This is a genomic window from Pseudomonas sp. MF6751 (assembly GCF_016613265.1).
Taxonomy (GTDB): Bacteria; Pseudomonadota; Gammaproteobacteria; order Pseudomonadales; family Pseudomonadaceae; genus Aquipseudomonas; species Aquipseudomonas fluorescens_BV.
Genome location: NZ_JAENSV010000026.1, coordinates 1 through 57,671, shown reverse-complemented (window position 1 = coordinate 57,671; position 57,671 = coordinate 1). Strand labels below are relative to the sequence as shown.

The window sequence follows — 57,671 nt, the reverse complement described above, 5'->3', positions numbered from 1 at the left end:
GTCCGCATTGGATTTGTAGCCCACGACTACCGAGCCTTCATAACCCTTGACCGGCACGCCAGTAAGCGCGTGCAGTTGTGATGCCAGTGAGTTATCACCGCCCTTGGCGGAGTAACAGACCAGCAAACGCACTTCCGGATAGTCCCTGATATCAATGCCACGGGCGACAAGTTCATTATAAACGTCTTCAGCAGTAAGGAGTTTTTCATCCTCCCCGACAATCATCGCTCCTTGCTCGCCTTCAGGCTTGGCCGCGTGACCGATAATATTCAAGCGTTTAACTTCCTCGCCTTTACGATTGTAAGTATCTACATTGGTCTGGATCTCACCGTCCACAGGTGTGATCTTTTCCAGCGGGCCCCCCATTCGAAAGCGCTGTGGCGGCGGGGTAGGGCGTGCATCGCCGTCGATCAATACGCTGGTGTTGGTTGCCGGCCTGTTTGAGGTGACGGCTGAAGGCTCCGACCATGAGCGCTCCTTGAACTGGGCGAGCAATGTCGTCAGGTTGACCAGCAGGTCCGTCAGGGCCGCCTCTTTATTTTGCGCGTCATCATCGAGCAGGACGCCCAGGTCATTGATTATGCCCTGGGACTGCATCATCAAGCCGAGCATGGCACCGGGCCCGCGCAATACTGGCAGGACTGAATTGAGCAACAGGAAACCACCTTCCTTGAGGCTCGCCCAGCGGCTTTGTGCGTCGGCTGTCGATTGCTGTCCGGCCAAGGTGATCAAGCTGCGGGCGTTGGCTTCGTACAGGTGGTTCATCAATGTTCCCGCCTGCAGCGTTTGTTGCAGGCGGGTATCCATGGCCAAGGGAATAGTTTTGTTCATCGGGACAGAGCCCAGGTTTAAACCGAATATCACCAGGTTTGGATGTTTGAAACCGTTGCCACTGTAGGTGTTGCGGGTCTGTTCGTCAGGCAACCACGCGAGGATGTCGTTTTGCAGCTTGCCTTTGTTCTGTATGGCTTCCAGCAGCGCCTGGCGGGTTGGAAACTGTATTAACGACGCATCGCCCATCAGGGGGCGGTACAGGATGTGCGGGCCGTTCGTGCCGTCCTTGGGTTCGATCAGATAGGCGCCTTCGACCACATCGGTTTTCCCATTGGCCCGGTTATCGAACGCCAGCGGTCGGATCACGATTTCCTGGCCATCAACGATCCTGGGGCCAGGGCCTGACTTGAATAGCTCCTGGACGTAGCGAAAACCTGTGGTGTTGAAACCGGACTCTGCCTTGATGCTCAGTTCCAGCGCCTTGAACTGCAGCTCCAGCGGTACCTGCTGAACGAACAGTGCCTGGCGCCGGGCTTTTTCGGCCGGGTCATCAAGCAGTTTTTTCCTCAGCAAGTCAGGGTAGGTTTTGCCGATATCAAGGTCGTCGACCAACTGCTTGAGTACGCCTTCTTTCTCTAGCTCTGGCACCCTGACTTTGAAGTCAGAGCCTTTATACTTGAGCCCTGTATTGTAAAAGACCTCAATCTGGCCGCTGGGTAATCCTGATAAGTTATTGAGGAGCATGTCTGTCAGGCTCATGGTCTGGCGGACGATTTCCCCGGCGGTACCCTGTGCCCCATAAGCGACTTTGAAGACCACCTCGAGTTTAGCCGCGGGGTGCGCCGTGAGTTTTTTGCTTCTGGGCAAAAAGTCGAATTGCTGCTGGGCGAACGTGTGGATGTCCTTGATATCGCTGTTGTAGCTGCGGCCTTCGTTCAGTTGGTTGAAGCTGGCCAGTCCCAGGCTGAGTTCATGCATGATGAAACGCTCGGCCTCGCCTGCGTTGCTCATCCAGTCGGGCAGTGTGGGCGGCTCCTGCACCGAACTGTCCGGGCCACGTGGGGAGGCAGGGGAAGTCAGGCTGCTGCCGAGATGCCGATTGATGAGGATGTCGGCCTGGCCATCGAACAGGTTGCCGGTCATCTCTTCCTTTGGACCGCCCAGGCTTTCGAGCTCATCCCAACTGTTGAATGGAGTGATTTTGCCGCTGGGCTCCACCAGCAGCAGGATGTCGCGATTGGCTTGCGCCAGGTAGCGATGAACCACCTTGTTCGGTGTGGAGTCGGCCAGGCTGTAGACGGTGGCGCCCGATGAGTTGGGGTCAAGTGGGGCGGGGCGCGTGGCGCCTTCGGGATGCCTCACGACCATGTCGATGGTCTTGCGCTGTTCATCATCCAGGCCGGATTGTTTCAGGCTGGCCAGTTGCAGGTTGCTTTTCAGGATGCGGCTGACCAACGTCCGGTGGCTGCCGCTGAAAGCGGCACCGGTATCAATGCCCGTATTGAACGCAGGTTTGGCCCAGTACTCACGCAAATTTGCCTCATAGGCCTGGTTCAGTCGGTCCGGCAGCGCACCGATGACGCCGCTCAGAGCTGAAAAGTCGAGGTCTAGCGGAGTGTCGGCAGCGGTGCCCGTGCGTGCCAGTCGATCGGGACGCGTGTCAAACGCCCTGGCGGAATCGAGGAAGTCTGGGGCGTCACCGCCAGTCAGGTAGTCGAAGGCAAGTGCCATCAATTGTGTGCGCTTGGGTTTGGAGGGATTGTCCGGATCGGGCGTTTCAATGGCAATCTGGTTGATGTCGAAATCCAGCCCTGGTGAGGCTTCCTTCAGCCTGTCGCTGAGCACTCGTGCGACCACCGAGTAAACGTTGGGCTCACCGGCAAACTGGCGACGGGCAATATCGGCGACGGGGTCAGTGGTGGCGCTCGAGGTTTGGATCGGTGTAGTGGCCGGCTCTGCGCTGCTGGGCGGCGCCGGCGGCTGCACGACGTCCGGGCGTTGTGCCTGGGGGAACTTGCCAGGCTCAAGCATGACCTGCAGCGCAAGGTTCTGTATGGCTTCATCCCGCATATGCCTGACGTGCTGAACGTCCTGTCGGTGGGGCCGCGCAGCATTGCCTTCAGGAGCAAGTAGCGATGGGAATGTCTTGATATCCTGCAACACCTGGATTTGCTCCAGTGCTTCGGCCTTCGTCGTCGGAACCCTCATGGCGTAAAAAGCACCGACGGCATGGGTGGTGGCGGTGTGTTCGCCGATATACACAATCGGGACGTTGTTCGTAGAGAGTTTGCGCACAGCCTTGAAGACGTTGACAGCGGCTTCCTCGAAGCCATCGTCGTATTTGGAAAAACTGCTGCGTTTGCCGTTAATGGTGCCGTCCAGAAATCCGGAAGGCGTTAGTTTCAGGTTTGAAATGTTGATGTTGTTATTCTTCGCAAACGTCGCGAACGGCTCGTTTTTGAGTGCGTGAGTCAGTTGTGACCAAAGCTGCCCGAATGTTGAGTGAGTTGGAATGTCATGGACTGTGCCGAAGGAAGACGGCATGTAACGGCTGGTAGAGTGTACATTGATCTCCTCCATCAAGGCGGTGGCGAGTTTTTCCGCCATGTCAGCGTCAGCCTGACTCACCAACGTCTCGGCTGTGTTTCGGCCTTCCAGGGTCACTACACCGGCCGATGGGCTGCGTGGGGTACGAATCAGGCTGGTTTGTGCGTCCACTGTTGCAGGGGATGGAGGCAAATTTCGGGGCGGGGTGGGTAAGGGCGAGTGCGATGCAATAATGCTCATGGGGACCTCGTGGGTACGATAAGAAAGCGCGTGGTCAGCAACTGACTTGTAGCTTTTTGGTCATACACAGGGAGGCGTTCCGCCCCAGCTATTACGGGATGTGATCGGGACAGGCGTGAGAGCGTTCGCCAGATAGCCAGCTTGCGGTTTTTTAACTGAAGTGCGAGGTGTCTACAGGCATCAGGTTCTGCTCCGTCAACCGCTGCATCGCCAACCGTCGATAGTGGGAAGGGGTCATGCCCTTGAGTTGCTGAAAGCGCCGGTTGAAGTTGGAGATATTGTTGAAGCCGGACTCAAAGCACACGTCCGTGACGGCCTTGTCACCGTCCGCGAGTAGTTCGCAGGACTTGCTGATACGCAGCCGGTTGACGAATTCGATAAAGGTGCGACCGGTCGCCTGCTTGAACACCCGCGAGAAGTAGGTCGGCTTCATCCCCAGGTATTGCGCCACTTCTTCCAGCGGCAGCTCGCGGGCGTAATGTGCAAAGATGTAATCCACTGCCCGGTTGGTGCGGTCTATGCTGTGCTCGTCGGCCAATTGCGGCGTGGTTACGCCGGACAGCAATTGGTAGTCCTCGCACACGCTCAACACGTCCAGCAAGATAAAAAACTGCCCCAGGCGCGCCATGCCCTTGGCGTCCTCGATGTGTTGCATCAAGGTCATGGCCTGGGTGATGGTTTTTTTGCAGCGAAACTCGATGCCGTACTGCGCGCGCTCCAGCAGCGGTGCGAGGTTCTTGAGTTCAGCAAAAATATGGCTGCCGCTCTCGAGCAGGTCATCGGTGAAGTTCACCAGCATGTCACGCTTGGGCACCACTTCGTCTTCTTCCACCTGGCTGATCCAGTTATGGGGCAGGTTGGGGCCGGTGAGGAACAGGCTTTCGGGGTAGAAGTTGCCGATGTAGTCACCGATAAACACCTTGCCGGAGCTGGCGACGATCAGGTGCAGCTCGTATTCCTTGTGGAAGTGCCAGCGCACCAGCGGGCAGGGGAAGCCGTGTTGGCGATAGATGATGGACAGGCCGTTGTGGTCGTCCATCAACTCGTAGGAAGGGTCAGTAATGCGCGTTGCTCGGGTCATGCTGCCGTCGCTTTATTGTGATCGCTGCGTAGGATAATGCCCCGTCACGCACGTCCTCGCCAGCAGCAGTGTTTACAGGGTGCGGTTTTTCGCCTCGATCCACTGGGACATGTATTGGGTACTTTTATGCGCGTGGTGGCGCAGCATGCTGCCGGTGAAGTTGTCCCGGCGATGGGCAGCGAGGTCGCGGCGACAGCGTTCCAGGCATTCCACCAAGGCGGCCCCGTGGATGTCCTGGTCATAGCGCCGGGCTAGCAGTTGGCGCCCGTGTTCCTGGGCCCGGGTCCAGCGCTCACGGTCCTGATAAAGGGCCACGGCAGCGGCAGCCAGGGCCGGCGCATCCTGTGCAATCACGCCGGGCCAGGGCTGGTCATCGCCCATGGCCTCGGCGCCGATTGGGGTCGTGACACTAGGCGTGCCGCACAGCATGGCGTCGACCAACTTGCCCTTGATGCCCGCGCCAAAGCGCAACGGTGCCAGGCAGATGCGCGCGGCGGTCATGACTTGCAGCGCATCTTCGGCCCAGTTCATTACATGGAAGCCCTGGGCCTGATTGTGCAGGGCGGTGGCCTTGGGCGGGGTGTAGGCGCCGTAGATATGCAATTGGGCGCCTGGCAGTTGTTGGCGGATCAGTGGCCACAGGCGGTGCTTCATCCACAACACCGCATCCCAATTGGGCGCGTGGCGGAAGTTACCGATGCTGAGGAAATGCGCACGGTCTTCAAAGGGCGCAAATGCGTCGGTGGGCGGTTGCAGCATCAAGGGGCACCAGTGGAGCAGGGCGGCAGGCACCTTGAACTGTTCGGTGAGCAGGCGGATTTCCACGTCGGAGATCATCAAGCTGATGTCACAGCGGTAAATGGCGGCGATTTCGCGTTTGGCCAGGTCGGTGTCGGCCATGCGCTGGAACTCGTCTTCCAGCGCCGGCGCGAACAGGGCGCTGAAGTCGTCGCTGTCGGGTTTGGCTTTCACCTGCTCTTTGAGCCGCTGGTGACGGGCGTCGCGCAGGCTTTGCAGGTCGGAGGTCTCCAGCACGCGCAGGGCGTTGGGGCAGCATTGTTCTACGCGCCAGCCAAATTGCTCCTCCATCATGAAACGGTCGAACAGCACGATATCCGGGGCCAGTTCGCGGACAAAGTCATCGAAACTGCTGTTATTCAGTTCGATGGTGCGTTCGGCGATCCCGAGTGCCGGCAAGTCGGCCTTGTGTTCGCCGATGGTGGCGGGGCTGCTGAAGGTAATGTCCCAACCTTGCGTAAGAAAACTCTCAAGGATTTGCATCATATGCCCGCCCGCGGCAGAGGAACGGGGCTCCGGCCAGACGTAACCAATGACCAGGACTTTGGTGGCGGGCTGATTCATCGGCAAAGGTTTCCTTGAAGGGCAGGCGAAAAGCGCGCAATTAAACCACAACCTCAGCACATGACAATTTGTGTCTGGCGGTAGGTAGCGTCGGCACTTTGTGGTTAACTTCCGCCTCTCGAATTTGTTTAACCAAAAACCAGCATAAGGATTCCGTTCATGGCTCAAGTCACCCTTAAAGGCAACCCGGTCCAGGTTGAAGGCGAACTGCCGAAAGTCGGCGCCAAAGCTGCAGACTTCACCCTGACCGCCGGCGACCTGTCCAACGCCACCCTGGCTACCTTTGCCGGCAAGCGCAAAGTGCTGAACATCTTCCCAAGCGTTGATACCCCAACCTGCGCCACTTCCGTGCGCAAGTTCAATGCCCAGGCCAACGATGTGGCCAACACCGTGGTCCTGTGCATCTCCTCCGACCTGCCATTCGCCCAAGCGCGTTTCTGTGGCTCCGAAGGCCTGGAAAACGTTAAGAACCTGTCGGATTTCCGCAATGCCGACTTCGCCGTTGACTATGGTGTTTCCATCGCTGACGGCCCGCTGCAGGGCCTTACTGCTCGTGCTGTCGTGGTGCTGGATGAAAACGATAACGTGCTGCACAGCGAGTTGATCAAGGAAATCGCTGAAGAGCCGAACTACGACGCCGCCCTGGCTGTGTTGAAGTAACTGTTTCTACGTATGACTGTCGTTTGGCAGTAACACGTATGATGCATGATTGCGGCCTGGCCTAGTCCAGGCCGTTTTTATTTGAGCGTCAGCGGTTTAGCGAAATAGCCGGTGGACTAAGATCAGAAGTTAAGAGTTGTAAGCCCAAGGTAAATAGCCGGTAAAGGTGCTTTTCTTAAGGCCCCCCAGTGCTTATCTTTCAGCCTCCCAAAGTAGAAGCTCTCGCGCCCAATGGTTGATCACTCCATGCAATCCTCCCCCCGCAACTCCCGCCGCTGGCTGTTTGGCCTGCTCGTGCTGCTGGTTATCGCCGGCCTGTGCTGGAAATTCTGGCCCAGCGGCGCGGCCCATAAAGACGCTCCGGCCGGGCACACGGGTAAAACCGGCATGGCGCGCCCTGGCTTCGGCGGGTCCACTGGCCCAGTGCCGGTGCGCGTGGCTCCTGCAGTGCTGGGTGAGTTCCCGGTGTACTACAAGGCGCTGGGTACGGTCACGGCGCTGAACACCATTAATGTGCGCAGCCGGGTGGGCGGCGAGCTGGTCAAGATCGCCTTCGAGGAAGGGCAAATGGTCAAGGCCGGCGACCTGCTGGCAGAAATCGACCCGCGCAGCTACCAGAACGCCTTGCTCCAGGCCCAGGGCACCTTGCTGCAGAACCAGGCCCAGTTGAAGAACGCCCAGGTCGATGTACAGCGTTATCGCGACCTGTACGCCCAGGACAGTATCGCCAAGCAAACCCTGGACACCGCCGAAGCGCTGGTATTGCAGTACCAGGGCACGGTCAAGACCAACCAGGGCGCGGTGGACGACGCAAAGCTCAACCTGGAGTTCACCAAAATCCGCGCGCCCATCAGCGGCCGGGTGGGTTTGCGCCAGCTTGACGTCGGCAACCTCGTCGCAGCCAACGACACCACCGCCCTGGCGGTAATCACCCAGACCCAGCCAATCAGCGTGGCCTTCACCCTGCCGGAAAATACCCTGGAAACCGTGCTGGCCCGTTACCACGCTGGCAACAAATTGCCAGTGGAAGCCTGGGACCGTAGCGATGTGAAAAAGCAGGCGGTCGGTGTGCTGCAAAGCCTGGACAACCAGATTGACGTCACCACCGGCACCCTGAAATTCAAGGCGCGTTTCGATAACAAGGACCAGGCGCTGTTCCCCAACCAGTTCGTCAATGTGCACCTGCTGGCTGATACCTTGAAGAACGTGGTGCTGGCGCCATCTGCGGCGATCCAGTTCGGCAACAATGGCACCTTTGTCTACAAGCTCGACGGCGACAAGAAGGTCAAGGTCCAGCCCTTGGTGGTAGGTGACACCGATGGTGAAAACACCGTGATCAAGGAAGGCCTGGTCGCTGGCGACCGCGTGGTGCTGGAAGGCACCGACCGCCTCAAGGACGGCAGCGAGATCGAAGTAGTCAACGCCAGCAGCGAGGTGCCGACCACGCCGACCGAGCACCTGCAAGGCAAGCCCGCAGCGAAAGGGGAGACCGGGGCTGACGCCGGCAAGGCGCAAAAGGTCGGTTCATGAACCTGTCGCGCCTGTTCATCCTTCGCCCGGTCGCCACCACGCTGAGCATGCTGGCCATTGTCCTGGCCGGCATCATTTCGTACCGCCTGCTGCCGGTGTCGGCGTTGCCCCAGGTGGATTACCCGACTATCCGGGTGATGACCCTGTACCCCGGCGCCAGCCCCGATGTGATGACCAGCGCGGTCACCGCACCGCTGGAGCGCCAGTTCGGGCAGATGCCCGGGCTGACCCAGATGGCCTCTACCAGCTCCGGCGGCGCCTCGGTGCTGACCCTGCGTTTCAACCTCGACATCAATATGGACGTTGCCGAGCAACAGGTGCAGGCCGCGATCAACGCCGCCACCAACCTGTTGCCCAAGGATTTGCCGGCGCCGCCGGTGTACAACAAGGTCAACCCGGCGGATACCCCGGTGCTGACCCTGGCAATCACCTCCAAGACCATGTTGCTGCCCAAGCTCAATGATTTGGTCGACACACGCATGGCGCAGAAAATCGCGCAGATCAGCGGTGTCGGCATGGTCAGCATCGCCGGTGGCCAGCGCCAGGCCGTGCGTATCAAGGTCAACCCCGAGGCCCTGGCGGCCAATGGCTTGAACCTCTCGGACGTACGCGCCCTGATCGCCGCCTCCAACGTCAACCAGCCCAAAGGTAACTTTGACGGCCCCACCCGCGTTTCGATGCTCGACGCCAACGACCAACTGGTCTCGCCCGAGCAATACGCCGAACTGATCCTGGCCTACAACAATGGCGCTCCGTTGCGGCTCAAGGATGTCGCGCAGATCGTCGACGGCGCTGAAAACGAGCGCCTCGCCGCCTGGGCCAACGAGAACCAGGCCGTGCTGCTCAATATCCAGCGCCAGCCGGGCGCCAACGTGATCGAGGTGGTGGACCGCATCAAGGCCCTGCTGCCGAGCATCACCGACAACCTGCCGGCCGGCCTGGACGTGACGGTGCTCACCGACCGCACCCAGACCATCCGCGCTTCGGTCAAAGACGTGCAACACGAGCTTCTGATCGCCATTGCCCTGGTGGTCATGGTGACGTTCCTGTTCCTGCGCCGAGTCAGCGCCACGATCATTCCGTCCATCGCCGTGCCGCTGTCCCTGGTGGGCACCTTTGGTGTGATGTACCTGGCCGGATTCTCCATCAATAACCTGACGCTGATGGCCCTGACCATCGCCACCGGGTTTGTGGTGGACGACGCCATCGTGATGCTGGAGAACATCTCGCGCTATATCGAGGAAGGCGAGACGCCGATGGCGGCCGCGCTCAAGGGCGCCAAGCAGATCGGTTTCACCTTGGTGTCCCTGACGCTGTCGTTGATCGCGGTGTTGATTCCTTTGCTGTTCATGGCCGACGTGGTCGGGCGGCTGTTCCGTGAGTTCGCCATCACCCTGGCAGTGGCGATCCTGATTTCCCTGGTAGTGTCCCTGACACTCACGCCCATGATGTGCGCGCGCCTGCTCAAGCGCGAACCCAAGGAAGAAGAGCAGGGCCGCTTCTACAAAGCCAGCGGCGCCTGGATTGACTGGTTGATCGAAGCTTACGGCCGCAAGCTGCAATGGGTGCTCAAGCACCAGCCGCTGACGTTGCTGGTGGCGATCGCCACCCTGGGGCTTACGGTGGTGCTGTACCTGGTGGTGCCCAAGGGTTTTTTCCCGGTGCAGGACACAGGGGTAATCCAGGGTATTTCCGAGGCGCCGCAGTCGATTTCCTTTGCGGCCATGAGCCAGCGCCAGCAGGAACTGGCGAAGATCATTCTCGCCGACCCTGCGGTCGAGAGCCTGTCGTCCTACATTGGCGTGGATGGCGATAACGCCACCCTCAACAGCGGCCGCTTGCTCATCAACCTCAAGGCTCATGGCCAGCGCGACTTGAGCGCAGCCGAGGTCATCACCCGCCTGCAACCGCAGATCGACAAGCTGGTGGGCATCCGCCTGTTCATGCAACCGGTGCAGGACCTCACCATCGAAGACCGGGTCAGCCGTACCCAGTACCAGTTCAGCATGTCCTCCCCGGACGCCGAGTTGTTGGCGTTATGGAGCGGCAAGCTGGTACACGCCCTCAGCCAGTTGCCGGAACTCACCGACGTGGCCAGTGACCTGCAGGACAAAGGCTTGCAGGTGTACCTGGTGATCGACCGCGACGCGGCCTCGCGTCTGGGCGTAAGTGTCTCCACCATCACCGATGCGCTGTATGACGCCTTCGGCCAGCGCCAGATCTCCACCATCTACACCCAGGCCAGCCAGTATCGAGTGGTGTTGCAGGCCCAGTCCGGCGAAACCCTCGGCCCGGCGGCCCTCAACCAGATCCATGTGAAAACCACTGACGGTGGTCAGGTACGGCTGTCGAGCCTGGCCCATGTGGAACAGCGCCAGGCGCAATTGGCAATTGCCCATATCGGCCAGTTCCCGGCGGTGATGATGTCGTTCAACCTGGCGCCCGGCGTAGCGCTGGGCAAAGGCGTGGAACTGATCAACCAGACCCAGAAGGACATCGGCATGCCGGTGGGCGTGCAAACCCAGTTCCAGGGCGCGGCCCAGGCGTTCGAAGCCTCGTTGTCGAGCACCTTGCTGTTGATCCTGGCGGCGGTGGTCACCATGTACATCGTGCTCGGTGTGCTCTATGAGAGCTATATCCACCCAATCACCATCCTCTCGACCCTGCCGTCGGCGGCGGTGGGGGCCTTGCTGGCGTTGCTGCTCAGTGGCAATGACCTGGGCATGATCGCGATCATCGGCATCATCCTGCTGATCGGTATCGTGAAAAAGAACGCGATCATGATGATCGACTTCGCCCTCGACGCCGAACGCAACCAGGGCCTGGACCCGCAAACCGCGATCTACCAGGCCGCGCTGTTGCGCTTCCGGCCAATCCTGATGACCACCCTGGCTGCCTTGTTCGGCGCGGTGCCTCTGATGCTAGCGAGCGGCTCCGGCGCCGAACTGCGCCAGCCCCTGGGCCTGGTGATGGTCGGCGGGTTGCTGGTGAGCCAGGTGTTGACGCTGTTCACCACGCCGGTGATCTACCTGTACTTCGATCGTCTTGGCCGGCGCTGGCGCAAAGAGCCACAACGCCTGGAGCCGGTTGAGCCATGAACCTGTCCGGACCTTTCATCCGCCGGCCGGTCGCGACTATGCTGCTGAGCCTGGCGATCATGTTGCTCGGTGGCGTCAGCTTCAATTTGTTGCCGGTGTCGCCATTGCCGCAGATCGACTTTCCGGTGATCGTGGTGTCGGCCAGCTTGCCCGGCGCCAGCCCCGAGGTGATGGCGTCTACGGTGGCCACGCCGCTGGAGCGCTCATTCGGCGCGATTGCCGGTATCACCACCATGAGCAGTTCGTCGAGCCAGGGCTCTACCCGGGTGATTCTGGCGTTCGATTCCGACCGCGATATCAACGGTGCGGCGCGGGAAGTGCAGGCGGCCATCAACGCGTCGCGCAACCTGCTGCCTAGTGGCATGCGCAGCATGCCCACCTACAAGAAGATCAACCCGTCCCAGGCGCCGATCATGGTGCTGTCGCTGACCTCCGACGTGTTGCAGAAGGGCCAGTTGTACGACCTGGCCTCGACCATTCTGTCCCAGAGCCTGTCCCAGGTGCCGGGTGTGGGCGAAGTGCAGATCGGCGGCAGTTCGCTGCCGGCGGTGCGCATCGAACTGGAACCAAAGGCCCTCGATCAGTATGGCGTCGCCCTGGACGATGTGCGCAACACCATCGCCAATGCCAACCAGCGCCGGCCCAAAGGCTCCCTGGAAGACAGCGAGCGCAACTGGCAGATCCAGGCCAACGATCAGTTGGAAAAAGCCAAGGACTATGAGCCCCTGCTGATTCGCTATCAGGATGGCGCGGCCCTGCGTCTCAAGGACGTGGCGAAGATCACCGATGGGGTGGAAGACCGCTACAACAGCGGTTTCTTCAACAATGATTCGGCGGTGTTGCTGGTGATCAACCGCCAGTCCGGCGCCAACATCATCGAAACCGTGCGACAGATCAAGGCGCAGTTGCCGGCGTTGCAGGCGGTGTTGCCGTCCAGCGTCAAGCTCAGCCTGGCCATGGACCGCTCGCCAGTGATCACCGCCACCCTGCATGAGGCGGAAATGACCCTGCTGATTGCCGTGGGGCTGGTGATCCTGGTGGTGTACCTGTTCTTGGGTAACTTCCGTGCTTCGCTGATCCCGACCCTGGCGGTGCCGGTGTCGCTGGTGGGCACCTTTGCGGTGATGTACCTGTATGGCTTTTCGCTGAATAACTTTTCGCTGATGGCGCTGATCCTCGCCACCGGTTTGGTCGTGGACGATGCCATCGTGGTGCTGGAGAACATTTCCCGGCACATCGACGAGGGCGTGCCACCGATGAAAGCCGCCTACCTGGGCGCCCAGGAAGTGGGCTTTACCTTGCTGTCGATGAACGTGTCGCTGGTGGCGGTGTTCCTGTCGATCCTGTTCATGGGCGGCATTGTTACCAACCTGTTCCGCGAGTTTTCCATCACCTTGTCGGCGGCGATCATCGTCTCGCTGATTGTCTCGCTGACCTTGACACCCATGCTGTGCGCTCGCTGGTTGAAGCCGCATGTGAAGGACCGGCAGACCGGTTTGCAGCGCTGGAGCCAGAAGATCAACGAGCGCATGGTCGCCGGCTACGCCACCAGCCTGGATTGGGTGCTGCGCCATCGGCGCCTGACCTTGCTCAGCCTGTTCGTCACAGTGGGCGTGAATATCGCGCTGTACGTGGTGGTGCCCAAAACCTTCATGCCCCAGCAGGACACCGGCCAGTTGATCGGCTTTGTGCGCGGTGACGATGGCCTGTCGTTCAGCGTCATGCAGCCGAAGATGGAGATCTTTCGCCAGGCGGTGCTCAAGGACCCGGCGGTGCTCAGTGTGGCCGGCTTTATCGGTGGCAACCAAGGCACTAACAACGCAGTGATGCTGGTGCGCCTCAAGCCGCTTGGCGAACGCAAGATCTCCGCCCAGGCGGTGATCGAGCGCCTGCGCAAGGAGGTGCCGCTGGTGGCGGGCGGGCGCTTGTTCCTCATGGCCGACCAGGATCTGCAGTTCGGGGGCGGCCGCGACCAGACCAGCGCGCAATATTCCTACATCCTGCAAAGTGGCGACCTGGCCGCGTTGCGCCTGTGGTACCCGAAAGTGGTGGCGGCGATGCGTGAGTTGCCGGAGCTGACCGCCATCGACGCCCGCGAAGGCCGCGGCGCGGCCCAGGTGACGTTGATTGTCGACCGCGACCAGGCCAAGCGCCTGGGCATCGACATGGACATGGTCACGGCGGTGCTCAACAACGCCTACAGCCAACGGCAGATTTCCACCATTTACGACAGCCTCAACCAGTACCAGGTGGTGATGGAGGTCAACCCCAAATACGCCCAGGACCCGATCACCCTCAACCAGATGCAGGTGATCACGGCCGACGGCGCACGGGTGCCGTTGTCGACCATTGCCCACTATGAGAACAGCCTGGCCGACGACCGCGTCAGCCATGAAGGCCAGTTCGCTTCGGAGAATATCGCCTTTGACATGGCGCCCGGGGTCACGGTGGAGCAGGGCACGGCGGCCATCGAGCGTGCGATTGCCAAAGTCGGGTTGCCCGAGGATGTGATCGCCAAGATGGCCGGCACTGCCGATGCGTTCGCCGCGACTCAGAAAGGCCAGCCGTTCATGATTCTCGGCGCGCTGGTGGCGGTGTACCTGGTGCTGGGTATCTTGTATGAAAGCTACATCCACCCGCTGACCATCCTGTCTACGCTGCCGTCGGCTGGTGTCGGTGCGTTGTTGGCGATCTACCTGCTGGGGGGCGAGTTCAGCCTGATCTCCCTGCTGGGCTTGTTCCTGTTGATCGGCGTGGTGAAGAAGAACGCGATCCTGATGATCGACCTGGCGCTGCAATTGGAGCGCAACGATGGCATGAGCCCGCTGGAGTCGATCCGCAGCGCCTGCCTGTTGCGCCTGCGGCCGATCCTGATGACCACCCTGGCCGCGATCCTCGGTGCCTTGCCGTTGCTGCTCGGCAGTGGTGATGGTGCGGAGATGCGCCACCCGTTGGGCCTGACCATTATTGGCGGCCTGGTGTTCAGCCAGGTCCTGACCCTTTACACCACCCCGGTGGTTTACCTTTACCTGGACCGCGCGCGCCATCGCTTCAACGCCTGGCGCGGCGTGCGTACCGATGCTGCCCTGGACACTGCGCTATGACCGACTCAACCCAATCACTCGTAGCTGCGGGCCTGCTGTGGCGAGGGAGCTTGCTCCCGCTGGGCTGCGAAGCGGCCCCAAAAAAGCCTGGGAGTGCTTCGCCCTCCAGCGCAAGCAAGCTCCCTCGCCACAATAAAGCTGCCGGCAATGGCATGAAGTTATTGGCCGTGATGATGTGTGGTGTGTTGCTCAGCGCCTGCGCCATCGGCCCTGACTACAAACGCCCGGACGTCATCGAGCCGGTGCAGTTCAAGGAGGCCCAGGGCTGGCGCCAGGCTAACCCGAGCGACTCCCTGGCGCGTGGCGCCTGGTGGGAGCTGTACGGTGACCGACAACTCAATGACCTGGTGGTGCGCCTCAACACGTCCAACCAGACCGTCGCCCAGGCCGAGGCGCGTTTTCGCCAGGCACAGGCGCTGGTACGCAGCTCACGGGGGGCCTTTTACCCCAGCGTTGACCTGAGCGTCGGCAAGACCCGCGCCAGCCAGGGCACCGGCAGCAGCAGTGCCAGCCTCAGCAGTTCCAGCAGCGGTATCCGCGACACCCTCAACGCCCAGTTGGGCGTGAGTTGGGAAGCCGATATCTGGGGCAAGTTGCGCCGCGGCCTGGAGGCCAACGAAGCCAGCGCCGAGGCGAGCTCGGCCGACCTGGCCGCGATGCGCCTGAGCCAACAGTCCGAACTGGTGCAAAGCTACCTGCAACTGCGCGTCATGGACGAACAGACGCGCCTGCTGCAAGCCACGCTGGACACGTACCAGCGCTCATTGAAAATGACCGAAAACCAATACCGTGCCGGTGTGGCTGGCAAGGATGCCATCGCCCAGGCGCAAACCCAGCTCAAGACCACTCAGGCCAGCCTGATCGATCTGATCTGGCAGCGTGCCCAATTGGAAAACGCCATCGCCGTACTGATCGGCGAGGCGCCAGCCAACTTCAACCTGGCGGTGAGCAAAGACATCCCGGCCCTGCCGCAGATACCCGTGAGCCTGCCGTCCCAGTTGCTGGAGCGTCGCCCCGATATCGCCTCGGCCGAGCGCTCGGTCATCGCCGCCAACGCCAATATTGGCGTGGCCAAGGCTGCCTATTACCCCGACCTGACCTTGAGCTTGGCGGGGGGCTACTCCAGCAGCACCTATGAAGATTGGATCAGCCTGCCAAACCGCTTCTGGTCGGTAGGGCCGAAACTGGCGATGACCCTGTTCGATGGCGGCCAACGCTCCGCGGAAGTCGACCGCACCGTGGCCAGCTATGACGAGACCGTGGCCAAATACCGCCAGACCGTACTGGACGGTTTCCGTGAGGTGGAAAACTACATGGTCCAGCTCAAGGTGCTCGCCGATGAGGCGGTGGTCAGCAATGAAGCACTGGAAGCCGCGCGTGAATCCTTGCGCTTGACCGAAAACCAGTACAAGGCCGGGTTGATTGCCTATCTGGATGTGGTCACGGTGCAGGCGACGGCATTGAGCAACGAGCGCACGGTATTGACCTTGCTGCAGTCGCGGCTGGTGGCCAGTGTGCAGTTGATCGCAGCATTGGGCGGAGGCTGGGATGGCCAGACCTCCCTGGCCGAAAAGGAGTAACCGGATACGCCGCGCATCCTGTGGGAGCAAGATCAAATGTGCGGGCAAGCCCCAATGCCAGTCAGTCAAGCACAGTACCCTGTGGGAGCTGGCTTGCCTGCGAAAGCGTTAGTGCAGTAGCAGATGCGGTGACTGACACACCGCCTTCGCGGGCAAGCCCGTTCCCACAGGAAATCTGCGCAAGCCCCGCACATTTTGATGTCCATGATGTGGTTGAAAACAGCCAGATAAAGCCAGCCGATTGACGCCAGAAATTGCGTGATGGCCAGTGGATTAATTAATCACCTGTCCTGTATTCATACTCGCTACAATCGCCCGATTTGCCACCCGGCACGGGCTTTTGCGCCGGTCGCCTGCGAGACGTCCCATGCTGATCGGTAGCTATTCAACCTCCCTTGTCGTGATTTCCCTGTGCGTGGCCATTCTGGCGTCCTACACCGCCTTGGACCTGGCCGGGCGTATCGCGACCGCCAAGGGGCGTGCCGTTTACCTGTGGATCACGGGTGGCGCAGTGGCGATGGGCATCGGCATCTGGTCCATGCACTTTATCGGGATGTTGGCCCTGCGCCTGCCGTTTGCCCTTGGGTTTGAGGTAGGCATTACCCTGTTGTCGCTTTTGATCGCGGTGCTATCCAGTGGCTTCGCGTTATGGCTGGTCAGCCAGCCACGCTTGCCGGCCTGGCAACTGGCGTTTGGCGCACTGGTGATGGGGGCCGGTATCGCCAGCATGCATTACACCGGCATGGCCGCGATGCGCATGACGCCGGGCATCGACTACGACCCGGCCTTGTTCGGCGCTTCGTTGTTGATCGCGGTGGTGGCTTCCGGCGCCGCGCTGTGGATCGCCTTCAACCTGCGACGTAACACACCTTATGTGCGCTTGGCTCGGGGCGGCGCAGCCGTGGTGATGGGCGTGGCCATCGTGGGGATGCACTACACCGGGATGGCTGCGGCGCGCTTTGCCGATGACAGCTTCTGCGGTGCCGCATTGACCGGCCTGAGCGGCAAGGGCCTGGATAACCTGGTCTTGGTTACTTCGCTGGCGGTATTGGTCATTGCGCTGTTGACCTCGGTGCTGGATGCGCGCCTGGAAGCGCGCACCGCCGTACTCGCCGATTCCCTGACCCTGGCCAACCAGGAACTCACCCACCTGGCCCTGCATGACATGCTCACCGGCCTGCCCAATCGCACCTTGCTGGCAGATCGCATACAACAAGGCATCCAGGCGGTGCACGAGCGGGGCGGTTGCTTTGCCTTGATGTTTATCGACCTGGATGGTTTCAAACCGGTCAACGATGCCTTTGGTCATCACCTGGGCGACCAGTTGCTGCGCGAAGTCGGCTTGCGCCTGCGCGAGGACTTGCGCAGCCAGGACACCCTGGCCCGCATCGGCGGTGATGAGTTCGTGTTGCTGGTGCAACTCACCCAGCCCGATGATGCCATGGGCCTGGCTGAACGCCAGGTCAGCTTGATCAACCGCACGTTCACGGTGGCCGAGCATCAGTTGCAGATCTCGGCCAGCATCGGCATCGCCATGTTCCCGGGCAACGGTAGCAACCCCCAGGAGCTGCTGATGAACGCCGACGCGGCGATGTATCACGCCAAGGGCATGGGCAAGAATGGCTACAGCTTCTTCGATGTGTCGATGAACACCAATGCGCGCAAACAACTGCAATTGCTGCAGGACCTGCGCATTGCCCTTGAGCAGGGGCAATTTCGTTTGCATTACCAACCCAAGTTCGACGCCGTCAGTGGTCTTGCCGTGGGGGCCGAGGCGCTGTTGCGCTGGGAGCATCCGCATCAGGGCTTGCTGATGCCCGCTACGTTTATTGCACTGGCGGAGAAAACCGGGCTGATCATTCCCATCGGCGAATGGGTACTCGATGAAGCTTGTCGCCAGATGAGCCAGTGGTACGCCCAGGGTTATGAGCACTGGCGCATTGCCGTTAACCTCTCGGCGTTGCAGTTCTGCCATGCTGGGTTGGTCAACAGCGTAGCGGCCGCGCTGGAGCGTCACCAATTGCCGGCCAACAGCCTCACGCTGGAAATCACCGAGACCACCGCCATGAGCGATGCTGATGCAAGCATGACGGTATTGCAGCAGCTCTCGGACATGGGGGTTGACCTGTCCATCGATGACTTTGGCACCGGTTACTCCAGCCTGATGTACCTCAAGCGCCTGCCGGCCAACGAGCTGAAGATCGATCGCGGTTTTGTGCGTGACCTGGAACACGACAGCGATGACGCGGCCATCGTCTCGGCCATCGTGGCCCTCGGCCAGGCCCTGGGCCTGCGCATCGTCGCCGAGGGGGTGGAAACCGATGTGCAGCAGCACTTCCTCACCCGCCTGGGGTGTGACTCCTTGCAAGGTTACTTGTTGGGGCACCCACTGCCGGCCGATAGCTTCATGGCGAATATCCGGGGCGCTGAACAGGCGGCGCCTGACAAAAGCAGTCTGTGATAGGTATTCTTGGATCCAACCCTGAACATCCGGTTGAATCGGGAGATCGCAGCCATGGACAAAGTCGTCATCATCACCGGGGGCAGTCGTGGAATCGGCGCCCAGACGGCCTTGCTCGCCGCTCGCCAAGGCTATCGCATCTGCATCAACTACCAGTCTGATGAAGACGCTGCCCTGCGTGTACTGGATCAGGTTCGCGCGCTGGGTGCCCAGGCGATTGCCGTGCGGGCCGATGTCAGCAGTGAGGATGAAGTGATCGGCCTGTTCAATCGCGTTGATGCGGAACTGGGCCGGGTCACCGCGCTGGTGAATAACGCCGGCACCGTGGGGCATAAGTCGCGTGTCGATGAGATGTCCGAGTTTCGTATCCTCAAAATCCTCAAGACCAATGTGCTGGGCCCGATCCTGTGTGCCAAGCACGCGGTATTGCGCATGTCGCCCCGGCATGGCGGGCAGGGCGGCAGTATCGTCAACGTGTCGTCGGTGGCGGCGCGGCTGGGCTCGCCGGGTGAGTATGTCGACTACGCGGCCTCCAAGGGCGCGCTGGACACCTTTACCCTGGGGCTGTCCAAGGAGGTGGCGGGCGAGGGCATTCGCGTCAACGCCGTGCGCCCTGGCTATATCTTTACCGATTTCCATGCCCTGAGCGGCGACCCGAACCGGGTCAGCAAGCTGGAGTCCGGTATCCCGATGGCGCGTGGCGGGCGCCCGGATGAAGTGGCAGAGGCGATTATCTGGTTACTATCGGACAAGGCATCGTATTCCACCGGAACGTTTATCGACTTGGGCGGCGGCCGTTAAAACGAGCGCACGATCCGCCCTAATGTCTCCATGGCCTTTTCCGACGCCTCGTTCCAAGGGCTTCCGTAATTCAGGCGAATGCAGTTTCTGAAGCGCTGAGTGGCGGAAAAGATCGGCCCCGGCGCAATGCTGATGCCCTGGGCGAGGGCCATCTGGAACAATTTCAGCGAGTCGGTCTGCTCCGGCAACTCCAACCACAAAAAATAGCCTCCCGCTGGCTGGCTGACCCTTGTTTGCGCCGGAAAATAACGAGCGATGGCCGCCAGCATGGCGCTCTGCTGTTCTTCCAGGGCGTAGCGCAGTTTGCGCAGGTGCCGGTCATAGCCGCCGTGTTGCAGGTAGTCGGCAATCGCCGCCTGGGCCGGCATTGACGGGCACAATGAGGTCATCAGTTTCAGCCGCTCGACCTTCTGTGCGAAGCGCCCGGCGGCGACCCAGCCCACGCGGTAACCCGGTGCCAGGCTCTTGGCAAAGGAGCCACAGTGCATCACCAGCCCTTCGGTGTCGAAGGCCTTGGCCGGTTTCGGGGCTTGTTGCCCGTAATACAATTCGGCGTAGACGTCATCTTCGATCAGCGGCACTTGATGGCTGCGCAGCAGCTCCACCAGCGCCTGTTTTTTCTCTTCAGGCAGCGTGGCGCCCATGGGGTTCTGGAAGCTGGTCATGGTCCAGCAGGCCTTGATCGGATAGCGCTCAAGGCTTTGGGCCAGGGCGTTCAGGTCAATACCGTCGCGCGGGTGCACCGGGATCTCCACAGCCTTGAGCTTCAGGCGTTCAAGCACCTGCAAGCACGCGTAGAACGCCGGCGCTTCGATGGCGACCAGGTCGCCCGGTTCGGTCACGGCCTGCAGGCACAGGTTGAGTGCTTCCAGGGCGCCGTTGGTGATCAGCAACTCCTCCATCGGCAGCATCAGGCCGCCGACCATATAGCGCAGGGCAATCTGGCGGCGCAGTTGTGGGTTGCCTGGCGACATGTCGGTGACCACCAGGCGTGGGTCCATGTCGCGGCTGGCACTGGCCAGGGAGCGGGCCAGGCGCGGCAGCGGGAACAGCATGGGGCTGGGGAAGGCCGAGCCGAAGGGCACGGTGTTGGGGTCTTTGATCGAGTCCAGTACCGAGAACACCAGCTCACTGACGCCCACATCGGTGGACTCATGCACCTGCTCACTCACCACCGGCTCGGAAAACGGGCTCGGCGCGTGGGTGTTGACGAAGTAGCCAGAACGCGGGCGCGCCCTGATCAGGCCACGACGCTCCAGCAAGTAATAGGCCTGGAACACCGTGGACGGGCTGACGCCGTAGGCCTGGCTGGCATAGCGTACCGATGGTACGCGCTGGCCGGGGCCGAGGACGCCGGAGCGGATCAGTTCTGCGATGTCGTCGGCAAATTTTTCGTAGCGTTTCATGGCGGCCTAATTAGCTTTTTGAATGTGTACGCAGGGCGAACTGTGGGAGCTGGCTTGCCTGCGAAGGCGGTGTGTCAGTCACTGCATCTGTTACTGCTCTACCGTTTTCGCAGGCAAGCCAGCTCCCACATTTGATTTTTATTGTTGATCAAGTATCAGCGATTCAAGGGCGCAACGAAGCGGCTGTCAGCAGCGGTATAAATCCAAGGCTCATCCACATCAGTGACTTTAAAACGCAGGGTTTGAGAGCTGCTGGCCGGTGTGTCCGCCAGCAATGCTACCGACACCGGTATATCGACAATTTCCCCGGCAGCCAGGCTGACCTGGGTCTTGCCTTGCAGCTGGAACCCGTCGGCATCCACCAGTTCCAGGCGGTAGTCCTGGCGCTGCTGGGTCTTGTTGATCACCTTGAGGCTGTAGATGTTTTCGATCAAGCCCTGGCTGTTTTCACGGAACATGCCTCGGTCTTTGGTCACATCCAGCGACACCATCGGCCGTTCAATCAGCGCCACCACCAACGCCGCGATCATCACCAGCAGCACGGCACTGTAGCCGATCAGGCGCGGCCTTAGCAGGTGGGTCTTGCCACCCTGCAATTGATGCTCACTGGTGTAACTGACCAAGCCACGGGCATAGCCCATTTTGTCCATGATCGAATCACAGGCGTCGATGCAGGCCGCACAACCAATGCATTCCATTTGCAGGCCGTCGCGGATGTCGATGCCCGTGGGACAAACCTGCACGCACAGCTGGCAATCGATGCAATCGCCAAGGCCAACCTCGGCTGGCTGCACGTCACGTTTACGCGGGCCACGATGCTCGCCGCGGGCGGTGTCGTAGGAAATGGTCAGGGTGTCTTTATCAAACATTACGCTCTGGAAGCGTGCATAGGGGCACATGTGCATGCACACCGCTTCGCGTAGCCAGCCGGCATTGATGTAGGTGGCGCCTGTGAAAAACAGCACCCAGAACAGGCTCACCCCGCCGATCTGCCACGTCAACAGTTCGGCGGCCAAGGGGCGGATCGGGGTGAAGTAGCCCACAAACGTCAGCCCGGTCAACACACTGATACCCAGCCACAATGTGTGCTTGGCCGAGCGCCTCGCCAGCTTATTCAGGCTCCAGGGGGCGGCCTGAAGTTTGATGCGCTGGTTGCGCTCACCTTCGGTCACCTTCTCGCACCACATGAACAGCCAGGTGAACGAGCTTTGCGGGCAGGTGTAGCCGCACCATACGCGGCCGGCAAACACCGTGATCGCGAAGAGGCCGAAGGCGCAGATGATCAACAGCGCCGAGAGCAGGATGAAGTCCTGGGGCCAGAACGTCGCACCAAAAATGTGGAACTTGCTCTCCGCCAGGTCCCACAGTACGGCTTGGCGCCCACCCCAGTTCAGCCACACGGTGCCGAAAAAAGCCAGAAACAGCAGGCCGGCACCGCCCACTCGCAGGGTGCGAAACAAGCCGGTAAAGCTGCGGGTATGGATCAGGTTGTCGCTGGATTTGGCCTTCACTTTCTTGGGGTGAATGGGCTCAAAGGTTTCCACGGTTGGGATTCGTTCGCTCATGGTCATTCGCTCATCAGCCTCCATCAGGCCGACGAACTATGGGCGACAGACTGTTTGCATAACAGACTCAGGTGGCGTGATAAAAAGCGGATCAGATCAGCTTGACGCGTTCTTGTGCGGCAATCTGCTGCACCCCATGGCCAAAGGGGTGCAGGGGTTAAACGGGTCTGATGATGCAGATCAATTAAATCACCGAACCAGGTTGGTCCGCCTTTACATGCTCACGGCCATCGGTTGCGCCTTCAACCGTCAGCGCGTCCGCCTCGGCTTCGGTGATGTAGATGCGCGAACCTGCCAGTTCCAGATAAGACATGGCTTTGTCGTGATCGGTCAGGATGGTCACCCGGGTGGCTGGCAGGCTTTGTTCCTGGCCGTTGTCGTCGAGCGTGAAGTAGCACAGATGATTTTCGATGCGTACGGTCATGACAATCTCCGTTTTGTGGGCTATGCAGCGTTAGGCGGCCGCCATGCGCACGGGTTCCAGGCAACTGACTGGCGGTCTGCGCTGTCCATCCTTTATCTATCCATAATAAAAAGGAGCGCATCCATGGACGCCTGGTGGCATCTGGTGTGGCAAACGCTGCAAGCCGAATTCGCAGACATTGGCGATGCCCGGCAACTCACCCAAGTGACCGTGCGCCTGCTGATCGCGGCGATCCTCGGCGGCATCCTGGGGTTTGAGCGTGAACACAAGGGCAAGGCGGCCGGAGTGCGCACCCATATGCTGGTGGCGCTGGGCGCCGCGCTGTTCGTGCTGGTGCCGCAGATGTCCGGCAACCAGGCGGATGCCATGAGTCGTGTGGTTCAAGGGGTCATCGCGGGCATTGGCTTCCTCGGCGCTGGCACCATCCTCAAGGGCAAGGAAGACGACGAGGGCCAGCATGTAAAGGGCCTGACCACCGCGGCCGGGTTGTGGATGACCGCCGCCATTGGGGTTGCGGCGGGAATGGGGCGTGAATCGACGGCGGTGCTCAGTACGCTGCTGGCCCTGGCGGTATTCAGCGTGATGCCACGGATCGTCAAGCTGCTGGAGAAGGATGAGTGACGCAGGTCACGTGATGAGGTTGCCGTATCTCACCTCACCGAAGGCTTTCACCACAAAGGGCGACTCTCCCGGATTGCCGGAAATCATCACCACGCTTGTATTGTTGGCGGGGCTATAGTGAATCTGTACCTCGCTACTGGCTCCCGAGAAGTTTCTTACCAATTTCAATGGATTGTTGCCGAGTTGGTTTCTGATTGCCGATACATCAAGTTTGTCTCTGAGGCGATCAAAATCCATCACTTGCACAGGTGCGTCGAAGCTTGATTCGCGGGTACTACGGAAGGTAAAGGTCTGACCATTGTCAATTCTGGCATTGTTGTTGTGTTTAAGGCTTTCTGCCGGGGGCGGTGGATTATCCGGTTGAGGGGGCGGGTTGCCGAGGTCCGCCTCTTTGCCGATATCGAAGAGGGCTGAAGCCAGAGGCGTACTTTGCCGCATTCGCTGTATGGCAGACAGCTTCTCAACGCGTAGATCACGCTCGATTTGTATAGCGCAGTTGAAACCTGCCTCGGGATCAAGAGTGGAGGTACGCTCGCGAATTTCTTCAAGGCTCAAGCCCGGGTCCTCGATATGTGAGGATCGGTCATGAATCATCTGCAGGCATGACTGACCTAAACGCTCCTTCACATCGGTAATCAGTTTACGCGCTTCGTCTGCATCCGGGCCGTGCAGCAAGGATTTGACGGTTTCCCTGCTTAACAGCCTTCGGATCGTGATCACCTGCCCGGAGGTCTCGTGTGAGTTGGGCGCGCGCAGCATATTGGTAATGTTCTGCTGGCTGGTCAGCGCACGAAGTTGGGCAAGCTGGGTGGCGTCGGCACCGGCCGTCTTCGGCTCTACGTCCGCAGAGGGGGCTGGGTTGGGCAAGGTAAAGGTTTGCGGCGCCGTGGAAGGGGCGGAGGCGGGCGTGTCAGGCTCTTTCGTGCGCATGATTGCGCTCGGGCCGGCCCTGAACAGATCGTTCAGTTTTTCCCGATGATCGTTGACTGGCGGTTGTTGGATGCCGTGAACATCCGAGAACGGGGGCAGTAGTGAGGTGCGCATAGAAGGTACTCGCTTAACGGACAAGATAGTCTGCGGCCGGCAAGGGGGCGAGGCAGCGTACGGGAGACTGAATCTATCTTGTTCATCAAGAGCGGGATCTCGGTATTGTCGGTGATTGAAGTAGGAAAGCTCAGTAGCGCTTGCCCGCGATATTGTGTTCACGGGCAAGTGCTTGCGTGTCTGTGAGTCAGGCAATAACCGGCGGCATCGTCGTGGGCGGTTCCTGCACCGGTGGCGGCTGGTTTTCAGGCGGCTCCTGTTCAGGATCGCGCTCCGGTTCGGGCGGGGGCAGTGGGGGGGTGTCAATCTTCGGGTCTTCGGGTTCAGGAGGTGTCGGGATACTCATGGGTATGGCCTCGTTTGTGCTTTGCTCTATCGGTGGACCATTGCCTGCTGGAAATGATTCCCGCCCAGGGGCGGTATATCCACCTGAACTTTTGGACAGCGCCCAGGCTCGGACTTTAAACGGCCCAGCTCAAGGATAGCGTCGCCGTCTCTGAATTCGTATCAAGCAAAGAGCGTCCAAAGGGCGTAAGGGGAAGCTGCTCGATGACTGCCGAAACACTGGTTCCAGAAGACTCCGTGCTGCCGTTGTCGCAGGCGCTGCTGTTACCCAGGATCGCGATCGAAAGCACCATGCCGGTCATCGACAACGGGGAGTTTGCCGTCAAGGCGGTGGTGGGCCAGCGGGTTCATGTCACCAGCAAAGTGTTCGCGGATGGCCACGATAAGCTGGCGGTGTTGATCCGCTGGCGCGCCCTGGGAGACGAAAGCTGGCACAGCGTGGTCATGCTGGATATCGGCAACAACGGTTGGGAGGGCGCGTTTACCGTGGCCCACCAAGGCCGCCATGAGTACTGCATCGAAGCCTGGATCGACACCTTTGCCAGCTTCTGTTACGAACTGCGCAAGAAGCATGAAGCTGGCGTGCCGGTCAGCCTCGAATTGCAGGAGGGCCGTAGCCTGGTGCTGCAGGCCGCCGAACGCAGTGACAACGAACTGCGTGACCGCTTGATGCTGTTGCACCATGAGCTGTCCGGCCTGTTGGAAACCGAGCAGGTGGCTTTGTTCCTGCACGAAGACAGTGCACACCTGATGACCCAGGCCGACCATCGCGCCTATTTGAGCGTCAGCCCAGCGTACCCGATTGACGTGGAACGTGAAGCCGCACAATTTGCCAGCTGGTACGAGCTGTTTCCCCGCTCGATCACTGACGATCCGGCGCGGCACGGCACCTTTAACGACGTGCACGCACGCTTGCCGATGATCCACGACATGGGCTTCGACGTGCTGTACTTCCCGCCGATCCACCCTATCGGCCGTAGCCACCGCAAGGGCAAGAACAACTCACTCACCGCCGGCCCTGATGATCCGGGCAGCCCCTACGCCATTGGCAGTGAGGAGGGCGGTCACGAGGCTATTCACCCGCAGTTGGGCACTCGCGATGATTTCCGCCGGTTGGTCAAGGCTGCTGCCGAACACGGCCTGGAAATCGCCCTGGATTTCGCCATCCAGTGCTCCCAGGACCACCCGTGGCTCAAACAGCATCCGGGTTGGTTCAACTGGCGCCCGGACGGCACGATCAAATACGCGGAAAATCCGCCGAAAAAGTACCAGGACATCGTCAACGTCGATTTCTATGCGGCCGATGCCATCCCCAGCCTGTGGACCGAGCTGCGTGACATCGTGGTGGGCTGGGTGGAAGAGGGCGTGAAGACCTTTCGCGTCGACAACCCACATACCAAGCCGCTGCCGTTCTGGCAATGGCTGATCAGCGACGTGCGTGCCAAGTACCCGGAGGTGATCTTCCTCGCCGAAGCTTTCACCACCCCGGCGATGATGGCGCGCCTGGGCAAGGTCGGCTATTCCCAGAGCTATACCTACTTCACCTGGCGCAACACCAAGGCTGAGCTGAGCGAGTACCTTGCCCAACTGAACCAGTCGCCCTGGCGTGAGTGCTACCGCCCGAACTTCTTCGTCAATACGCCGGACATCAACCCGGGTTTCCTGCATGAGTCCGGTCGCGCAGGCTTCCTGATCCGCGCTGCGCTGGCCACGATGGGCTCGGGCCTGTGGGGAATGTATTCGGGTTTTGAGTTATGCGAAGCCGCGCCGGTGCCGGGCAAAGAGGAATACCTGGACTCGGAGAAGTACGAAATCCGCCCTCGGGACTTCACCGCGCCGGGCAACATCATCGCCGAGATCGCCCAGCTCAACCGCATCCGCCGCCAGAACCCGGCGTTGCACACGCACCTGGGGCTCAAGCTCTACAACGCCTGGAACGACAACATTCTGTATTTCGGCAAGCGCAGCGAAGACGGCAGCAATTTCATTCTGGTCGCCGTCAACCTCGACCCCCACAACGCCCAGGAAGCCCACTTTGAATTGCCGCTGTGGGAGATGGGCTTGCCCGACGATGCCCAGACCCAGGGCGAAGACTTGATGAACGGCCACCGCTGGACCTGGTACGGCAAGACCCAATGGACCCGGTTGGAGCCGCAGATGCCGTTCGGGATCTGGCGCATCAGCACATCCTGAATCTGATGAGGATCGAAAGTGTGGGAGCGGGTTCAGTTAGCAAAATGTTGAGTTTTTCAGGAGTTTGCAATGGCCAAGAAACCCAAGGCAGCCACCTTTATCAAAGACCCGCTCTGGTACAAAGACGCGGTGATCTACCAAGTTCACGTCAAATCCTATTTTGACTCCAACAACGATGGCATTGGGGACTTTGCCGGGCTGATCGCCAAGCTCGACTACATCGCCGACCTCGGCGTGAACACCATCTGGCTGCTGCCGTTCTACCCGTCGCCCCGGCGTGATGACGGCTACGACATTGCCGAATACCGCGGCGTGCACAGCGACTACGGGACGATGGCCGACGCCAAGCGCTTTATTGCCCAAGCCCACCAACGCGGGCTGCGCGTGATCACTGAACTGGTGATCAACCACACCTCCGACCAGCACCCCTGGTTCCAGCGTGCGCGCAAGGCCAAGCCAGGCTCGGCCGCTCGGGACTTCTACGTGTGGTCGGACGATGACCAGAAATACGACGGCACACGCATTATTTTCCTCGACACCGAAAAATCCAACTGGACCTGGGACCCGGTGGCCGGCCAGTACTTCTGGCACCGCTTTTACTCGCACCAACCCGACCTCAACTTTGATAACCCGCAGGTCATGAAAGCGGTGCTGTCGGTGATGCGCTATTGGCTCGACCTGGGCATCGATGGCCTGCGCCTGGACGCCATTCCCTACCTGATCGAACGGGACGGCACCAACAACGAAAACCTGGCGGAAACCCATGACGTCCTCAAGCAGATCCGCGCCGAGATCGACGCCCATTACCCCGACCGCATGCTGCTGGCCGAAGCCAACCAGTGGCCCGAAGACACGCAGCTGTACTTTGGCGACAGAAAGGGTGATGACGGCGATGAATGCCACATGGCGTTCCACTTTCCGCTGATGCCGCGCATGTACATGGCGTTAGCCCAGGAAGATCGCTTCCCCATCACGGACATTCTGCGCCAGACCCCGGAGATTCCCGCCAACTGCCAGTGGGCAATTTTCCTGCGCAACCATGATGAGCTGACCCTGGAAATGGTCACCGACAAAGAGCGCGACTACCTGTGGAACTACTACGCCGCAGACCGCCGCGCCCGTATCAACCTGGGCATTCGGCGACGCCTGGCGCCGCTGGTGGAGCGTGATCGTCGGCGGGTGGAATTGCTCAACAGCCTGTTGCTGTCGATGCCGGGCACGCCGACCTTGTACTACGGCGATGAAATCGGCATGGGCGACAACATCTACCTGGGCGACCGTGACGGCGTGCGCACGCCCATGCAATGGTCCATCGACCGCAATGGCGGGTTTTCCCGTGCCGACCCGGCCAGCCTGGTGTTGCCGCCGATCATGGACCCGCAATACGGTTACCAGTCGGTCAACGTCGAGACCCAAGCCCAGGACCCGCACTCATTGCTCAACTGGACCCGGCGCATGCTCGCAGTGCGCAAGCAGTCCAAAGCGTTTGGCCGTGGCAGCCTGAAAATGCTCTCGCCGACTAACAGGCGCATCCTGGCTTACACCCGTGAATACACCGGCGAAGACGGCCACACCGAGATCATCCTGTGCGTAGCCAATGTGTCGCGCAGCGCCCAGGCGGCGGAGCTGGACCTGTCGGCTTTTGCCGGCATGGTGCCGGTGGAGATGCTCGGCGGTAATGCCTTCCCGCCGATCGGCCAGCTGAATTTCCTGCTGACCCTGGCGCCCTATGGTTTCTATTGGTTCGTGCTGGCAGCGGAAAACCAGATGCCCAGCTGGCATGTGGAACCGGCGCAAAGCATGCCTGACTTCACCACTTTGGTACTGAAAAAACGCATGGAAGAGTTACTGGAAGAACCTTGCCGCACCAGCCTGGAACAGACTTCACTGCCCGCCTGGCTGCCCAAGCGTCGCTGGTTTGCCGGCAAAGATACGGCAATCGACACGGTGCACATCGCTTATGGCGTGCGTTTTGGCGACCCGCAGCATCCGGTGTTGCTCAGCGAGATCGAAGTGACCAGTGCTGGCCAGGTCAGCCGCTACCAACTGCCCTTGGGCTTCCTTGGCGAAGACCAGTTCACCAGCGCCTTGCCACAGCAATTGGCGTTGGCCCGAGTGCGACGCACTCGCCAGGTAGGTTTGGTGACCGATGCCTTCAGCCTTGAGCATTTTATCCTTGAGGTGATCCAGGCCATGCAGGCCGGCACGGTGCTCAATACCCCTGACGGCGATCTGCGGTTCGAGGCGACTGAGCACTTGGCCGCACTGCAACTGACCCGTGAATCGCCGGTGCGTTATTTGTCTGCCGAGCAGTCCAACAGCTCGGTGGTGGTCGGTGACAGCCTGGTGCTCAAGCTGATTCGTAAAGTCAGCGCCGGTGTGCACCCGGAGCTGGAAATGAGTGCCTACTTGACCGGCGCCGGCTACCCGAATATCTCGCCGCTGCTGGGCTTTATGAGCCGCCGCGACGGGCAGGGGCAGGACAACCTGCTGATGATTGCCCAGGGTTACCTGAGCAATCAGGGCGATGCCTGGAGCTGGACCCAGAACAACCTGGAGCGCGCGATCCGCGATGAGCTGGCCGACGCGATCTCTGAACAGGAACAGCACTACAACGCTCTCGGCGAACTGGCGGATTTTGCCGGTTTGCTCGGTCAGCGCCTGGGTGAAATGCACCTGGTGTTGGGTGCGCCAACCGCCGACAAGGCTTTCAAACCCGAACCCACCACAGCCAAAGACACCCAAGCCTGGGCCAAGGATGTCGGCGCCCAGATCGACCGCGCCTTGCAGTTGCTCAAGCTTAATCAAAGCCAGTTGAACCCCGCCGACCAGGCGTTGGTCAGTGAATTACTGGCGCAGAAAAAAGCCATCGCGGCGCATGTCCAGGCGTTGGCCAAAGCCACGGCGGGCGGGTTGCGCATTCGCGTCCACGGTGACTTGCACCTGGGCCAGGTATTGGTGGTCAAGGGTGATGCCTACTTGATCGACTTCGAGGGCGAACCGGCGCGACCGCTGCATGAGCGGCGCGGCAAACACAGCCCTTATAAAGATGTGAGCGGTGTGCTGCGTTCCTTCGATTATGCCGCGGCGATGGCGCTGAATGTGCAGGGGGTGGATCACACGCCAGAAGCGAACGCTGCGCGTAAACGCGTGACCGACCGCTACCTGAATGAAGCCCGCGTAGCATTTACCCAGGCTTACCAGGCCGCTGCGTCTACACTGGCGCATGACTGGCAGGATGCCAACGGCCAAGACGCAGCGCTGACCTTGTTCAGCCTGGAAAAGGCCGCGTACGAAGTGGCCTACGAAGCAGAAAACCGCCCGACCTGGCTGCCGGTGCCCCTGCAAGGGCTGCACGGCTTGCTGAGCGGGCTGACACCTATATCTAAACCTGTACGCGGTGGGGAGACGTCATGAGTTTTACACAGAGAGAACCGCTGCAGCCCAAGTTGACGGCATTGCCGGCGTCCAAGGACGTCGATGCGCTGGTGCGCGCCGAGCACCCCGATCCTTTTTCGGTCCTGGGGCCCCATGATGACGAGCAGGGCGGCCAGTTTATCCGCGCGTTCCTGCCGGAGGCCCTGAGTGTCCAAGTACTGGCGCGTGACACGGGCGAGCCGGTTGGCAGCCTCGACGCCACCGAGGTGCCGGGCCTGTTTGTCGGGCACTTGCGCACTCGCCAGCCCTACCTGCTGAAAATCCAGTGGGCCGGCGGTGAGCAAATCACCGAAGACCCCTACAGCTTCAGCCAATTGCTGCTGGGGGAAATGGACCTGTACCTGTTTGCCGAAGGCAATCACCGTGACCTGGGCAACTGCCTGGGGGCTCAGGTGGTCAGCGTCGATGGCGTGCAAGGCGTGCGCTTTGCCGTCTGGGCGCCGAACGCACGGCGGGTTTCGGTGGTGGGCGACTTCAATATCTGGGACGGGCGCCGCCACCCGATGCGCCTGCGCCATCCATCGGGCGTGTGGGAAATCTTCATCCCACGCCTGCAGCCGGGCGCGGCCTACAAGTATGAAATTCTCGGTGCCCACGGCATTCTGCCGCTCAAGGCCGACCCTGTGGCGCTGGCCACCCAACTGCCGCCGGACACCGCCTCGAAGGTCGCCGCACCTTTGCAAGTGGATTGGCAGGACCATGAGTGGATGCAATCGCGGGGAGACAAGCAGAAAACCACCGCGCCGTTGTCGATCTACGAGCTGCATGTGGGGTCCTGGCAGTGCGAGCTGGACGAGGCCGGTGAAGTGGCCCGTCAATATGGCTGGCGCGAACTGGCTGAGCGGCTGATTCCTTACGTTCAACAATTGGGCTTCACCCATATCGAGCTGATGCCGATCATGGAACACCCCTTTGGTGGCTCCTGGGGCTATCAGGCGTTATCCCAGTTTGCCCCCAGTGCTCGCTTTGGCTCGCCGGAAGACTTTGCCTGGTTCGTCAATGCCTGCCATCAGGCCGATATCGGCGTGATCCTTGATTGGGTGCCCGCGCATTTCCCCACCGATACCCACGGCCTGGCGCAATTTGACGGTACCGCGCTGTACGAATACGCCAACCCCCTGGAAGGCTTTCACCAGGACTGGGACACGCTGATCTACAACCTGGGCCGCACCGAGGTCCACGGTTTCATGCTCGCGTCGGCCTTGCACTGGCTCAAGCATTTTCACGTCGATGGCCTGCGCGTGGACGCAGTGGCCTCCATGCTGTATCGCGATTATTCGCGCAAGGCCGGTGAATGGGTGCCCAACCGCCATGGCGGTCGCGAGAACCTGGAAGCCATCGACTTCTTGCGGCACCTGAACGACGTGGTTGCCCTTGAAGCCCCGGGCGCCTTGGTGATTGCCGAAGAGTCCACGGCCTGGCCCGGCGTCAGCCAGCCTACCCAACAGGGTGGCCTGGGGTTCAATTACAAATGGAACATGGGCTGGATGCACGACTCGCTGCATTACATCCAGCAAGACCCGGTGTACCGCGCCCATCATCACAACGAGCTGAGTTTCGGGCTGGTTTACGCCTGGTCGGAGCGCTTTATCCTGCCGATTTCCCATGATGAGGTGGTGCACGGCAAGCACTCGCTGATCGACAAGATGCCCGGCGACCGCTGGCAGAAATTTGCCAACCTGCGCGCCTACCTCAGTTTCATGTGGATGCACCCCGGCAAGAAGCTGTTGTTCATGGGCTGCGAATTTGGCCAATGGCGCGAGTGGAACCACGATCAGCAACTGGATTGGTATTTGCTGCAGTACCCCGAGCACCGTGGGGTACAGAAGCTGGTAGGCGATTTGAACCGCCTGTACCGCGAAGAGCCGGCGCTGCACGAACAGGACGATGCGCCCCAGGGCTTCCAATGGCTGATCGGTGATGACGCGATCAATAGCGTCTACGCCTGGCTGCGCTGGAGCAAGGATGGCAAGCCGGTGTTGGTGGTTGCCAACTTCACCCCGGTGCCCCGTGAAGGCTACGCAGTCGGTGTGCCGTTTGGCGGGCGGTGGAGTGAGGTGATCAACAGTGATGCCGACACCTACGCCGGCTCCAACTACGGGAATGGCGGAGCCGTGTTTACCCAGGATGAGCCGCGCCATGGGCAACCGGTGTCGCTGTCGTTGAACCTGCCGCCCCTGGGCGTGCTGATTTTGCGACCTCAGGAGCCTGAAACGCTCTAGCGCAGCGTATGCCGCTGTTCGGCTTGCTGGCAAGGTGCCACAATGGCGCCTTTGCCGTCGCCGGTCATACAGGCCAACCCCATGAATAACCTTGGGCAAGATCAGGGTCACCTCATCGAAGAGCAGGTGCGAACCGACCGTTTGCACCAGCTCTTTCGTCAATCATTCTCGGCGATCTTCGGCAGCTACCTGGGCGCCGTCATGCTCTGCTGGCTGTGCTGGGATCGATTCGATCACCAGGTCATCCTGGTGTGGCTGGTACTGCTGGCGGGCTCGTCATTGGTGCGCCTGCATCTGTTTGTGCAATGGTTTCGCTGCCCTGACGCGGGGCGCACACCCGCCCGTTGGGAGCGCCACTACTGGGTCACGCTGATGCTGTCGGCGGGTATCTGGGGCGGCGGGGCGCTGGCGGTGATGCCGGTCGATGACCGCTTGTCCCAGGTGCTGGTGATGCTGTTTACCGTGGGCATGTCGGTCAGCGCGGTGTCCTGTTATTCAGCCTATCGCTACATGACGCTGGGCTCGATGGCGCTGGTGTTGCTTCCCTGTACGGTATGGATGCTGTTTCAGCCTTCGCCGATGCAGGTTGGCGTGGCGCTGGCGGTGCTGGTGTTTGCTTCGTTTGTGGTCGGTGCGACGCGCAAGCTTTCCGATGCCCTGGAAAAAGCCTTCCGCCTGACGAGGCAAATGGAGCGCGCCCATCATATTTCCACCCGTGCCGCCCAGACCGATGAACTGACCGGGCTGATGAACCGTCGGGCGTTCTACGAAAAGGCCCAGTTGCTATATGCCCAGTGCCTTCGCGAGCAGCAGCCGCTGTGTGCATTGATGATGGACATGGACCATTTCAAAGCCATCAATGACACCTACGGCCACCAGGCCGGCGACCAGGTGTTGCGCCAGATTGGCGCGGTGATCAGCGCGTCCTTTCGCCAGACCGATATCTACGGTCGCCTGGGGGGCGAAGAGTTTGCGGTGTTGCTGCCCAACACCTCGTTGGAGACCGCACGCAACATCGCCGAGCAGTTGATCCAGACGATTCATGATTTGCCCGCCGACCCGGTACAAGGGGTGAGCGCAAGCCTGGGCGTGGCATCGACCTGCACTCAGCCTCTGGATTTGAACGCCTTGATGAACAGCGCCGACAAGGCCCTGTACCAGGCCAAGGCATCGGGTCGCAATCAGGTAGCGGTCGTCGACTGATCCTTGCACATCGCCTTGGCCAGCACCCGCGCAACCTGGTCGGCGGAGTAGGGCTTGGCGAGGAACTCAAAGCCTTCGTAGCCGCTGTCTGCCAGTTCCTCACTGTAGCCAGAGACGAGTACCACGGGCAGGTCCGGGCGGCGCTGGCGCAGCAACCTGGCCATGGCCACGCCGGTCATGCCGGGCATCACCACGTCGGAGAAAATCGCGTCGAACCCCTGGACGTCATTGCCAGCGAGGTTCAGCGCCTGTTCGGCATTGGTCGCCCAGGTGGTCTGGTAACCCAGGTCCTTGAGGATCTGGCTGGCGAAGCGTCCCACCTCTAAGTTGTCCTCAACGATCAGCACATGCTGATGAGCAGCCTCCTGCGGCGCTGGCAGATCTGCAGGGGTGTCTTGATCCGGCGCCGCTTCGCCTTCGACTTGCGGCAGATACAAGGTAAACACCGTGCCCTGGCCGAGGGCGCTGGCCACATCGATATTGCCGCCTGACTGCTTGGCAAAGCCGAATACCTGCGACAGGCCCAGGCCGGTGCCTTTGCCCACGGCCTTGGTGGTGAAGAACGGCTCGAAAATGCGTTCGAAGGTGTCGCTGGCAATCCCGGTGCCGGTGTCGGCCAGGGAAATGGTGATGTAGGGCATGCACGACTCGGCATCCCCACGAATACGTGGCAGCGTTTGCTCGCTGGCGACTTTGAGGGTCAGGGTACCCTGGCCGTCCATCGCATCGCGGGCGTTGAGGGCGATGTTGATCAGCGCGGTTTCGAACTGGCTGGGGTCGATGCGCGCATAGCAGGGCTGATCGGGCAATTGCACCTGCACGTGAATGCGTGCGCCGGTGACGCTCTCGAGCATCTCGCCGATATTTTGCACGCGCTGGCCGACATCGAACACCTGCGGGTTCAACGGTTGGCGACGGGCAAAGGCGAGCAGTTGGCTGGTGAGCTTGCTGGCCCGCTCCACTGTGTCGGACACCGCGCACATGTAGCGTTGCCGACGCTCCTCGGACAGGCCCGGCTGGCGCAGGAAGTCCACCGACGAGCGAATAATGGTCAGCAGGTTGTTGAAGTCATGGGCGACGCCGCCGGTCAGTTGGCCGATGGCCTCCAGCTTCTGTGACTGGCGCAGTGCGGCTTCGGCCTCGGCCAACGCATGGGTACGCTCATTCACGCGCTGTTCCAGGCTGGCATTGAGCTCTGTATAGGCGGCCAGGCCCTCGCGCACGGCGGCATCGGCGCGTACGCGCTCGATATGCGCCCAGGAACGCTCGGTGACTTCGCCCACCAGCGCCATGTCATAGGCTGACCAAAAGCGCGGCAGTTTGTCGTGCACGGCCATCAGCGCGGTGAGCCGCCCGTCTTTGATCAACGGCATGCAAATAGTGGCTGTCACCCCCAGTGCCTGGAAGCTCGCGGCGTCATGGGGTGGCAACTCGATCAGATTATTGCGTATCACCAGTGGCTCGCCGGCACGCAGGCAGTTGACTGCGCATTCCCCGAAGGCCGCGAGGCTGTAATGCCCGATGATGCTCGGCGAGCCATGCGCCGACCAGTCGCCGCGAATGGTAAAGCCATCTTCATCTTCGTCCATGTCGGCGTAGGCACAGATGGATACCTGCAGATGTTCGGCCAGCAGGCGGGTCGTAGACGTCAGGATGGTTTCGGCGTCGGTGGCATTGACCACGCTGTTGCCGATGGCGTCCAGCACTGCCAGGCGACGGGCCAGGAATACCGTGGCGGTTGTTTCGGTCACCGTGTCGAGCAAACCGACCACCACGCCTTGGGCATTGCGAATCGGGCTGTAGCAAAAGGTGAAATAGGCTTGTTCCGGCGCTTCGTTGCGTTGGATCAACAGCGGGAAGTTTTCGATATAAGTGGCGTGCCCATCGAACGCGGCGTCGGCGATAGGGCTGATATCGTCCCACACCTCGTGCCAGATCTGGTTGAACGGGCGGCCCAAGGCGTCGGGTTTGCTACCCAGGATCGGCGTGAACGCGTCGTTGTAGAGAGTAATCAACTGAGGCCCCCAGACGATGGCCTGGGGGAAACTCGACGCGAAGCACAGCGCAACGGTTGTCTTCAACACATCGGGCCAGTGTTCAAGTGGCCCCAAGGGCGTATTGGCCCAATCGTGCTGACGAACCCGCTCTGCCATTTCGCTGCTGCCTTGCAGCCAATTCATCATGGGGTCCACACCTTGCTTGCTACGTATTGTTTAGCTTTGAAGAGTCAGGCCGACTAGCAACAGACCGGAATGACCGCATTCAGTTCAGCGCGATTATCTCCCTGATAGCACTTTGATTTCATTGTCTATTTACACGCCGTCATTATTGGCCGGTTGGGCCGGCGCCCAACCTTTATTGCGTACCGAATAAACCCGTCCAATAGATGCCCGCGTCACTCTTGGGGTCCATGGCGTAAGCGGCACCCAATTCGCGAAACTGCGGGTTCATCAGGTTGGCGCAGTGGCCGGGGCTGGCGAGCCAACCGTCGACGACCTTGCGCGGCGTGTCGAGGCCGGCGGCGATGTTTTCGCCGATATTCTTCGCGATATACCCCGCCAACTCGGCGCGGTCACCCGGCGTGCGGCCGTCGGGGTCCAGGTGGTCGAAGAAATTGCCATTGGCCATGTTGCGGGTGTGGCTGTTGGCTGCGCTGGCCAGGGTGTCGTTCCACGACAGGGGCGCCGTGGCGGTGAACGCCTGGGTGCCACACTGGCGCGGCTCGGCACGGGCGGTGTTGATCAGGTCAAGCAGTTTTCTGCCTTCGGTCTGCCAATCGCCCAGGCCGCTGGTCACCAACGGGCGAGCCAGCACGATGCGCCAGTCCTGGCCGCTGTTGCTGACCCCAATGTCGACAAATTGCGGATCGAGCACTACGCGGCAGAAGCTCTCGCGCACCGCTTTCATCGCGGCCTCGGCATCCTTGGGCCCGGACAGGCTGATGGCCTGCACATTCACCATCGGGTAGGCAGCGCGCGCCAGCGACTGCTGCAAATCGCCGACATTGGAGGCCGGCAACACCAGCCGCGTATCGCTGGTCAGCGGCGGCAGCTCCTGGGAACCCTGGTCACCGCAGCGTTGCACCTGGCTGCGGTATTGGTTGATCTGTTGGACTAACTGACTTTCTTCATTCGCCATCGCGCTGGCGCAGAACACCGTAGTGGCGGCCAGCGTCGTAAGACCCATCATCAATGACAGAACGCGCATGGACGTTACCCTTGAGCTTGAAAGTGCCCATGATGCGCGATCCAGGTGCATCCATGCACCCGTTGGTCCGAACTTTTTTGCTCAGTTCTTGAATGCCGAGTGTTTCGCGCCCTGATCGCAAAGGGCAAACACCACCACCAACAAGGCAGAAATCGCAAGGATCACCACCACGCCATCGGTGGAGTGGGTGGCCGAGGCCGCTACCATCGACAGCGCGCCCAGCGGTGCCAGGCCACCGGCAATGGCGGTGCCGATTTCCCGCCCGGTGCCAAAACCCGAAGAGCGCGTTTGCGTCGGGAACTGCCGGCTCAGGAACGAGCCCTGGGGCGCAAACATCATCGGCGCGAGGATACCGGTGCCCACCCCAATGGCGAGGTAAATCATCAGGCTTTCACCACTGTTGAGCAGGGCCAGGAACGGGTAGGCGAACAACAGCGAGCACAGCCCGCCGAGCATCAACACGGCCTTGCTGCTCCACTTGTCACACAGCCAGCCGAAGCAGGGCACGGCGACGATGGCCACCAGGCTGGCGATGGTCACCGACAGCGAGGTGACATGCACATCCACGCCTTTGAATTGGGTCAGGTACGCCAGGGAGAAGGTCTTGAAGATGTAGCTCAGGGCGTTGTAGCCAATCGCGACAAAAAACACCACGGCGAGGCCCTTGAGGTCATTCTTGAACAAGGCTTTGAGAGGCGATGGCTTGGCTCTGGCTTTTTCCTTGCTCAGCGCTTCGAACTGTGGGGTTTCCGGAATGCTGTTGCGCACCCACAGGCCGACGCCCACCAGCACGATGCTGCAGATAAACGGAATACGCCAGCCGCCGGCCAGCAAGAACTCGTTGCCGTTGATGGTCAGCAGGTAAATAGTCAGCGAGGACAGCAACAGGCCCAGGTTCAGGCCCAGTGCCGGCCAGGCGCCCTGGCTGCCACGCTTGCCTTGGGAGGCATGCTCGTAGGACGTGACCGCCGCCCCCGACAACTCGGCACCCGCGCCCAGGCCCTGGATGATGCGGATAAACACCAGCAGGATCGGGGCCCAGATGCCGATGGAGGCGTAGCTGGGGATCAAGCCGATCAAGGTGGTGCACACGCCCATCAGGCAGAAGGTCAGCACCAGCACTTGCTTGCGTCCGAACTTGTCGCCCAGGTAGCCAAACAGGATGCCGCCGAAGGGGCGGGCGATAAAGCCGATGGCAAAGGTCGAAAAGGCCATCAGCGTGGCAGTCTTCGGGTCGCTGTTATCGAAGAAGATCTTCGAAAACACAATCGCCGCCATGGTGGCGTACAGGTAAAAGTCGTACCACTCCAGCATCGAGCCGAAGATGGTGGCCGCGGCGACTTTGCGCAGGCGCTTGCGGGTTTGTTCGGGCGTTTCGGTACCGGGGATGGAGGCGGATGCCGACATGCTGGACTTCCTTCTGGGTCTTTGTAGTTATTGTTGGGTGAACGGGCGGTGCGGTCTTACTGGGGGTGGAACAAGCGGTCGGCGATCATCGCGCCGATGGGCATGGCCGAGGTGGCGGCCGGCGAGGGCGCATTGCACACATGCAGCATTCGTGAGGTTTGGGCGAACAGAAAGTCGTGCACCAGGCTGCCGTCGCGCATCACTGCCTGGGCACGGATACCGGCCTCGTAGGGCAGCAGGTCATCGAGGGTCAGGGACGGACAGTACTTGCGGCACTGCTCCAGGTAGCCGGACTTGAACAAGGAGTTCTTCATCTCGGTGGTGCCCGAACCGAGGTTTTGCCAGAGGGTTTTCCAGAAACCCGGGAAGCTGGCGTACTGCGCCACGTCGCGCCAGTTCACCGAAAACTTGCGGTAGTTCTCGCGGCCCAGGCCCAGCACGGCATTCGGGCCGACGGTGACGCTGCCGTCGATCATGCGGGTCAGGTGCACCCCGAGGAAGGGCAGCTCCGGGTCGGGGATCGGGTAGATCAGATGGTTGACGATGTTGTTCTTGGCGGCGGGCAGGCGGAAGTATTCGCCACGAAACGGGATGATCTGATGGTCGATACGGATGCCGGCCAGGCGTGCCAGGCGGTCCGACTGCAAGCCGGCGCACACCACCAGGTGGCGGGCCTGCCAGGTCTCGCCCTCGGTGTTGACGGTGACCGTATCGGTGTTTTCGTGGATGGCAGTGACGGTGCGTTCCAGGCAGATCTGCCCACCGTTGCGACGAATCACCTGGGCCATGGTCTCGCACACCTGGCGGTAATCGACAATCCCGGTGGCATCGAGAAACAAGCCGCCGAGGCCGACGATGTTCGGTTCACGCTGGCGCAGTTGTTCGGCATTAAGGCGCTCAACCTGCATGCCATTGAGCTGGGCACGGGCGTACAGCGCTTCCATGCGTTGCATTTCAAGCGGGCTTGAGGCCACCAGCAGCTTGCCGCACACCTCGAATTTGATCCCGTGTTCGCGGCAGAACTGCTTGGTGGCTTCGGCGCCGCGCTTGCACAAATCGGCCTTGAGGCTGCCGGGTGCGTAGTAGATGCCGGCATGGATCACGCCGCTGTTGTGGCCGGTCTGGTGCCTGGCCAGTACCGACTCTTTTTCCAGGATTACCAGCGACGCGCCGGGTTGGCGCTTGAGCAGCTCCATGGCGGTGGCCAGGCCGACAATGCCGCCGCCGATAATGCAAAAGTCATGAATCATTGCTGGGTACCTAGGCTGTACATTTCAGTCTGCTTATCAGGTTGTCAGACTAATGTTTTGTTAAAAAAATGGCGTGTCCACGGACACGCTGCAAACAAGGTGGATCAATTCGTGGTGGGTAATTCCAGTTGCAGGCGTCGCGCCGCGGCACGCAGGTGCGCCTCGGCACTGGCGGCGGCGCGCTGGGCGTCGCCGTCGGCAATGGCCTGGTAGAGCTGTTGATGTTCCTGGGTCGCGTCGGCCGAACCGGTGGCAAAGCGCGAGGCCGAGTTTTCCCACGCGGTTTTACGCGCACTGGCCAACTGGCTCCTGAGGAAGTCATGGAAGGCCACGAAGTAGTCATTCTTGCTGGCGTCGGCAATGGCGCGGTGGAATTCCACATCGGCCAGGGCTGCGGCTTCAAAGTCGTCGCGGTTGTCCTGCATGGCCTGCAACGCGCTTTTCATGCGCTGCAGGTCGGCGCTGTCGCGGCGCTGGGCGGCAATCGAAGCGGCCTGGGTTTCGATCCACAAGCGCACTTCGAACATTTGCGCCAGGTCAGGTCGCCGACCATTGGGCTGCGGAAACCGAAACACCGTGCCTGCAGGGGTCTGCGAAATAAACGAGCCCAGCCCCCGGCGGGCGGTGAGCACACCGTCGGCCTTGAGCTGGGCAATAGCTTCACGCACCACGGAACGGCTGACGTTGAGTTGTTCGGCCAGTTGCTGTTCGGTCGGCAGGCGCGACTCCGGGGCCAGTTGGCCGGATTCGATTTCTGCGCGAATGGCGCTGACAACCCGTACGACAAGCGAATCGGGGCGCTGGAGCTCAAGCATGGGAAAACCTTGGTGATCAGGTTGTCAGACAATAGTCGTTACGATTTTAGCTTGTCAACGTTTGTCTGCTTCGCGCTGGCCAGGGAATGTGCGCGTCTCCAGGCGATCAGCACAGCCAGTAACAGCAAACCTGCCGCCATGGCGAAGGTCGCGTGCAAGCCGGCTGCCACCGCCTGGGGCGCTGCATGGCTGACATCCGGGGTGGTGTGGGCGAACACCGCGCCGAGGGCCGATGCGCCGAAAATCAGGCCCAGGTTACGCGACAGATTCAGCAGGCCGGACACTGTGCCTCGGCGTGTCGCCTGTACATCGCTCATTACCGCCGTGTTGTTGGCCGCCTGGAACAGGCTGTAGCCGGCTGTCAACACGATCAGCGCCGCGAGATAAACGCCAAGCCCGGACGCCTGCGACAGCAACAAGGCCCCGCACAGCATCACGCTCAGTCCCACGAAGGTCAGGCGTTGGCTGCCGAGGCGATCGGTCAGGTAACCCGCCGGTACACCGGTAACCGCTGCGACCGTTGGCCCGACGGCCATGGCCAAGCCCATCGAGGCGGGATCGAGGCCCAGGCCACGGGACAGGTAAAACGGGCCCACCACAAACGTGGCCATGATCACCGCCGACACCAGAACACTCATGACCAGGCCGGCGCGCAACGGCGCATCGCGCAGGAGCGCCCAGAATGTATCGCCTGGCCAAGCGTCGCGGCGGTGAGCGTCCACCGGCAAATAACGGTAGGCGAGGGCGGCAGCCACACCCGCCAAGGGCAAGCCGATCAGAAAGAGCGCGCGCCAGCTCCACAGGCTGAGCAATACTCCGCCGACACTCGGCCCCATGGCTGTGCCGAGTGCCGACATGGTGCCAAGCAGGCCCATGACTCGGCCGGTATTCGCTTTCGTGACCGTGTCACCGACCATGCCCAGGGTCATCGCCATCATGATCGCCGCGCCCAGGCCCTGGAATGCCCGTGCGCCGATCAGCCAGAACAGGGTTGGCGCGGCGGCACACCCGGCGCAGGCCAGGGCAAACACCAGCAACCCGGCCAGCAGCAAGCGCCGGCGCCCCAGACGGTCGCCCAGGCGCCCGGCGCTGACAATCACGGCGGTGATGGCCAGCAGGTAGGCGAGCACCACCCACTGCACGGCCTGAAACGATGCCCCGAAGGCGTGCGCCAAGCTGGGCAGGCCGACATTCGCGATGCTGGTGCCCAGGGCGGCCAGCAACATGGACAGCGACAAGGCCACCAGGCCGCCGCGTGTGGAGGTTTGCATGCGCGTTTCCTTGAGTGAATGCACCTGTCGCAAATCTACGGTGTCGCCTAAGATGGCGGAAGACGCATGGGTTGCAGGTTATAGCTGCATCCAACGCCTGATAAGGAGCCCCCATGCCCGACCTCAATTTACTCATCACCCTGGACGTATTGCTTGCCGAAGGCAGCGTCGCTCGCGCCGCCCAGCGCCTGCGCCTGAGCCCTTCGGCCATGAGCCGGGCCCTGGCGCGTTTGCGTGCAGCCACTGGCGATCCGCTGCTGGTACGTGCCGGGCGCGGCCTGGTACCGACGCCCCGGGCGTTGCAATTGCGTGAACAGGTCAGCCAATTGGTGCAGGACGCCCACGCCGTATTGCGCCCGGCAAACACCCTGGACTTGGGTGAGGTGGTGCGCACCTTCACCCTGCGCACCAGCGAGGAGTTCGTCGAACGCTTCGGCCCCGCCTTGCTGGCGCGTATCGCCCAGGACGCCCCAGGGGTGCGCTTGCGTTTCGTGCACAAGAGCGACAAGCACAGTGCGCTGCTGCGCGACGGTGTCGTCGACTTGGAAACCGGTGTGGTCGATGCCGGCGCCAGCCCGGAGGTGCTGACCCAGGCGCTGTTCCGTGACCGCCTGGTGGGCGTGGTGCGTGAGGGCCATGCTCTGAGCCGCGGCCCTCTTAGCGCAGCGTGTTTCGCCCAGGGACAGCATGTCTACGTGTCGCGGCGTGGGCAGGACCGTGGCCAGATCGACGAGGCCCTTGAGGCGCAAGGTCTGGTTCGGCAGGTCGGCATCGTGGTCGCCGGTTTCAACACGGCCATCGCCCTGGCGCGTGATACCGACCTGATCGCCAGCGTGCCTGAGCGCTATATCACAGTGCCGCCTCGAGGCTTGTACTGCTTTGAGCTGCCGGTGACATTGCCGCCATTTACCGTGGCGATGCTGTGGCACCCGCGGCAGGACGCCGACCTGGCCCATCGCTGGCTGCGCGCATGTTTGCGCGAGGTGTGCGGGCCATGAGCGGCGCGCAACAGGTACAATCGCCGCTGCCTTGACGCGAAACCCCAGGAATTTGCATGTTCAGCCTTACCCGCTACACCACGCCGTGCCCCGAACCGATCAACAGCCAGATCCTGCAGATGGTGGTGGACAACCTCACCGACATCAGCAGCGTGGCGCTGGCACCGAGCAACCTGCTCTACAGCATCTACCAGTACGCCATCGGGTTTGAGGTGCACCTGTACCTTGAGGCGTTGAATGGCGAAAAGGGCATCGCCGTCGAGTTGGTCGTGGCGATGGAAGACGAGACGGTGGTGGGTTTTTGCCTGTATCTGCCGGTGAAGAATGATCCGCACGCGTGTGGCATCGCGTTTATGGCGGTGCAGGCGGGCTTTCGTCGCCAGGGTGTGGCACGCAGCATGATGGACGAAGTGTTGGCGCGTTATCCCCACGCCGAACTGGCCTGTGCGGTAGAGAAGGTTGCGGTGTTCGAAGCCATGGGCTTCCAGGTGCGCGGTGCGCGTGGCACCCAGGTCGTGATGAACACCCGCAACTACGGCACCGATGGGTTGATGGGCGTGTTGGATGTGGCCTCAATCTACAGCTCGCTGGAAGTGCGGCAGATTCACACCTACCTGCTGCAAAAACACGGCAAGCGCGCCATGGTCGACGCAGAGAAACAGCGTGATCGGCACCTGGACCAGTTGACGCGCAAGGCGCAACTGTTCGTCCAGGGCCGTCTGCCTACGGCCTGACGCGCATGACCATCCCGAGGATAGTCTCCAGCAGCTCCTGCTGAGCTTCCTCGCGGCTGATCTCGCCATTGGCCGCCGCATGGGACAGGGCTTCCGCCGCGCCGAGCATGGCGCGCAGGCCGGCCTGGGAGATGCTGCCGCCGACGGTGAAGGGCGACAGCGCGTCTCGGCATTTATCGAGAAAGATCGCCTCGTATTCGCGCTTGGATGCTTCCAACTCCGGCGAACCGCTCAAGGCGGCAATCACCCCGGGTATTTCCCGCCCTTGCAACAACACACAATCGACATACGACGACGCGATGACCCACGCACGCTCCTCAAGGGTCGCGTTGCTGGTGGCGATGGCATTGGCAAACACCTGGTCCTGGCGTTCGTCGAAGTCTGCATACAGCGCGGCCAGCAAACCCGCGCGTGTAGCGAAGTGGTCGTACACCACTGGTTTGGTGACGCCCGCCAGCTCGGCGAGGCGGCCCAGGGTCAAGGCGTCGGTGCCTTCGTCACGCACTAATTGCCAGGCCACGTCGAGTAACTGGCGCAGGCGATCTTCACGGGACAAACGACGACGTGGGGCCGGGGATTCATTGCTTGACATGCTTATATACCAAAAGTAACTTATTCGACGTAACTTACTAAAAGTAGATTAAGCCGAAACGGAGTCAAAGTCATGCACGCACTGATCGTCGTTGCTCATCACGACCCGCAATCCCTCACCCACAGCGTGGCCGCCGAGGTGGGCGCGGGCTTGACCGCCTCTGGCCACACCTTTGAAATAGCCGACCTTGCCGCTGAAGGGTTCGATCCACGCTACACCGTCGCCGACCATCGGGTGCACCGTACTCGGGCGACGCCGCCAGCCGACGTGGTGGCCGAACAGGCCCGCATAGATCGCGCCGACGCGCTGGTGCTGGCGTTCCCCATCTACTGGTGGTCAATGCCAGCGTTGCTCAAGGGTTGGGTCGACCGCGTATTCGTCAATGGCTGGGCGATTGATTACGGCCCCGATACACCGGTGCAGAAGAAACTCAGGCATTTGCACGTACATGTGCTGGCCCTGGGGGCGGCTGACGAAAGCGCCTTCGATCGACACGGTTATGCCAAGGCCATGAAGACCCAGATCGACTACGGCATCTTTGATTATTGCGGGGCGCGGGTACTCACTTCCGAGTTGTTGTTGGACTCGGAAAGTGGCACGGCCCAGGCGCATTTGCACAAGGCCCGGACCGTGGGGCAGGGGTTGTTTGAGCGTGAGGCCATCGCGGGATAATTCAAGCGTCGCGAAACAGGTCGTGGGCGTCGAGCAAGCGGTAGGCAATCTCTGGGTTTTTCTCCAGGCCACGGCGAATGGAGGCGGGGATCGACTGGCGGGTCTTGCGGCACATGCCCGGCAGTTCGTCGATGACGATCTGGATCCCGCGCATGCTCTTGACCTCGGTATGCCCTGGCGCGATGTGTACGCGGATGCCCAGTTGGTCGTACATCCGCTGTTGCAGGTGTTCGAGGTCTTGCAGGCTCTTGAGGTTTTCCAGGCGCTCCAGCAGGATTTTTTCCTGCTGTCGCGTCAGTTGCAGAATGCGCAGATCAGCGCCGGGGGCTTCCAGCAGTTGTTCACGGTTGCAGACACAGGCGCCGGGTGGGCAGGGTTGGCGAAGGGTCATTGACGCTCCCGGCAAGGTTCAGTTGTAGGAGCGAGCTTGCTCGCGAAAAACTCACAGGCGCCGCATTCATTCAGCAAACACGCGTTTTGGTTAACGTTTTTCGCGAGCAAGCGCGCTCCTACAGGTTTGTGTGTCAGTAGCTTAAGTGAACGCCCAGGCTGGCCAGCGCTTTCCAGTAGTCAGGGTAGGTCTTGGCTACGCAATCCGGGTCTTGGATGCGAATGCCCGAGACTTTCAGCCCGGCCAGGGCAAAGCACATGGCGATGCGATGGTCGGCGTGGGTGTCGATCAGTGCGGTGCAGGCGGTGCCAGCCAAAGCGGGGTCGCTGGCGACCAGCAGGTCATCACCTTCGATGGTCGCCAGGCCCGGGCGAATTTCGTTGAGGCCATCGTGCAGCGCCTGCACGCGGTCACATTCCTTGACGCGCAGGTTCGCCAGTTCAGTAAAGCGCACCGGGGTATTGTTGAATGCGGCGAGCACCGCCAGGGTCGGGATCGCATCCTGCATTTGCGACCCTACCACCGTGGCCTGCATGTTCGGGTATTGTGCGATCACGGCCTGGGCCTTGGCGTCCGGCTGGGTGAAGTCCTGCGCGGCTACACCAATATCGATACGGCCACCGGTCAGCACCTCTGCGGCCCACAGGTAAGTGGCGGCGGAAGCGTCGGGTTCGATCAGGTAATCATGTGCGGTGTAACCAGTGGGAGCGACACGCCAGGTGGTGTCGTCCACGGCGTCGACCTGGGCACCGAACGCACGCATGCAATCGAGTGTCAGGTCCACATAGCCACGGGCGCCGATGTCCTGGCCGGTCAGCGCCACTTCAATCGGCGCTTCGCCGCACGCCGCCAGCATCAGCAGGGCCGATACGTACTGGCTGGACAAGCCTCCGTCAATCTCAAAACGCCTGGCCTGGACCTTGCCCGCGCCGTGCACCGTTACCGGTGGGCAACCGGTGGGGCTGTCGACCTGGATGCCGTTCTGGCCCAGGGTGGCCAGCAGCGGGCCGATCGGGCGTTTTTGCATGTACTCGTCACCGTCCAGTACCACGGTGCCTTGCACGGTGGCGACGGCGGCCGTGAGAAAGCGCATGGCGGTGCCGGCGTTGCCGAGGAACAACGGCTGGGCCGGCAATTGCAGCGAGCCTTGGCTGGTGACGACAAAGGTGGTGTCGTCCGGCTCGTCGATGGTGACGCCCATCTGCCGCAGGGCGACCGACATATGGCGTGTGTCATCGCTTTTGAGCGCACCGCTCAAACGGCTGGTGCCCTTGGCCAGTGCCGCCAGCAACAGCGCACGGTTGGTAATGGATTTGGAGCCGGGGGGCGCGACCTTGCCAGTGAGGGGGAAGTTGGGCGGTGTAACGGTCACGGTTTTCTGCGAACTCAAGGTACAAGGCTCCTGGTCAAGGCAAGGTGGCGTGGAGTGGCCGACGTGCGGACCCGAATCATCAGGCAAACACGCCATGCTTGTCGAGTGAGTGGGTGATCTGCGTGATTTATTGGCATGCGCTCCTACTGCCTTAACGCTGGCTCAACCAGTAGTCGTGCAGCGCCCGCGCAGCCGGTTCGATTTCGCTGACCTGCAGTTGATGGGCGTTTACATCCAGGTCTGCCGGCAGTTCGAAATTGTCCTGTTCGGCGCAGCAGGAAATCCGCTCCAGTTGCCCAGCTTGTGCAGCGGGCAATGGCGGCCAGTTGGCGATTGTCACGCCGCGCACATAACCAAAGCACCATTCCTCGGCAAGGGTCACCGCCTGGCCTTGATGTTCGGTTTCATCGAAACGGGCTTTGAATGCCTGGGAGTCAGTGGCCAATTGCGCGGCCAGGGTATTCATATGGCGTACACACAGCTCGAGAAAAGCCTGGGCCTCGTCCATGTTGTCCCATTCAGGGTTTTGCCCGCCCCAGATCGCCGGGAACCACTCGGCCACATCCACCTTGGCCGGGCTGGAAACCAGGGCGGTGAAATAACCGTCGAGTTCGGCCATGTTCAGCACCGAGTGGTCTTCGCCGTATTTGAGCAAGGTGGCGTCAATGAATTCGAAATCGGCGGGAGCGAGGGGTTGGGCGTGCATGGCATTTCCTTAAAACGTCGAGCGCCGCGCACAGCGCGGCTTAAAGCGCAAAGGATGGCCTGTGCATCGGGTTTTATCCAGCGTCTTTTCCCTCACCGTGGTCGGTCCCGTTTTTGGCCGATGCGCCGTGGCGCACCCTTGATATAGTCTGGCCTTTCTCAATCGCCAGTCAGGGATCACTGCCATGTCCGAATACCAAGCCTTCGTTGTCGAACTCAGCGGCAACGTTGCCCATGTGCAGATCAATCGCCCGGAAAAGATCAACGCCATGAACGCGGCGTTCTGGACCGAAATCATCGACATCTTCCAATGGGTCGACGAGACCGACGCCGTGCGTGCCGTGGTGCTCAGCGGTGCGGGCAAGCATTTTTCCTCGGGCATCGACCTGATGATGCTGGCCTCGATCGCCAATGACTTTGGCAAGGACGTGGGTCGCAATGCGCGCCTGCTGCGCCGCAAGATTCTCGAGCTGCAAGCCTCGTTCAACGCCGTGGACGCTTGCCGCAAGCCCGTGCTGGCGGCGATCCAGGGCTACTGCATTGGCGGTGCCATCGACCTGATCAGCGCGTGCGACATGCGCTACGCGGCCGAAGACGCGCAATTCTCGATCAAGGAAATCGACATCGGCATGGCCGCCGATGTCGGCACCTTGCAACGCCTGCCGCGCATTATCGGCGATGGCATGCTGCGAGAGCTGGCCTACACCGGTCGTCAATTCGGCGCCGAAGAAGCGCGCAGCATCGGCCTGGTCAATCGCGTGTTTGCCGATCATGAAAGCCTGCTGGTGGGTGTCATGGACCTGGCCCATCAAATCGCCGCCAAGTCGCCGATTGCCGTGACCGGCACCAAGGCCATGATCAGCTACATGCGTGACCACACAGTCAATGACGGCCTGGAATACGTTGCCACCTGGAACTCGGCTATGTTGCAATCCAACGACCTGCGCGTGGCCATCGCGGCCCATATGAGTAAGCAGAAACCCGAATTCGTGGATTGACTGACATGACCCCAGGCTGGATTACCACAACGCTGCTGGACAACGACGCCCCCGGCGGCTGGGCGGTTGCCCGCAGCCGCGAAGGCTTTTTACACGATACCAATGGCCCGCTGTTCCCGCGCGAATGGCTCAAGCGCCAGGACCTGTCGGTGTTTGCCGAACACGGCATCGGCCATCTCGATGGCGAGCCGGTGTACCTGTTGGAGCTCAACGCGCCGGCAGAGGTGCCAGGGTGCAGTTGGCAGGGCTTGCGCGGCTTTATGCTGCAAGGTGATCACACCCTGTACAAGGTGCTGGGCTACGCCGCGCAGATCGGTACCTGGGCGCGGGAGCACCGTTTTTGTGGCAGTTGTGGCCAGGCGATGGTACAGGTGCCGAGGGAGCGGGCGATGTATTGCCAGGCCTGCGACCTGCGCAGCTACCCCCGGATCTCACCGAGCATGATTGTGCTGGTGACCCGTGGCGATGACATCCTGCTGGCGCGTTCGCCGCGTTTTGTGACGGGGGTCTACAGCACCCTGGCCGGTTTTGCCGAGCCGGGGGAGTCCGCCGAAGACTGCCTGATCCGTGAAGTGCGTGAAGAGGTGCAGTTGGAGGTCAAGAACATCCAGTACATGGGCAGCCAATGCTGGCCGTTCCCTCACTCAATGATGCTGGGCTTTCACGCCGAATACGCCGGGGGCGATATCGTGCCCCAGGCCGACGAGATCGAGGACGCGCAGTGGTTCAATATCCACGAGCTGCCGCCGTTGCCGGCGTCACGCTCGATTGCGCGTTACCTCATCGACCTCTACGTGGCCCGCCGTTTAGGCCACGCTGAACCAGTGCTGCCAGGCTAGGCGCACGGTCAGGCCCAGGACCACGGTGATAAACACCGGGCGAATGAATTTGGCGCCGCCGCTGATCGCGCTGCGTGCGCCAAAGAACGCGCCACACATCACCGACACCCCCATCGCCAGGCCGACAATCCAGTCCACCGAACCATTGATGATAAACACCGTCAGCGCCGCCGCGTTGCTGACGAAGTTCATGCTGCGCGCTACGCCGCTGGCCTTCACCAGGTCGATGGGGTGCAGCAGCATCGTGCTGACCGTCCAGAACGCCCCCGTGCCGGGCCCGGCCACGCCATCGTAAAAGCCCAGGCCAAAGCCCTGGGTGGCTTGCCATTTCTTTTTGATCGGTGCCTCGGCGTCCAGTGGCGCCTTGGGCGTGCCACCGAACAGCAGGTACACACCGCAGGCGAAGACGATCACCGGGAGCATCTTGTTCAGGGTTTCGGCAGGCAAGTAATGGGCGACGACCGCGCCGGTCAGTGCACCGATCAAGGTACCGACGATGGCGTGCACCCATTGGCGTGGGTGGAACAGCTTGCGGCGGTAGAAGGTAAAACTGGCGGTGGCCGAGCCAAAGGTGGAACTGAGCTTGTTGGTGCCCAGCACCAGGTGCGGCGGCATACCAGCGGTGAGCAGGGCGGGCGTGGTCAACAAACCGCCACCGCCGGCGATGGCGTCGATAAAACCGGCGATAAAAGCGACAACGGCCAGGATGGCCAGGGTGGTGAGGTCTACGCTGAGTTCGAAGGGCATGGGCAGGGCTTATTGTTGGAGGGCCGCAGAAGGCCAGCATCTTACTGCGATGTGACTCAAATGTGGGAGGGGGCAGGCCCCCTCCCACATTTTTTACCGAGCCCGCCTGGTTATTTGTGCGCGCCCAGCCATTCCAAGGCCGTGCGCCAGATGCAGATACCCAGGAAGTAGGCCGACATCAGCGACCATAAGCCAAATGTCCAAGGGTTGGTGTTCGGGTAATCCACCACCATCAGGAAGCTGCACAGCAGCCAGATGGTGGTCACCGCGATGTTGATCGGCATGAAGCGCTTGACCCGGAACGGGTGCAGGAACTTCATCGGCGTGACGGTCAACAGCGCCAGGCCGATCACGGTCAGCAAGGTGACCCACGCATCCGGCTGGATGATATAGACGCACAGGGCAACGACGTTCCAGGCGGCAGGGAAGCCGACGAAGTAGTTGTCCTTGCTCTTCATGTTCACGTTGCAAAAGCAGAACAGCGACGACACCAGAATCACCGACACCGCAAACAGGTGGGTGAAATCAGGCAGGTCGATGTAGCGGTAGATAAACAGTGCAGGAATGAACACGTAGGTGAGGTAGTCGATCACCAGGTCCAGCACCGAGCCGTCAAAGCTGGGCAGCACCGTGCTGACATTCACCCGTCGCGCCAGCGAGCCGTCGACGCCATCCACCACCAGTGCCAGGCCCAGCCACAGCAGGCACGCCTTGGGGGAGTTTTCCAGCAGCGCCAGGGTGGCCAAAAAGGCCAGTACCACACCGGTGGCGGTAAAGCCGTGGGCGCCCCAGGCTTTGAGTCTGGCTACATGCAGGGTCGATATCACGGGCGGTTCTCCAAAAGGTCAAACGGGGCAGCCGACAACGTAGCGCCGTCGAGTCTGGCCAGGGAATGCAGGTATCGACCGGGAAGGGGAGGATAAGGTTCACCGCCCGGCGTATCCGTTAGCGTAGCAAGCGTAGGCTGTTTCGGCATCAACCCTGACGGAACACCAGGGCCTTCAGCCCACTCTGCGGGTCAATGTCAGGAAATTCCGGTGGGTTTTCCAGCCGCTGTACAAACCGCAGGCCCGGTGCTTCGCGGGTCACGCCGTCGATCAGGAAGTCCTCGCCGAAGGCCGGATCGTTCATGCATGCCAGCACGGTGCCGTGGGCACTGAGCAAGTCTGGCAGGCGGCGCAGCACGCGCTGGTAATCCTTGGTCAGCAGGGAACTGCCTTTCTGGAAGGAGGGCGGGTCGATGATCACCAGGTCGTAAGGGCCGTTGTTCGTCACCTTGGCCCAGGACTTGAACAGGTCGTGGCCCAGGAAACTCACCCGGCTCAGGTCGTGCCCATTCAGGCGATGGTTGTCGCGGCCACGGCTGAGGGCCCCACGGGCCATGTCCAGGTTCACCACATGGTCGGCGCCGCCTTCGATGGCGGCCACGGAAAAACCGCAGGTATAGGCAAACAAATTCAGCACACGCTGGCCCTGGGCCTGTTCGCGCACCCAGTTGCGCCCGTAACGCATGTCGAGGAACAGCCCGCTGTTCTGTTTTTTACCCAGGTCGATCAGGTAGCGCAGGCCGCCCTCGGTGATGGTCAGTTCGTCGATGGCGTCGCCCACCAGCCATTCGGTGGTGCTTTGCGGCAGGTAGCGGTGTTGCAGGGCCACGGTGTGCACGCCGAAACGGCTCCACTCGATCTGCAACAGCGTGTGCTTCAGGGCATCCAGGTGCTCGGTTTCTTTGAACAAAGCAACCAGCACCACCCCTTGCAGCCAGTCCACCGTCAGTTGTTCCAGGCCCGGCCAGCAACGGCCACGGCCATGGAACAGGCGCCGGGTTTCCGCGGGCGCGTCAGCCAGGGCAGTGAGCAAGTGGGCGTGCAGGGTAGCGAGTGCGTCTGGGTTCATCGTTAAGCGTCAGTCATCGGGCGGGCGGCATTTTAAACACAATTGGGTGGGAACTGGCTTGCCTGTGATGACGACAGCCGATCCCTATCTACCTGAAGCCCCGGCATCCAACTGTGGGAGCTGGCTTGCCTGCGATGACGGCCTGATAGTCGACGCTTATCTACTTTGGATCGCGGAGCGTGAGTTGGATCATCGTCGGCTGTCAGGGCCGTCACGGGAGCAAGCTCCCTCGCCACAGGTCCAGCGTTGTACCGCGTTCCCGCAGTGTTTGCGATTTGGGTCAGCGCGTGGCAATCAGCGCCGGCCCGAATGACTCTTTCAAGAAAACCGGGGCGATATAGCGTTCGTAATGAGCCTCGGACAGCAAAAAGAACTCTCGATCTATCGCATCGCGCAAATCTGCCAGGTGGCGTTCACGAAACTCCGGTAACAGCGTCAAACCATAGGCATCCAGCCTGGAAATCACCCGCGCACCCCGCGCAATCAACTGGTATGCCCAGCAATACGGCGACTGGTGCGGCATAAAACGAATCTTGCGCGCTTCCAGCTGCTGTCGCAGGCAGTGCGGGTCGAACACTTCCAGCTTGCTGGCCATTACCTGTACCAGCAGTTGTTCCAGACGCAGCCACACCGCCTGTTTTTCCTCGGCGTTATAGCCATTCCACTGGATCACCTCGTGGTGATAGCGCTTGCAGCCCCGACAGACCAGGTCACCGTAGACGGTGGAGCACAGGCCGACGCAAGGGGTTTTGATGGTTTGGTTGGGCATAAAGGCTTGCTTGCAAAGTCTATGGATCACCAATAGCCAATGTGGGAGCGGGCTTGCCCGCGATAGCTGTGTGTCAGTGGGTACATCCGTGACTGATACAGCGCTATCGCGGGCAAGCCCGCTCCCACATTTATTGGTTCGTGTTGATTCAGTCCCAGCTCAGCGCGCCGCCGGTCTGGTACTCGATCACACGGGTCTCGAAGAAGTTCTTCTCTTTCTTCAAGTCCATGATCTCGCTCATCCACGGGAACGGGTTAGTCGTGCCTGGGTACTCTTCCTTCAAGCCGATCTGCGACAGGCGACGGTTTGCGATGAACTTCAGATAGTCTTCCATCATCGCCGCATTCATGCCCAACACCCCACGAGGCATGGTATCCCGCGCATATTCGATCTCCAGCTGCGTCCCTTGCAGGATCATCTGGGTCGCTTCTTCCTTCATCTCGGCGTCCCACAGGTGTGGGTTTTCGATTTTGATCTGGTTGATCACGTCGATACCGAAGTTCAGGTGCATCGACTCATCGCGCAGGATGTACTGGAACTGCTCGGCCACGCCGGTCATTTTGTTGCGGCGGCCCATGGACAGGATCTGGGTGAAGCCGCAGTAGAAGAAGATGCCTTCCAGCACGCAGTAGTAGGCGACCAGGTTGCGCAGCAGTTCTTTGTCGGTGTCGACGGTGCCGGTTTCGAACTTCGGATCGGAGATCGAGCGGGTGTATTTGAGGCCCCAGGCGGCCTTTTTGGCGACCGATGGAATCTCGTGGTACATGTTGAAGATCTCGCCTTCATCCATGGCCAGCGATTCGATGCAGTACTGGTAGGCGTGGGTGTGGATCGCTTCTTCGAAGGCCTGGCGCAGGATGTACTGGCGGCACTCCGGGTTGGTGATCAGGCGGTACACGGCCAGCACCAGGTTGTTGGCTACCAGGGAGTCGGCGGTGGAGAAGAAGCCCAGGTTGCGCATGACGATACGGCGTTCGTCGTCGGTCAGGCCTTCGGGGTTTTTCCACAGAGCGATGTCGGCGGTCATGTTGACCTCTTGCGGCATCCAGTGGTTGGCGCAGCCGTCGAGGTACTTCTGCCAGGCCCAGTCGTACTTGAAAGGCACGAGTTGGTTGAGGTCGGCGCGGCAGTTGATCATGCGCTTTTCGTCAACGGCGACGCGGGCGGAGGCGCCTTCGAGTTCGGCGAGGCCTTCGGCGACGTCGAGTTTGTCCAGGGCGGCCTTGGCGCGCACGATGGCGGCGGAGTCGTTGGCGGTGACGGCGCGGGCTTCCACGGCGGCAGCGGCGCCGGCACCGTCGAGGCGGTCCATGTTGGCTTCGGTGGCGTGGCCGGCGTTGGCGCCTTTGATCACCGCTGCACCGGTGTCTTCGTTGTCGACTTCATCCCAACTCAGCATGGAAATACTCCTTCCTGGTACTCGAAAAATAAATGTTTTTGCAGGCTACAAGGCATTGAAATACTGCGCGTAGTGTGGTCGGTAAATACCGGCGCTGCACACTATGTAGTGGTCTGATCTGTTTGTGGGCACACTATATGGGGTGTAACAAATCTGGTCAACGCACAAGATGTGCGGTCATAGGTCGCTGCGACACATAAATTGCGCGGTGGGCTGGGCATGACGCATAGTTTTTCATATAGCGTTATCGAATAAATAAATAGGTATTTATTCCTTTTAATATTTTGTCCGGCAGCGCATTTTGAGGGCCTGCGCATTCGTGCGGATTGACCCAACAGCCAAAAGGAAAGCCGACATGACCATCAAAGCGATCAACGTGCGCAACCAGTTCAAAGGCGTGATCAAGGAGATTCTATTGGGGGAAGTGGTGTCGGAAATCGACGTGCAAACCGCGTCTGGCATTGTGACGTCGGTGATTACCACACGTTCGGTGCGTGATCTGGAATTGAAGGTGGGCAGTGAAGTGATTGCCTTCGTGAAATCGACTGAAGTGTCCATCGCCAAGTTGTGAATGAATAATGTGGGAGGGGATGCCTGCCCCTCCCACGAATGCCTCGCCGGGCAGGTTAGCGCTGGCGCAAGGCACGTTCCATGCGCTGTATACCTTCCTCCAGCATCGCCCGTGGGCAACCGAAGTTCAGGCGCACGAACTCTTGGCTGTCATCACCGAATTCGATCCCCGCGCTCAGGCCGACTTTGGCCTGCTCAAGGAAGAACTGCTGCGGGTCATCCAGGCCAAGAGCGCTGCAATCGAGCCACGCCAGGAAGGTGCCTTGAGGCGCGAGCATCACTACGCCAGGCAGGCGGGTCTTTACTGCATCGAGCAAGTAGTCGCGGTTGGCTTGCAGGTACGGCACCAGCGCGCTGAGCCAGTCGGCGCATTCGCTGTAGGCGGCACGTGTGGCTTCCAGCCCCAGGGGGCTGACGCTGTCGACCATGCCGCAGCGCGCGTTATTGAAGCGCTCGCGCACTTCGGCGTTCTGGACCACCGCAAAGCAGGTCTTCAAGCCGGCCACGTTATAGGCCTTGCTCGCCGACATCAGGGTGATGGTGCGCTGGGCAATCTCGGGGCAGAGGCTGGCGGTGGGGATGTGGCGACGGCCGTCGAAGCACAACTCGGCGTGGATCTCGTCGCTGATGATCAGCGCGCCTGCCTCCAGGCAGGCATTGGCTACCGCCGTCAGTTCCTCCCGGGGAAATACCTTGCCGATGGGGTTGTGCGGATTACTCAGCAGCAACGCACCGGCACCGCTCAATGCCTGGCGCATCGCAGGCATAGGCGTGACGTATTCGCCGTTGATCAACTCGAACGGCATTTCGATGCGTGGCAGGTTCCAGTTACCCGGCGCCAGGCGAATCGGCCGATAGTTGGGGGTTTGCAGCACCACCGCCTGGCCGGGCTGGACGAATGCGTGCAGGGCCATATTGAAACCAGGCTCGACGCCGGGCAGGAACAACAGTTCTTCGGGCTGCACGCGCCAGGCGTACTTGGCCCACAGGTCAGCGACGATGGCGTCGCGCACGTCCGGACCGGCCACGCTGTAGCCTAGAATCTGCTGGTCCAGGCGCGCGTGCAGGGCGCGCAAAATGGCGGGCGGCGCGGCGATGTCCATATCGGCGATCCACATCGGCAGAACATCTTGCGGGTAACGGCTCCACTTGGTACTGCCGGTATCGAAGCGTGGGTGGATCGTGTCGAAATCAAAGCTCATGGACAGGCTCGTATCAGGGCGGCGGCGAAAGAATGGCGCCGATTCTAGCGCCATTAATTTTATAGGCCAGAGCTGATTGCCGCCTTGCACAGCGGTGTGCGTTCCATGACCGACAAGTTCTGTAATAAAAACGCCATTGCGCTGGGGATTGAATCAGCGAGGGGCTATTTTGGTGCATCTCAATAATCAGAGTAGCCATGGATGAAATACCAACCCTTGAGTCACACCTTGATTGCTACCGCGCTGGTATTAACGGTCAACGGGGTGCACGCAGCTTCCCAAGCTCCGGTTGCGGGTGAAAATGGCATGGTGGTCACGGCCCAGCACCTGGCAACCCATGTGGGTGTCGACGTGCTCAAGGCCGGCGGCAACGCGGTCGATGCGGCGGTGGCAGTGGGTTACGCACTGGCGGTGGTGTACCCGGCGGCGGGCAACCTGGGCGGTGGCGGTTTCATGACGGTGCAACTGGCGGACGGGCGCAAGACCTTCCTCGACTTCCGCGAAAAAGCCCCGTTGGCGGCGACGGCCGATATGTACCTCGACAAGGCCGGCAATGTGGTCGAGGGCCTCAGCGCCAAAGGCCATTTGGCGGTCGGCGTACCGGGCACGGTGTCCGGCATGGAGCTGGCCCTGAGCAAATACGGCACCCTCAAGCGCGCCCAAGTGATTGCCCCGGCGATCAAGCTGGCGGAAAACGGCTTTGCGCTGGAGCAGGGCGATATCGACCTGTTGCACACCGCCACCGGTGAGTTCGAAAAAGACCAGGATATGCGTGGCATCTTTCTGCATAACGGCGAGCCGATGCAGGTAGGCCAAAAGCTGGTGCAGAAGGACCTGGCCAAGACCCTCAAGGAAATCTCGGCCAAGGGCACCGACGGTTTCTATAAAGGCTGGGTCGCCAAGGCGGTAGTGGATTCCAGCCAGGCCGGCAAAGGCATCATCACCCAGGCCGACCTCGACGCCTACAAAACTCGCGAACTGGCCCCCATCGAGTGCGACTACCGTGGCTACCATGTGGTCTCGGCGCCGCCACCCAGCTCCGGCGGTGTGGTGATCTGCCAGATCATGAACATCCTCGAAGGCTACCCGATGGCCGACCTGGGCTATCACTCGGCCCAGGGCCTGCACTACCAGATCGAAGCGATGCGCCACGCCTACGTGGACCGCAACAGCTATCTCGGTGACCCGGACTTCGTGAAGAACCCCATCGAGCACCTGCTGGACAAGAACTACGCGGCCAAGCTACGTGCGGCGATCGAACCGCAAAAGGCCGGTGATTCCCAGGCAATCAAACCGGGTGTATCGCCCCATGAAGGCAATAACACCACCCACTATTCCATCGTCGACAAATGGGGCAACGCGGTCTCGGTGACCTATACCCTCAACGACTGGTTTGGTGCCGGGGTGATGGCGAGCAAGACCGGGGTGATTCTCAACGATGAAATGGACGACTTCACCGTCAAGGTCGGCGTGCCGAACATGTACGGGCTGGTGCAGGGCGAAGCCAACGCCATCGCACCGGGCAAGGCGCCGCTGTCGTCGATGAGCCCGACCATCGTCACCAAGGACGGCAAGGCGGTGATGGTCGTCGGTACACCGGGTGGCAGTCGCATCATCACTGCGACCTTGCTGACCATCCTGAATGTCATCGACTACAAGATGAATATCCAGGAAGCCGTGGACGCGCCGCGCTTCCACCAGCAGTGGATGCCTGAGACCACTAACCTTGAAACGTTTGCCGTGAGCCCGGATACCCAGAAGATTCTCGAGAGCTGGGGCCATAAGTTTGCCGGTCCGCAAGATGCCAATCATTTGGCGGCGATCCTGGTCGGTGCGCCTGCTCTGGATGGCAAGCCGGTGGGTAACAACCGCTTCTATGGGGCCAATGACCCGCGACGCAATACGGGGTTGTCGTTGGGCTACTAAAACCTGGTACGGTAAAAAATGTGGGAGCGGGCTTGCCCGCGAAAGCGGTGGGTCAGTCTATGCCTGTGCTAGCTGATACAGAGCATTCGCGAGCAAGCCCGCTTGTATGCTAGGACTTGAAGGGAGGAGAAGGGACAAAGCCCGATTCTGACTGTTGACGCAGTACAGACCGTGGGAGATTTCGCCCCTCCTCCTTTCACCCAAGCGCCGAT

42 protein-coding genes (1 of these 42 running past the window's edge) are annotated in these 57,671 nt (G+C 60.9%); 19 read left to right on the top strand and 23 right to left on the bottom strand.

Annotated elements, in window-relative coordinates; genetic code table 11:
* From JJD66_RS19505 to JJD66_RS19495, 3 genes are all read right to left on the bottom strand, one after another.
* On the bottom strand, nt 1-3,381 hold the 5' portion of the coding sequence (locus JJD66_RS19505; protein ID WP_200648807.1) for a dermonecrotic toxin domain-containing protein. The gene continues 798 nt to the left of window position 1, outside the view; only the first 3,381 of its 4,179 coding nucleotides appear in the window; the start codon lies at nt 3,379-3,381; its stop codon lies off the left edge, out of view.
* A 331-nt stretch (nt 3,382-3,712) separates the two neighbouring features.
* A complete protein-coding gene (locus JJD66_RS19500) occupies nt 3,713-4,642 on the bottom strand; it encodes an AraC family transcriptional regulator (RefSeq protein ID WP_200648806.1) in 930 nt (309 codons plus the stop codon).
* A 72-nt stretch (nt 4,643-4,714) separates the two neighbouring features.
* Nucleotides 4,715-6,004 (bottom strand): glycosyltransferase, encoded by a 1,290-nt coding sequence (locus tag JJD66_RS19495; protein ID WP_200648805.1) that lies wholly within the window; start codon nt 6,002-6,004, stop codon nt 4,715-4,717.
* Between the two features lie 159 nt (nt 6,005-6,163).
* On the opposite strand from JJD66_RS19495, the gene tpx reads away from it, so the two are divergent.
* The 7 genes from tpx to JJD66_RS19460 all read left to right on the top strand — a co-directional run bounded on the left by tpx (nt 6,164) and on the right by JJD66_RS19460 (nt 19,238).
* On the top strand, nt 6,164-6,664 hold the full coding sequence (tpx, locus tag JJD66_RS19490; protein WP_200648804.1) for a thiol peroxidase: 501 nt from the start codon (nt 6,164-6,166) through the stop codon (nt 6,662-6,664).
* Between the two features lie 231 nt (nt 6,665-6,895).
* The gene (locus tag JJD66_RS19485) at nt 6,896-8,194 is read left to right on the top strand and encodes an MdtA/MuxA family multidrug efflux RND transporter periplasmic adaptor subunit (protein ID WP_105226725.1); all 1,299 of its coding nucleotides are present in this window, start codon (nt 6,896-6,898) and stop codon (nt 8,192-8,194) included.
* Nucleotides 8,191-11,292 carry an MdtB/MuxB family multidrug efflux RND transporter permease subunit gene (locus tag JJD66_RS19480; RefSeq protein ID WP_014718694.1) on the top strand — a complete coding sequence of 1,034 codons (3,102 nt, stop codon included), beginning with the start codon at nt 8,191-8,193 and terminating at the stop codon, nt 11,290-11,292. Before JJD66_RS19485 ends, JJD66_RS19480 begins: the two co-directional genes overlap by 4 nt.
* Nucleotides 11,289-14,396, top strand: coding sequence for an efflux RND transporter permease subunit (locus tag JJD66_RS19475; protein ID WP_105226726.1), 3,108 nt, complete (start codon nt 11,289-11,291; stop codon nt 14,394-14,396). Before JJD66_RS19480 ends, JJD66_RS19475 begins: the two co-directional genes overlap by 4 nt.
* 152 nt (nt 14,397-14,548) lie before the next feature.
* On the top strand, nt 14,549-15,976 hold the full coding sequence (locus JJD66_RS19470) for an efflux transporter outer membrane subunit (protein WP_057977224.1): 1,428 nt from the start codon (nt 14,549-14,551) through the stop codon (nt 15,974-15,976).
* 367 nt (nt 15,977-16,343) lie between these two features.
* Nucleotides 16,344-18,437, top strand: coding sequence for a putative bifunctional diguanylate cyclase/phosphodiesterase (locus JJD66_RS19465; RefSeq protein ID WP_198715239.1), 2,094 nt, complete (start codon nt 16,344-16,346; stop codon nt 18,435-18,437).
* Between the two features lie 54 nt (nt 18,438-18,491).
* Nucleotides 18,492-19,238: an SDR family oxidoreductase gene (locus JJD66_RS19460; protein WP_200648803.1), complete on the top strand. Its 747-nt coding sequence runs from the start codon at nt 18,492-18,494 to the stop codon at nt 19,236-19,238.
* On the opposite strand, the gene mapR is transcribed toward JJD66_RS19460, so the two are convergent.
* The 3 genes from mapR to JJD66_RS19445 form a co-directional block, all read right to left on the bottom strand.
* Nucleotides 19,235-20,644: a GntR family transcriptional regulator MpaR gene (mapR, locus tag JJD66_RS19455; RefSeq protein ID WP_054898710.1), complete on the bottom strand. Its 1,410-nt coding sequence runs from the start codon at nt 20,642-20,644 to the stop codon at nt 19,235-19,237. The two genes, JJD66_RS19460 and mapR, sit on opposite strands and share 4 nt — an antisense overlap.
* A 155-nt stretch (nt 20,645-20,799) precedes the next feature.
* Complete coding sequence (ccoG, locus tag JJD66_RS19450; RefSeq protein WP_105229132.1) at nt 20,800-22,209, bottom strand: cytochrome c oxidase accessory protein CcoG; 1,410 nt, start codon at nt 22,207-22,209, stop codon at nt 20,800-20,802.
* 184 nt (nt 22,210-22,393) lie between these two features.
* Nucleotides 22,394-22,633, bottom strand: coding sequence for a DUF3203 family protein (locus tag JJD66_RS19445; protein ID WP_034127638.1), 240 nt, complete (start codon nt 22,631-22,633; stop codon nt 22,394-22,396).
* Between the two features lie 123 nt (nt 22,634-22,756).
* On the opposite strand from JJD66_RS19445, the gene JJD66_RS19440 reads away from it, so the two are divergent.
* Nucleotides 22,757-23,254, top strand: coding sequence for an MgtC/SapB family protein (locus tag JJD66_RS19440; protein WP_105226729.1), 498 nt, complete (start codon nt 22,757-22,759; stop codon nt 23,252-23,254).
* 6 nt (nt 23,255-23,260) lie between these two features.
* Here JJD66_RS19440 and JJD66_RS19435 read toward each other — a convergent pair whose 3' ends face one another.
* Nucleotides 23,261-24,298 (bottom strand): M10 family metallopeptidase C-terminal domain-containing protein, encoded by a 1,038-nt coding sequence (locus JJD66_RS19435; RefSeq protein ID WP_200648802.1) that lies wholly within the window; start codon nt 24,296-24,298, stop codon nt 23,261-23,263.
* Between the two features lie 549 nt (nt 24,299-24,847).
* On the opposite strand from JJD66_RS19435, the gene JJD66_RS19430 reads away from it, so the two are divergent.
* The 4 genes from JJD66_RS19430 (at nt 24,848) to JJD66_RS19415 (ending at nt 33,699) form a co-directional block, all read left to right on the top strand.
* Nucleotides 24,848-26,836, top strand: a complete 1,989-nt coding sequence (locus JJD66_RS19430; protein WP_200648801.1) for an alpha-1,4-glucan--maltose-1-phosphate maltosyltransferase — start codon at nt 24,848-24,850, stop codon at nt 26,834-26,836.
* A 69-nt stretch (nt 26,837-26,905) separates the two neighbouring features.
* The gene (gene treS, locus JJD66_RS19425) at nt 26,906-30,253 is read left to right on the top strand and encodes a maltose alpha-D-glucosyltransferase (protein WP_200648800.1); all 3,348 of its coding nucleotides are present in this window, start codon (nt 26,906-26,908) and stop codon (nt 30,251-30,253) included.
* Nucleotides 30,250-32,496: a 1,4-alpha-glucan branching protein GlgB gene (gene glgB / locus JJD66_RS19420; RefSeq protein WP_200648799.1), complete on the top strand. Its 2,247-nt coding sequence runs from the start codon at nt 30,250-30,252 to the stop codon at nt 32,494-32,496. The genes treS and glgB overlap by 4 nt, the downstream gene beginning before the upstream one ends.
* Before the next feature lie 42 nt (nt 32,497-32,538).
* The gene (locus tag JJD66_RS19415) at nt 32,539-33,699 is read left to right on the top strand and encodes a diguanylate cyclase (RefSeq protein ID WP_442800180.1); all 1,161 of its coding nucleotides are present in this window, start codon (nt 32,539-32,541) and stop codon (nt 33,697-33,699) included.
* On the opposite strand, the gene JJD66_RS19410 is transcribed toward JJD66_RS19415, so the two are convergent.
* The 6 genes from JJD66_RS19410 to JJD66_RS19385 form a co-directional block, all read right to left on the bottom strand.
* A complete protein-coding gene (locus tag JJD66_RS19410; protein WP_200648798.1) occupies nt 33,678-35,882 on the bottom strand; it encodes a response regulator in 2,205 nt (734 codons plus the stop codon). The two genes, JJD66_RS19415 and JJD66_RS19410, sit on opposite strands and share 22 nt — an antisense overlap.
* A 172-nt stretch (nt 35,883-36,054) precedes the next feature.
* Entirely contained in the window at nt 36,055-36,906 is an 852-nt protein-coding gene (locus JJD66_RS19405) for a CAP domain-containing protein (RefSeq protein ID WP_105226736.1), read from the bottom strand.
* Between the two features lie 81 nt (nt 36,907-36,987).
* A complete protein-coding gene (locus JJD66_RS19400; RefSeq protein WP_054898703.1) occupies nt 36,988-38,313 on the bottom strand; it encodes an MFS transporter in 1,326 nt (441 codons plus the stop codon).
* 56 nt (nt 38,314-38,369) lie between these two features.
* Nucleotides 38,370-39,563: an L-2-hydroxyglutarate oxidase gene (gene lhgO / locus JJD66_RS19395; RefSeq protein ID WP_054898702.1), complete on the bottom strand. Its 1,194-nt coding sequence runs from the start codon at nt 39,561-39,563 to the stop codon at nt 38,370-38,372.
* A gap of 104 nt (nt 39,564-39,667) precedes the next feature.
* Nucleotides 39,668-40,378: a FadR/GntR family transcriptional regulator gene (locus JJD66_RS19390; RefSeq protein ID WP_019816878.1), complete on the bottom strand. Its 711-nt coding sequence runs from the start codon at nt 40,376-40,378 to the stop codon at nt 39,668-39,670.
* Between the two features lie 38 nt (nt 40,379-40,416).
* A complete protein-coding gene (locus JJD66_RS19385; protein WP_200648797.1) occupies nt 40,417-41,649 on the bottom strand; it encodes an MFS transporter in 1,233 nt (410 codons plus the stop codon).
* Nucleotides 41,650-41,762: 113 nt separating this feature from the next.
* Here JJD66_RS19385 and JJD66_RS19380 point away from each other — a divergent pair, with 113 nt between their 5' ends.
* Nucleotides 41,763-42,647, top strand: a complete 885-nt coding sequence (locus JJD66_RS19380) for a LysR family transcriptional regulator (protein WP_200648796.1) — start codon at nt 41,763-41,765, stop codon at nt 42,645-42,647.
* A 56-nt stretch (nt 42,648-42,703) separates the two neighbouring features.
* Nucleotides 42,704-43,381: a GNAT family N-acetyltransferase gene (locus tag JJD66_RS19375; RefSeq protein WP_198715226.1), complete on the top strand. Its 678-nt coding sequence runs from the start codon at nt 42,704-42,706 to the stop codon at nt 43,379-43,381.
* On the opposite strand, the gene JJD66_RS19370 is transcribed toward JJD66_RS19375, so the two are convergent.
* Nucleotides 43,371-43,973, bottom strand: a complete 603-nt coding sequence (locus JJD66_RS19370; protein WP_200648795.1) for a TetR/AcrR family transcriptional regulator — start codon at nt 43,971-43,973, stop codon at nt 43,371-43,373. The two genes, JJD66_RS19375 and JJD66_RS19370, sit on opposite strands and share 11 nt — an antisense overlap.
* A gap of 72 nt (nt 43,974-44,045) precedes the next feature.
* On the opposite strand from JJD66_RS19370, the gene JJD66_RS19365 reads away from it, so the two are divergent.
* Nucleotides 44,046-44,645 carry an NAD(P)H-dependent oxidoreductase gene (locus JJD66_RS19365; protein ID WP_200648794.1) on the top strand — a complete coding sequence of 200 codons (600 nt, stop codon included), beginning with the start codon at nt 44,046-44,048 and terminating at the stop codon, nt 44,643-44,645.
* 1 nt (nt 44,646) lies between these two features.
* Here the strand turns inward: JJD66_RS19365 and JJD66_RS19360 are convergent, their stop codons facing one another.
* The 3 genes from JJD66_RS19360 to JJD66_RS19350 form a co-directional block, all read right to left on the bottom strand.
* Nucleotides 44,647-45,036, bottom strand: a complete 390-nt coding sequence (locus JJD66_RS19360; RefSeq protein WP_034127625.1) for a hypothetical protein — start codon at nt 45,034-45,036, stop codon at nt 44,647-44,649.
* Between the two features lie 133 nt (nt 45,037-45,169).
* A complete protein-coding gene (gene aroA, locus JJD66_RS19355) occupies nt 45,170-46,426 on the bottom strand; it encodes a 3-phosphoshikimate 1-carboxyvinyltransferase (protein WP_200648793.1) in 1,257 nt (418 codons plus the stop codon).
* A 133-nt stretch (nt 46,427-46,559) separates the two neighbouring features.
* Nucleotides 46,560-47,114 carry a UPF0149 family protein gene (locus tag JJD66_RS19350; RefSeq protein ID WP_200648792.1) on the bottom strand — a complete coding sequence of 185 codons (555 nt, stop codon included), beginning with the start codon at nt 47,112-47,114 and terminating at the stop codon, nt 46,560-46,562.
* A 184-nt stretch (nt 47,115-47,298) separates the two neighbouring features.
* Between JJD66_RS19350 and JJD66_RS19345 the strand changes: the two genes are divergently transcribed.
* Together JJD66_RS19345 and nudC are read left to right on the top strand one after the other, a co-directional pair.
* Nucleotides 47,299-48,111, top strand: a complete 813-nt coding sequence (locus JJD66_RS19345; protein ID WP_198715224.1) for a crotonase/enoyl-CoA hydratase family protein — start codon at nt 47,299-47,301, stop codon at nt 48,109-48,111.
* Between the two features lie 5 nt (nt 48,112-48,116).
* On the top strand, nt 48,117-48,950 hold the full coding sequence (gene nudC, locus JJD66_RS19340) for an NAD(+) diphosphatase (RefSeq protein WP_198715223.1): 834 nt from the start codon (nt 48,117-48,119) through the stop codon (nt 48,948-48,950).
* On the opposite strand, the gene JJD66_RS19335 is transcribed toward nudC, so the two are convergent.
* From JJD66_RS19335 to JJD66_RS19315, 5 genes are all read right to left on the bottom strand, one after another.
* Nucleotides 48,918-49,697 (bottom strand): TSUP family transporter, encoded by a 780-nt coding sequence (locus tag JJD66_RS19335; RefSeq protein ID WP_003191011.1) that lies wholly within the window; start codon nt 49,695-49,697, stop codon nt 48,918-48,920. The genes nudC and JJD66_RS19335 overlap by 33 nt on opposite strands.
* 110 nt (nt 49,698-49,807) lie before the next feature.
* Nucleotides 49,808-50,524 carry a phosphatidylcholine synthase gene (gene pcsA, locus JJD66_RS19330; protein WP_073525045.1) on the bottom strand — a complete coding sequence of 239 codons (717 nt, stop codon included), beginning with the start codon at nt 50,522-50,524 and terminating at the stop codon, nt 49,808-49,810.
* A 148-nt stretch (nt 50,525-50,672) separates the two neighbouring features.
* Entirely contained in the window at nt 50,673-51,593 is a 921-nt protein-coding gene (locus JJD66_RS19325; protein ID WP_200648791.1) for a class I SAM-dependent methyltransferase, read from the bottom strand.
* Between the two features lie 280 nt (nt 51,594-51,873).
* Nucleotides 51,874-52,362, bottom strand: coding sequence for a DUF1289 domain-containing protein (locus JJD66_RS19320; protein WP_054895944.1), 489 nt, complete (start codon nt 52,360-52,362; stop codon nt 51,874-51,876).
* A gap of 148 nt (nt 52,363-52,510) precedes the next feature.
* A complete protein-coding gene (locus tag JJD66_RS19315; protein WP_032892020.1) occupies nt 52,511-53,761 on the bottom strand; it encodes a ribonucleotide-diphosphate reductase subunit beta in 1,251 nt (416 codons plus the stop codon).
* A 355-nt stretch (nt 53,762-54,116) separates the two neighbouring features.
* On the opposite strand from JJD66_RS19315, the gene JJD66_RS19310 reads away from it, so the two are divergent.
* A complete protein-coding gene (locus JJD66_RS19310) occupies nt 54,117-54,332 on the top strand; it encodes a TOBE domain-containing protein (protein ID WP_003173733.1) in 216 nt (71 codons plus the stop codon).
* A gap of 55 nt (nt 54,333-54,387) precedes the next feature.
* Here the strand turns inward: JJD66_RS19310 and JJD66_RS19305 are convergent, their stop codons facing one another.
* Nucleotides 54,388-55,533, bottom strand: a complete 1,146-nt coding sequence (locus JJD66_RS19305) for a MalY/PatB family protein (RefSeq protein ID WP_200648790.1) — start codon at nt 55,531-55,533, stop codon at nt 54,388-54,390.
* Between the two features lie 201 nt (nt 55,534-55,734).
* Between JJD66_RS19305 and ggt the strand changes: the two genes are divergently transcribed.
* Nucleotides 55,735-57,459, top strand: coding sequence for a gamma-glutamyltransferase (ggt, locus tag JJD66_RS19300; protein ID WP_197901220.1), 1,725 nt, complete (start codon nt 55,735-55,737; stop codon nt 57,457-57,459).
* Nucleotides 57,460-57,671: the final 212 nt, after the last annotated feature.

Excerpts from the sequence above, each read along its gene's own strand:
- JJD66_RS19470 (WP_057977224.1), top strand. The coding sequence starts at position 14,549 with ATGAAGTTATTGGCCGTGATGATGTGTGGTGTGTTGCTCAGCGCCTGC.
- JJD66_RS19310 (WP_003173733.1), top strand. The coding sequence starts at position 54,117 with ATGACCATCAAAGCGATCAACGTGCGCAACCAGTTCAAAGGCGTGATC.
- JJD66_RS19370 (WP_200648795.1), bottom strand. The coding sequence starts at position 43,973 with ATGTCAAGCAATGAATCCCCGGCCCCACGTCGTCGTTTGTCCCGTGAA.
- JJD66_RS19445 (WP_034127638.1), bottom strand. The coding sequence starts at position 22,633 with ATGACCGTACGCATCGAAAATCATCTGTGCTACTTCACGCTCGACGAC.
- JJD66_RS19385 (WP_200648797.1), bottom strand. The coding sequence starts at position 41,649 with ATGCAAACCTCCACACGCGGCGGCCTGGTGGCCTTGTCGCTGTCCATG.
- JJD66_RS19465 (WP_198715239.1), top strand. The coding sequence starts at position 16,344 with ATGCTGATCGGTAGCTATTCAACCTCCCTTGTCGTGATTTCCCTGTGC.
- JJD66_RS19405 (WP_105226736.1), bottom strand. The coding sequence starts at position 36,906 with ATGCGCGTTCTGTCATTGATGATGGGTCTTACGACGCTGGCCGCCACT.
- JJD66_RS19500 (WP_200648806.1), bottom strand. The coding sequence starts at position 4,642 with ATGACCCGAGCAACGCGCATTACTGACCCTTCCTACGAGTTGATGGAC.
- tpx (WP_200648804.1), top strand. The coding sequence starts at position 6,164 with ATGGCTCAAGTCACCCTTAAAGGCAACCCGGTCCAGGTTGAAGGCGAA.
- treS (WP_200648800.1), top strand. The coding sequence starts at position 26,906 with ATGGCCAAGAAACCCAAGGCAGCCACCTTTATCAAAGACCCGCTCTGG.
- JJD66_RS19415 (WP_442800180.1), top strand. The coding sequence starts at position 32,539 with ATGGCGCCTTTGCCGTCGCCGGTCATACAGGCCAACCCCATGAATAAC.
- glgB (WP_200648799.1), top strand. The coding sequence starts at position 30,250 with ATGAGTTTTACACAGAGAGAACCGCTGCAGCCCAAGTTGACGGCATTG.
- nudC (WP_198715223.1), top strand. The coding sequence starts at position 48,117 with ATGACCCCAGGCTGGATTACCACAACGCTGCTGGACAACGACGCCCCC.
- JJD66_RS19440 (WP_105226729.1), top strand. The coding sequence starts at position 22,757 with ATGGACGCCTGGTGGCATCTGGTGTGGCAAACGCTGCAAGCCGAATTC.
- JJD66_RS19435 (WP_200648802.1), bottom strand. The coding sequence starts at position 24,298 with ATGCGCACCTCACTACTGCCCCCGTTCTCGGATGTTCACGGCATCCAA.
- JJD66_RS19350 (WP_200648792.1), bottom strand. The coding sequence starts at position 47,114 with ATGCACGCCCAACCCCTCGCTCCCGCCGATTTCGAATTCATTGACGCC.
- JJD66_RS19460 (WP_200648803.1), top strand. The coding sequence starts at position 18,492 with ATGGACAAAGTCGTCATCATCACCGGGGGCAGTCGTGGAATCGGCGCC.
- JJD66_RS19345 (WP_198715224.1), top strand. The coding sequence starts at position 47,299 with ATGTCCGAATACCAAGCCTTCGTTGTCGAACTCAGCGGCAACGTTGCC.
- JJD66_RS19410 (WP_200648798.1), bottom strand. The coding sequence starts at position 35,882 with ATGATGAATTGGCTGCAAGGCAGCAGCGAAATGGCAGAGCGGGTTCGT.
- JJD66_RS19390 (WP_019816878.1), bottom strand. The coding sequence starts at position 40,378 with ATGCTTGAGCTCCAGCGCCCCGATTCGCTTGTCGTACGGGTTGTCAGC.
- JJD66_RS19495 (WP_200648805.1), bottom strand. The coding sequence starts at position 6,004 with ATGAATCAGCCCGCCACCAAAGTCCTGGTCATTGGTTACGTCTGGCCG.
- JJD66_RS19320 (WP_054895944.1), bottom strand. The coding sequence starts at position 52,362 with ATGCCCAACCAAACCATCAAAACCCCTTGCGTCGGCCTGTGCTCCACC.
- JJD66_RS19430 (WP_200648801.1), top strand. The coding sequence starts at position 24,848 with ATGACTGCCGAAACACTGGTTCCAGAAGACTCCGTGCTGCCGTTGTCG.
- JJD66_RS19305 (WP_200648790.1), bottom strand. The coding sequence starts at position 55,533 with ATGAGCTTTGATTTCGACACGATCCACCCACGCTTCGATACCGGCAGT.
- JJD66_RS19360 (WP_034127625.1), bottom strand. The coding sequence starts at position 45,036 with ATGACCCTTCGCCAACCCTGCCCACCCGGCGCCTGTGTCTGCAACCGT.
- JJD66_RS19400 (WP_054898703.1), bottom strand. The coding sequence starts at position 38,313 with ATGTCGGCATCCGCCTCCATCCCCGGTACCGAAACGCCCGAACAAACC.
- JJD66_RS19375 (WP_198715226.1), top strand. The coding sequence starts at position 42,704 with ATGTTCAGCCTTACCCGCTACACCACGCCGTGCCCCGAACCGATCAAC.
- JJD66_RS19380 (WP_200648796.1), top strand. The coding sequence starts at position 41,763 with ATGCCCGACCTCAATTTACTCATCACCCTGGACGTATTGCTTGCCGAA.
- JJD66_RS19335 (WP_003191011.1), bottom strand. The coding sequence starts at position 49,697 with ATGCCCTTCGAACTCAGCGTAGACCTCACCACCCTGGCCATCCTGGCC.
- JJD66_RS19315 (WP_032892020.1), bottom strand. The coding sequence starts at position 53,761 with ATGCTGAGTTGGGATGAAGTCGACAACGAAGACACCGGTGCAGCGGTG.
- JJD66_RS19480 (WP_014718694.1), top strand. The coding sequence starts at position 8,191 with ATGAACCTGTCGCGCCTGTTCATCCTTCGCCCGGTCGCCACCACGCTG.
- JJD66_RS19325 (WP_200648791.1), bottom strand. The coding sequence starts at position 51,593 with ATGAACCCAGACGCACTCGCTACCCTGCACGCCCACTTGCTCACTGCC.
- lhgO (WP_054898702.1), bottom strand. The coding sequence starts at position 39,563 with ATGATTCATGACTTTTGCATTATCGGCGGCGGCATTGTCGGCCTGGCC.
- ccoG (WP_105229132.1), bottom strand. The coding sequence starts at position 22,209 with ATGAGCGAACGAATCCCAACCGTGGAAACCTTTGAGCCCATTCACCCC.
- ggt (WP_197901220.1), top strand. The coding sequence starts at position 55,735 with ATGAAATACCAACCCTTGAGTCACACCTTGATTGCTACCGCGCTGGTA.
- JJD66_RS19475 (WP_105226726.1), top strand. The coding sequence starts at position 11,289 with ATGAACCTGTCCGGACCTTTCATCCGCCGGCCGGTCGCGACTATGCTG.
- mapR (WP_054898710.1), bottom strand. The coding sequence starts at position 20,644 with ATGAAACGCTACGAAAAATTTGCCGACGACATCGCAGAACTGATCCGC.
- JJD66_RS19365 (WP_200648794.1), top strand. The coding sequence starts at position 44,046 with ATGCACGCACTGATCGTCGTTGCTCATCACGACCCGCAATCCCTCACC.
- JJD66_RS19485 (WP_105226725.1), top strand. The coding sequence starts at position 6,896 with ATGGTTGATCACTCCATGCAATCCTCCCCCCGCAACTCCCGCCGCTGG.